This window comes from Burkholderia sp. Bp8998 (genome assembly GCF_003854235.1).
Lineage (GTDB): Bacteria > Pseudomonadota > Gammaproteobacteria > Burkholderiales > Burkholderiaceae > Burkholderia.
In genome coordinates, this window is the sequence record NZ_QTQF01000003.1 from 225512 (window position 1) to 283182 (window position 57671).

At 67.5% G+C, this 57671-nt stretch carries 47 protein-coding genes and 3 pseudogenes (2 of these 50 running past the window's edge); 34 read left to right on the plus strand and 16 right to left on the minus strand.

What is annotated here, in order from left to right:
* From DIE06_RS06050 to thrS, 12 genes are all read left to right on the plus strand, one after another.
* Positions 1–318, plus strand: partial view of a prephenate dehydrogenase dimerization domain-containing protein gene (locus DIE06_RS06050; protein ID WP_185733355.1) — the end only. 585 nt of this gene lie to the left of the window's left edge; 318 of the gene's 903 nt are visible here — the last part of the coding sequence; its start codon lies beyond the left edge, outside the window; its stop codon occupies positions 316–318.
* Positions 315–644, plus strand: a complete 330-nt coding sequence (locus DIE06_RS06055) for a chorismate mutase (RefSeq protein ID WP_221624043.1) — start codon at positions 315–317, stop codon at positions 642–644. Before DIE06_RS06050 ends, DIE06_RS06055 begins: the two co-directional genes overlap by 4 nt.
* 35 nt (positions 645–679) lie before the next feature.
* Positions 680–2002, plus strand: coding sequence for a hypothetical protein (locus DIE06_RS06060; protein ID WP_124660602.1), 1323 nt, complete (start codon positions 680–682; stop codon positions 2000–2002).
* Positions 1999–3762, plus strand: a complete 1764-nt coding sequence (locus tag DIE06_RS06065) for a thiamine pyrophosphate-dependent enzyme (protein ID WP_124660603.1) — start codon at positions 1999–2001, stop codon at positions 3760–3762. Before DIE06_RS06060 ends, DIE06_RS06065 begins: the two co-directional genes overlap by 4 nt.
* A gap of 7 nt (positions 3763–3769) precedes the next feature.
* The gene (locus DIE06_RS06070) at positions 3770–7942 is read left to right on the plus strand and encodes a non-ribosomal peptide synthetase (RefSeq protein WP_185733356.1); all 4173 of its coding nucleotides are present in this window, start codon (positions 3770–3772) and stop codon (positions 7940–7942) included.
* Positions 7939–9555, plus strand: a complete 1617-nt coding sequence (locus tag DIE06_RS06075) for a (2,3-dihydroxybenzoyl)adenylate synthase (protein WP_124660605.1) — start codon at positions 7939–7941, stop codon at positions 9553–9555. The genes DIE06_RS06070 and DIE06_RS06075 overlap by 4 nt, the downstream gene beginning before the upstream one ends.
* 103 nt (positions 9556–9658) lie before the next feature.
* The gene (locus DIE06_RS06080; RefSeq protein ID WP_124660606.1) at positions 9659–10324 is read left to right on the plus strand and encodes an isochorismatase family protein; all 666 of its coding nucleotides are present in this window, start codon (positions 9659–9661) and stop codon (positions 10322–10324) included.
* Positions 10321–10587 (plus strand): phosphopantetheine attachment domain protein, encoded by a 267-nt coding sequence (locus DIE06_RS06085; RefSeq protein WP_124660607.1) that lies wholly within the window; start codon positions 10321–10323, stop codon positions 10585–10587. Before DIE06_RS06080 ends, DIE06_RS06085 begins: the two co-directional genes overlap by 4 nt.
* A 41-nt stretch (positions 10588–10628) precedes the next feature.
* Complete coding sequence (locus tag DIE06_RS06090) at positions 10629–11375, plus strand: SDR family oxidoreductase (RefSeq protein WP_124660608.1); 747 nt, start codon at positions 10629–10631, stop codon at positions 11373–11375.
* A gap of 33 nt (positions 11376–11408) precedes the next feature.
* Entirely contained in the window at positions 11409–11987 is a 579-nt protein-coding gene (locus DIE06_RS06095; RefSeq protein ID WP_124660609.1) for a hypothetical protein, read from the plus strand.
* Entirely contained in the window at positions 11977–13425 is a 1449-nt protein-coding gene (locus DIE06_RS06100; protein WP_124660610.1) for a chorismate-binding protein, read from the plus strand. Before DIE06_RS06095 ends, DIE06_RS06100 begins: the two co-directional genes overlap by 11 nt.
* A 102-nt stretch (positions 13426–13527) precedes the next feature.
* Positions 13528–15435, plus strand: coding sequence for a threonine--tRNA ligase (gene thrS / locus DIE06_RS06105; RefSeq protein WP_124660611.1), 1908 nt, complete (start codon positions 13528–13530; stop codon positions 15433–15435).
* Positions 15436–15463: 28 nt separating this feature from the next.
* On the opposite strand, the gene DIE06_RS06110 is transcribed toward thrS, so the two are convergent.
* The 3 genes and pseudogenes from DIE06_RS06110 to DIE06_RS06120 all read right to left on the minus strand — a co-directional run bounded on the left by DIE06_RS06110 (position 15464) and on the right by DIE06_RS06120 (position 18271).
* Positions 15464–16093: an acyl-homoserine-lactone synthase gene (locus tag DIE06_RS06110; protein ID WP_124660612.1), complete on the minus strand. Its 630-nt coding sequence runs from the start codon at positions 16091–16093 to the stop codon at positions 15464–15466.
* An 83-nt stretch (positions 16094–16176) separates the two neighbouring features.
* Entirely contained in the window at positions 16177–16890 is a 714-nt protein-coding gene (locus DIE06_RS06115; RefSeq protein WP_124660613.1) for a LuxR family transcriptional regulator, read from the minus strand.
* A 449-nt stretch (positions 16891–17339) separates the two neighbouring features.
* A pseudogene (locus tag DIE06_RS06120) lies at positions 17340–18271 on the minus strand (LysR family transcriptional regulator).
* Positions 18272–18370: 99 nt separating this feature from the next.
* Here DIE06_RS06120 and DIE06_RS06125 point away from each other — a divergent pair.
* The gene (locus tag DIE06_RS06125) at positions 18371–18814 is read left to right on the plus strand and encodes a PACE efflux transporter (protein WP_124660614.1); all 444 of its coding nucleotides are present in this window, start codon (positions 18371–18373) and stop codon (positions 18812–18814) included.
* Positions 18815–18941: 127 nt separating this feature from the next.
* On the opposite strand, the gene DIE06_RS06130 is transcribed toward DIE06_RS06125, so the two are convergent.
* From DIE06_RS06130 to DIE06_RS06150, 5 genes are all read right to left on the minus strand, one after another.
* Positions 18942–19793: an alpha/beta fold hydrolase gene (locus tag DIE06_RS06130; protein ID WP_124660615.1), complete on the minus strand. Its 852-nt coding sequence runs from the start codon at positions 19791–19793 to the stop codon at positions 18942–18944.
* A 271-nt stretch (positions 19794–20064) separates the two neighbouring features.
* Positions 20065–20394 carry a DUF3579 domain-containing protein gene (locus tag DIE06_RS06135; RefSeq protein ID WP_124660616.1) on the minus strand — a complete coding sequence of 110 codons (330 nt, stop codon included), beginning with the start codon at positions 20392–20394 and terminating at the stop codon, positions 20065–20067.
* A 25-nt stretch (positions 20395–20419) separates the two neighbouring features.
* Positions 20420–21781 (minus strand): sigma-54 dependent transcriptional regulator, encoded by a 1362-nt coding sequence (locus DIE06_RS06140; RefSeq protein WP_124660617.1) that lies wholly within the window; start codon positions 21779–21781, stop codon positions 20420–20422.
* A complete protein-coding gene (locus DIE06_RS06145) occupies positions 21771–23654 on the minus strand; it encodes an ATP-binding protein (protein WP_124660618.1) in 1884 nt (627 codons plus the stop codon). Before DIE06_RS06145 ends, DIE06_RS06140 begins: the two co-directional genes overlap by 11 nt.
* Positions 23655–23745: 91 nt before the next feature.
* On the minus strand, positions 23746–25110 hold the full coding sequence (locus DIE06_RS06150) for a 2-hydroxycarboxylate transporter family protein (protein ID WP_124660619.1): 1365 nt from the start codon (positions 25108–25110) through the stop codon (positions 23746–23748).
* A gap of 435 nt (positions 25111–25545) precedes the next feature.
* Between DIE06_RS06150 and DIE06_RS06160 the strand changes: the two genes are divergently transcribed.
* Genes DIE06_RS06160 through DIE06_RS06185 form a run of 6 tightly spaced genes read left to right on the plus strand, consistent with a single transcriptional unit; the run spans position 25546 to position 31796 of the window.
* Positions 25546–26376: a MetQ/NlpA family ABC transporter substrate-binding protein gene (locus DIE06_RS06160; protein WP_124660620.1), complete on the plus strand. Its 831-nt coding sequence runs from the start codon at positions 25546–25548 to the stop codon at positions 26374–26376.
* 11 nt (positions 26377–26387) lie between these two features.
* Positions 26388–27806, plus strand: coding sequence for an LLM class flavin-dependent oxidoreductase (locus DIE06_RS06165; protein ID WP_124660621.1), 1419 nt, complete (start codon positions 26388–26390; stop codon positions 27804–27806).
* Positions 27807–27824: 18 nt separating this feature from the next.
* Positions 27825–29027, plus strand: coding sequence for a methionine ABC transporter ATP-binding protein (locus tag DIE06_RS06170; RefSeq protein ID WP_124660622.1), 1203 nt, complete (start codon positions 27825–27827; stop codon positions 29025–29027).
* Positions 29020–29676: a methionine ABC transporter permease gene (locus tag DIE06_RS06175; RefSeq protein ID WP_124660623.1), complete on the plus strand. Its 657-nt coding sequence runs from the start codon at positions 29020–29022 to the stop codon at positions 29674–29676. Before DIE06_RS06170 ends, DIE06_RS06175 begins: the two co-directional genes overlap by 8 nt.
* A gap of 54 nt (positions 29677–29730) precedes the next feature.
* Positions 29731–30588 (plus strand): hypothetical protein, encoded by an 858-nt coding sequence (locus tag DIE06_RS06180; RefSeq protein WP_124660624.1) that lies wholly within the window; start codon positions 29731–29733, stop codon positions 30586–30588.
* A complete protein-coding gene (locus DIE06_RS06185) occupies positions 30585–31796 on the plus strand; it encodes an acyl-CoA dehydrogenase family protein (protein WP_124660625.1) in 1212 nt (403 codons plus the stop codon). Before DIE06_RS06180 ends, DIE06_RS06185 begins: the two co-directional genes overlap by 4 nt.
* Before the next feature lie 105 nt (positions 31797–31901).
* Here DIE06_RS06185 and DIE06_RS06190 read toward each other — a convergent pair.
* Positions 31902–33630 (minus strand): annotated as a pseudogene (locus DIE06_RS06190) (YadA family autotransporter adhesin).
* A 536-nt stretch (positions 33631–34166) separates the two neighbouring features.
* Between DIE06_RS06190 and DIE06_RS38905 the strand changes: the two are divergent.
* From DIE06_RS38905 to DIE06_RS06200, 3 genes and pseudogenes are all read left to right on the plus strand, one after another.
* A complete protein-coding gene (locus DIE06_RS38905; RefSeq protein ID WP_260433544.1) occupies positions 34167–34337 on the plus strand; it encodes a hypothetical protein in 171 nt (56 codons plus the stop codon).
* Positions 34301–34537: pseudogene (locus tag DIE06_RS38910) on the plus strand (DUF2167 domain-containing protein); the annotation flags it as partial. The gene DIE06_RS38905 and the pseudogene DIE06_RS38910, both read left to right, overlap by 37 nt.
* Positions 34534–35259 carry a site-2 protease family protein gene (locus tag DIE06_RS06200; protein WP_124660626.1) on the plus strand — a complete coding sequence of 242 codons (726 nt, stop codon included), beginning with the start codon at positions 34534–34536 and terminating at the stop codon, positions 35257–35259. The pseudogene DIE06_RS38910 and the gene DIE06_RS06200, both read left to right, overlap by 4 nt.
* Before the next feature lie 66 nt (positions 35260–35325).
* Here the strand turns inward: DIE06_RS06200 and DIE06_RS06205 are convergent, their stop codons facing one another.
* Positions 35326–36717 (minus strand): MFS transporter, encoded by a 1392-nt coding sequence (locus tag DIE06_RS06205; protein WP_124660627.1) that lies wholly within the window; start codon positions 36715–36717, stop codon positions 35326–35328.
* 248 nt (positions 36718–36965) lie between these two features.
* On the opposite strand from DIE06_RS06205, the gene DIE06_RS06210 reads away from it, so the two are divergent.
* Positions 36966–38543: an aldehyde dehydrogenase (NADP(+)) gene (locus DIE06_RS06210; RefSeq protein WP_124660628.1), complete on the plus strand. Its 1578-nt coding sequence runs from the start codon at positions 36966–36968 to the stop codon at positions 38541–38543.
* 195 nt (positions 38544–38738) lie between these two features.
* Positions 38739–39290 (plus strand): hypothetical protein, encoded by a 552-nt coding sequence (locus tag DIE06_RS06215; protein ID WP_124660629.1) that lies wholly within the window; start codon positions 38739–38741, stop codon positions 39288–39290.
* 141 nt (positions 39291–39431) lie between these two features.
* On the opposite strand, the gene kdgD is transcribed toward DIE06_RS06215, so the two are convergent.
* Complete coding sequence (kdgD, locus tag DIE06_RS06220) at positions 39432–40346, minus strand: 5-dehydro-4-deoxyglucarate dehydratase (RefSeq protein WP_124660630.1); 915 nt, start codon at positions 40344–40346, stop codon at positions 39432–39434.
* A gap of 230 nt (positions 40347–40576) precedes the next feature.
* Here kdgD and garD point away from each other — a divergent pair, with 230 nt between their 5' ends.
* The 3 genes from garD (at position 40577) to DIE06_RS06235 (ending at position 43461) form a co-directional block, all read left to right on the plus strand.
* On the plus strand, positions 40577–42130 hold the full coding sequence (garD, locus tag DIE06_RS06225) for a galactarate dehydratase (RefSeq protein WP_124660631.1): 1554 nt from the start codon (positions 40577–40579) through the stop codon (positions 42128–42130).
* Positions 42131–42344: 214 nt separating this feature from the next.
* The gene (locus tag DIE06_RS06230) at positions 42345–42800 is read left to right on the plus strand and encodes an RbsD/FucU family protein (protein ID WP_124660632.1); all 456 of its coding nucleotides are present in this window, start codon (positions 42345–42347) and stop codon (positions 42798–42800) included.
* 223 nt (positions 42801–43023) lie between these two features.
* Complete coding sequence (locus tag DIE06_RS06235; RefSeq protein ID WP_124660633.1) at positions 43024–43461, plus strand: DoxX family protein; 438 nt, start codon at positions 43024–43026, stop codon at positions 43459–43461.
* Between the two features lie 122 nt (positions 43462–43583).
* Here DIE06_RS06235 and DIE06_RS06240 read toward each other — a convergent pair whose 3' ends face one another.
* Together DIE06_RS06240 and DIE06_RS06245 are read right to left on the minus strand one after the other, a co-directional pair.
* Positions 43584–44894 carry an MFS transporter gene (locus DIE06_RS06240; protein WP_124660634.1) on the minus strand — a complete coding sequence of 437 codons (1311 nt, stop codon included), beginning with the start codon at positions 44892–44894 and terminating at the stop codon, positions 43584–43586.
* A 320-nt stretch (positions 44895–45214) separates the two neighbouring features.
* Positions 45215–46351, minus strand: coding sequence for a branched-chain amino acid ABC transporter substrate-binding protein (locus tag DIE06_RS06245; protein ID WP_124660635.1), 1137 nt, complete (start codon positions 46349–46351; stop codon positions 45215–45217).
* A 652-nt stretch (positions 46352–47003) separates the two neighbouring features.
* Between DIE06_RS06245 and DIE06_RS06255 the strand changes: the two genes are divergently transcribed.
* Positions 47004–47798 carry an AraC family transcriptional regulator gene (locus DIE06_RS06255; protein ID WP_124660637.1) on the plus strand — a complete coding sequence of 265 codons (795 nt, stop codon included), beginning with the start codon at positions 47004–47006 and terminating at the stop codon, positions 47796–47798.
* Positions 47799–47860: 62 nt separating this feature from the next.
* Here the strand turns inward: DIE06_RS06255 and DIE06_RS06260 are convergent, their stop codons facing one another.
* The gene (locus DIE06_RS06260) at positions 47861–48124 is read right to left on the minus strand and encodes a hypothetical protein (RefSeq protein WP_059467159.1); all 264 of its coding nucleotides are present in this window, start codon (positions 48122–48124) and stop codon (positions 47861–47863) included.
* Positions 48125–48407: 283 nt separating this feature from the next.
* Positions 48408–50300 (minus strand): bifunctional sugar phosphate isomerase/epimerase/4-hydroxyphenylpyruvate dioxygenase family protein, encoded by a 1893-nt coding sequence (locus tag DIE06_RS06265; protein WP_124660638.1) that lies wholly within the window; start codon positions 50298–50300, stop codon positions 48408–48410.
* Positions 50301–50557: 257 nt separating this feature from the next.
* Between DIE06_RS06265 and aroQ the strand changes: the two genes are divergently transcribed.
* From aroQ to DIE06_RS06280, 3 genes are read left to right on the plus strand one after another with little or no spacing between them, the layout of a single operon-like run.
* On the plus strand, positions 50558–51013 hold the full coding sequence (gene aroQ, locus DIE06_RS06270; protein WP_124660639.1) for a type II 3-dehydroquinate dehydratase: 456 nt from the start codon (positions 50558–50560) through the stop codon (positions 51011–51013).
* Positions 51010–51864: a shikimate dehydrogenase gene (locus DIE06_RS06275; protein WP_124660640.1), complete on the plus strand. Its 855-nt coding sequence runs from the start codon at positions 51010–51012 to the stop codon at positions 51862–51864. Before aroQ ends, DIE06_RS06275 begins: the two co-directional genes overlap by 4 nt.
* 42 nt (positions 51865–51906) lie before the next feature.
* Positions 51907–53250, plus strand: a complete 1344-nt coding sequence (locus tag DIE06_RS06280) for an MFS transporter (RefSeq protein WP_124660641.1) — start codon at positions 51907–51909, stop codon at positions 53248–53250.
* Positions 53251–53356: 106 nt separating this feature from the next.
* On the opposite strand, the gene DIE06_RS06285 is transcribed toward DIE06_RS06280, so the two are convergent.
* Positions 53357–54466: a 2-aminoethylphosphonate--pyruvate transaminase gene (locus DIE06_RS06285; RefSeq protein ID WP_124660642.1), complete on the minus strand. Its 1110-nt coding sequence runs from the start codon at positions 54464–54466 to the stop codon at positions 53357–53359.
* A 259-nt stretch (positions 54467–54725) separates the two neighbouring features.
* Between DIE06_RS06285 and phnS the strand changes: the two genes are divergently transcribed.
* The 3 genes in view from phnS to DIE06_RS06300 are tightly spaced (at most 34 nt apart) and all read left to right on the plus strand, a layout consistent with a single transcriptional unit that may run on beyond the window.
* Positions 54726–55814 (plus strand): 2-aminoethylphosphonate ABC transporter substrate-binding protein, encoded by a 1089-nt coding sequence (gene phnS / locus DIE06_RS06290; protein ID WP_124660643.1) that lies wholly within the window; start codon positions 54726–54728, stop codon positions 55812–55814.
* 34 nt (positions 55815–55848) lie between these two features.
* Positions 55849–56952 carry a 2-aminoethylphosphonate ABC transport system ATP-binding subunit PhnT gene (gene phnT, locus DIE06_RS06295; RefSeq protein ID WP_124660644.1) on the plus strand — a complete coding sequence of 368 codons (1104 nt, stop codon included), beginning with the start codon at positions 55849–55851 and terminating at the stop codon, positions 56950–56952.
* On the plus strand, positions 56930–57671 hold the 5' portion of the coding sequence (locus tag DIE06_RS06300) for a 2-aminoethylphosphonate ABC transporter permease subunit (protein WP_124660645.1). The gene runs 179 nt beyond the window's last position; only the first 742 of its 921 coding nucleotides appear in the window; the start codon lies at positions 56930–56932; its stop codon lies beyond the right edge, outside the window. Before phnT ends, DIE06_RS06300 begins: the two co-directional genes overlap by 23 nt.

Below are 57671 nucleotides of genomic sequence, written 5' to 3' on the forward strand. Positions count from 1 at the left end.
TCCGACGATTCGCTCGATCTCGACGCGCTGCTCGCGCTCGCATCGCCGCCGTTTCGCGTGATGGTCGCATTGCTCGCGCGGATGACGCGCAACCACCCCGACGTCTACTGGGAGATCCAGACGGACAACCCGTATTCGCGCGACGCGCGGCAGGCGCTTGCCGCAGCGCTCGCCCGGCTCGAACACACCTGCTCGAGTCACGACGCCGCATCGTTCCGGCACACGCTCGCTTTGGTCGACACGCGGCTCGTGCAGCCGCGGCCGGACACGGTCGCCCTCAGCAAGCGGATCTTCGATCTCGTCGGCCAGCCAGGATGAACTTGCGCGGCGGCTCGCCGCCGTTGAACCACAGGAATGAATTGTCTATGTCGCTGAACAACCTGAGGCAGCGTATCGACGCACTCGACGACGAAATCGTCGAGCGGTTGGGCGCGCGCCTGAATCTGGTGCGGGAAGTGGCCGTGCTGAAGCAGCAAAGCGCGACGCCGGTGATGCAGCCGGGCCGCGTGGACGAGGTCAAGGCGCGCTGCCGGGCTCGCGGCGCGCCGCTGGAACTGCGCGGTGAATTCGTCGACGCGCTGTACGACCTGATCATCGGCGAGGCTTGCCGGATCGAATACGAGGCGATGAGCGCTACCGAGTGACGTTTGATCCATTCATTGACGGAGAGGAACACCCCATGAAACAGGAACCGACCGGCGCTTTCGAGGTCGCCACGGTGCTGAACGATATCTTTTCGGCCGACCATCGATACCGCGAGGCGACGCTGAGCCTCACGGCCAACGAGAACTATCCCAGCGAGCTCGTGCGCGTCACGTCGGGTTCGACGGCGGGCGCCTTCTATCACGTGTCGTTCCCGTTCGACGTGCCGGATGGCGAGTGGCACTTTCCGGAGCCGGGTCACATGCACGCCGTCGCGGACAAGGTGCGCTCGCTCGGCAAGTCGCTGCTGCACGCGCAGACGTTCGACTGGCGTCCGAACGGCGGGTCGGCGGCCGAACAGGCGCTCATGCTCGCGGCTTGCCAGCCGGGTGACGGCTTCGTGCATTTCGCGCACGGCGACGGCGGCCACTTCGCGCTCGAGGCGCTCGCGTCGAAGGCCGGCATCGAGATCTTCCACCTGCCCGTCGATCCCGAGACGCTGCTGATCGACGTCGATCGCCTCGCGGCGCTGGTCGATGCGCATCCGCGCATCCGGATCGTGATCCTCGACCAGTCGTTCAAGCTGCGCTGGCAGCCGCTGCGCGCGATCCGCGACGCGCTGCCCGCGCATTGCACGCTGACGTATGACGCGAGCCACGATGGCGGCCTCGTGATGGGCGGCTGGTTCGATTCGCCGCTGCGTTGCGGCGCGGACGTCGTGCACGGCAATACGCACAAGACCATCGCCGGCCCGCAGAAAGCCTACGTCGCGTTCGGCTCGGCGGAGCACCCGCTGCTGGCGGATACCTCGATCTGGGTGTGTCCGAACATCCAAAGCAATTGCCATGCGGAGCAACTGCCGTCGATGTGGGTCGCTCTGAAGGAGATCGAGGCGTACGGGCCGGCGTACGCGTCTCAGGTGGTCCGCAACGCGGCCGCGCTCGCCCGCGCGCTGCATGCGCGTGGCCTCGACGTGTCCGGAGAGTCGTTCGGCTTTACCGAGACGCATCAGGTGCATTTCAGCGTCGGCACGCCGGAAGACGCGCTGCTGACCTGTCGCGACGTACTGCATCGCGGCGGCATCCGGACCACCAACATCGAGTTGCCGGGCAAGCCAGGCGTGCACGGTATCCGGCTGGGCGTGCAGGCGATGACGCGCCGCGGGATGGTCGAACGCGATTTCGAAACGGTCGCCGATTTCATCGCCGCGCTGTGTACGCGCAAGCGGACACCGGAGGAGGTTGCTCCCGACGTCGCGACGTTCCTCGGCGACTTCCCGCTGTCGCCGCTGGCATTTTCGTTCGACGGCGGCATGACGGACGCGTTGCGCGCCGCGCTTCGGCAAGGAGTGATGCGATGAGCTTGCCGGCTACCGAACAGCCGGGCGACGACGTGGCGTCCGTCGTCGACGAGCGGGCGAGCGTCGGACGCATCGTCGGGCGCGAACTCGTCGACGCCGGCATTCGCGAAATGTTCTGCATTCCCGGCGACTTCACGATGCAACTGAGCCGCGAATGGCTCGCGGTATCGGGGTTGTCGCTGCGGACCCTGTCGCACGAATACGGCATCATGCTGGCGGCGATCGGCAACGCACTGGCTGCCGGGCGGCCCGCTGCGGCGTGCTTCACCTACGGCGTCGGCCTGATGAATGCGGCGAACGGGATTGCGCAGGCATACGTCGAACGCGTGCCGGTCGTCGTGATCAGCGGTGCGCCGGGCGCGCGCGAGCGTGGCGACCACGTGTTTCCGCATCACACGATCGTCGATCACGGCACGCAGTCGCGCGTCATGCGCGAACTGACGGTGCATCAGGAGATCGTGACGGATCCGCGCGACGCAGCCGTTCAGGTGGCGCGCGCGGTGGCGGTGGCGCGCGATGCCAGCCGTCCGGTGTACGTGGAGGTGCCGCGCGATCTGTACAGCGTGGAGGTTCCGTACCGCCCGGCGCATCGCGAAGCCGTGCGCACGGCGGGCGGCACGCCGGACGAGCGTGTCGCGGCCCGCGCCGCGGCGCGGGCGGCATTGGCGCTGTCACGCGCCGCGCGCGCGCCGGTGTTCGTGCCGGGGCTCGAGATCAAGCGCTTCGGGCTCGTCGGCGAGGCGCGAGCGCTCGTGGAGCGGCTCGCGCTCGATTGGGTCGCGAGCCCGATGTCGCGCCAGGTTCTCGACCCGACGGTACCGGGTTATCGCGGCGTCTATGCCGGCCCCGCGTCGCCGTCGTCCGGGACGCGGGAATGCGTCGAAACGTCGGATTGCCTGTGGGTGATCGGTGAACCGAACTCCGACGTCAACATGGGCGTGGCCGGTCGCGTGCCGGCCGACGCGCTGATCCATGCGCACGACGGACGCGTGAGCGTGGCCGGAGAACGGTTTGTGGTCGGTACGGCGGCATTCGTCGATGCGCTCGTCGAATCCATCGTCGTCGACGGGGCCGCGCCTGTCCCCGCGCCGCGGCTTGCCCCTGCGTCCGCGCGGCAAGCCGACCCGGCGCTGGCATACGACAGGGCCGCGCCGATGACGCCCGACGCGTTCGTTGCCGCGATGCGCGGGTATTTCGAGCGCGACCCGTCCCGGGTGCTGGTCGCCGATTGCGGCGACGCATTCTTCATGTCGCTGGGCATGGAGCCGCGCGACGTGCTGACCTCTTCGCTGTACATGAGCATGGGCATCGGCGTGCCGGGCGCGATCGGGTGGCAGCTCGGGGGCGCCGGTCGGCCGGTCGTGCTCGTCGGCGATGGCGCATTCCAGATGACGGGCCTCGAACTGATGCACGCACGCCGCTTCGGCGCGAGCCCGATCGTCATCGTGCTGAACAACCGGCGCTGGACCTCGTTGTCGTCGCATCCCGACGATGCGCCGCTCACCACACTGCCGGCGACCGACTTCATGCACATGGCCGCGTACCTCGGCGTGCAAGGCAGCCGCGCCGACACGGTCGCCGACCTCGAACGCCTGCTCGCATGGGCGGACACGCTCGACGAACCGGTCCTGATCGATGCGCGCTTCGCACCGGACGCCCGTTCGACGTTGTGCGAGCGGTTCTTCGGCGCCGTCGGTGCGCATTATCACTTGTCGCCACCGCGCGCGCATCGCGCCGGCGGACCCAACACGGAGGCGTGACGCAGCCATGCAACCACTGAATCCGGCAGACGTCCTGCCATTGACCGCGGCCCAGAACGCGATCTGGATCGGCCATCAGCTCGACCCGGCGAGTGCGGCATACAACGTCGCCGCGCATGTGGGTGTCGATGCCGCGCTCGACGCCGACTTGCTGCGCCGAGCATTCGACATCACCGCGAACGAGACCGACTGCCTGCGGATGCGGTTCGTCGAAACCGGGTCGGACGGCGAAGGCGCCGTCGGTCAGGCGTTCGTCGCGCGCGCGGAAACGGCATTCGAGATGCGCGATTTCCGTGCGGAACCCGATTCGGCCGGTGCGGCGCACGCGTGGATGGCGGCCGACGTGCGGCGCCGGATCGACCTGTCGTCGGGATGCCTCGTCCATGCCGCGCTGCTCAGGACCGGCACGCGCGACTACGTCTATCTCCGCAGCCATCACATCGCGCTCGACGGTTTCGGGCTGGCGATGGTCCTGCGCCGCGTCGCGCATGTCTACGGCGCGCTCGCTGCCGGGCGCGAACCCGCCGCGGCCGCGTTTGGCGCATTCGCCGAAGTCATCGACGCGGACCGCACGTATCGCGCATCCACCGACTGCGAAACGGACCGCGCCTACTGGCGCGCGTATTGCACGGGACTGGACGACGTGCCGACGCTCTGCACCGGCACGTCGTTACCGTCGGAGATCGCCGTGTGCCACACGGCGTCCGTGCCGGCGGCGCTCGTGGAGCGGCTGCACGGCTTCGCGAGTGAATGCGGCACGCACTGGATCAATGTGGTGGTCGCGGCGTTCGGCGCATTCGTCGGCCGGGCGACCAGCCGCCGCGATGTCACGATCGGCGTGCCGATGATGAACCGGCTGGGCGGCGCCGCCGCGTCGGTGCCGTGCACGACGGCGAACGTCCTGCCGCTGTCGCTCGACGTGCGGCCGGGTGCGCGTGCCGCTGCGCTGGTCGAGGCGGTGGATGCCGGGCTCGCCGGCATGCGGCGCCATCAGCGCTATCGGGCCGAGGACATCCGCCGCGACTGCCATCTGATCGGCGAGGGGCGACGATTGACCGGGCCGCAGATCAACGTCGACGTGTATACCGATCCGATCGCGTTCGGCGGCGTGTCCGGCATCGCCCGTGTGGTGAGCGCGGGGCCGGCCGACGACGTGTCGCTGATGATCCAGCGCGGCGATACGGCCGGCGCACTGACGATCGTCGGGATGGCCAACCCGGCGCTGTATCGGCCGCACGAGCTGGCGCGCTGGATCGAGCGCTTCGTCGCGTTTGCCGCCGCGTTCGTGGTCGACCCGAGTTGCCCGGTCGGCCGGCTCGACGCGTACCTGCCGAGTGAGGGCGTTGACGTGCATCTGCCCGAACCCGTCGAGCGGAGCCTCGGCGCGACGCTGGTCGACGTGTTCGAGCGGCGCGTTGCCGAGCGTCCTCACGCAAGCGCGGTGACACTCGACGATACGACGTGGGACTACGCGGAACTCGACGCGCGAGCGAACCGGCTCGCCCGGCATTTCGCGGCCGGCACGCCGGCGCGCGGCAATCCGCGCGTCGCGTTGCTGCTGCCGCGCACGCTGGATGCGATCGTCGCAATCCTGGCGACCCTGAAGTTCGGCGCCGCGTATGTGCCGATCGATCCTGACGCGCCCGCGGAGCGGATTCGCGCGATCATCGACGATTCCGACGCGGCGCTGGTCGTGACGACGCTCGAACTCGCGACGCGGATCGATGCGCCGGGGCGACGGCTCGTCGTGCTCGATGCGCCCGACACGCGCGCGGCCGTCGCCGCTGCGTCCGCCGCGCCGCCGTCACGTGACGGCGAGGGGCCGCGCGCGGACGATCTCGCGTACATCATCTTTACCTCGGGCTCGACCGGCAAGCCGAAAGGCGTGAAGATCACGCACCGCAACGTGGTGCGGCTCTTCGAGGCGACCGATGCGTGGTTCCACTACCGGGACGACGACGTGTGGACGATGTGCCACGCGTACGTGTTCGATGCATCGGTGTGGGAAATGTGGGGCGCGCTGCTGCATGGCGGCCGGCTGGTCGTCGTGCCGCCCGAAACGACCCGCGCACCGGATGCGCTGCTCGAACTCGTGGTGCGCGAGGGCGTCACCGTGTTCGGGCAGATTCCGTCCGCGTTCTATCGCTTCATGGAGGCGCAGGCCGACCATCCGGCATTGCGTCAGGCGCTCAGGCTCCGCTATCAGTGCTTCGGCGGCGAGGCGCTGGATCCCAGCCGGCTCAAGCCGTGGTTCGATTGGCATCGCGACAGCGGCACGCGGCTGCTCAACATGTACGGCATCACCGAGACGACGATCAATGCGACGTACCGCTTCATCGACGAGCGCGATGTCGATACGGGGCGCGGCAGCCTGATCGGCGAGGTCTACGCCGATCTCGGCATCGTCGTGCTCGACGACGCGCTGCGGCCGGTGCCGGCGGGCGCGTACGGGGAGATGTACGTGACGGGCGCTGGGCTGGCGCGGGGTTACCTGAACCGTCCCGATCTCGATGCGGTGCGCTTCGTCGCGAATCCGTACGGTCCGGCCGGGACGCGCATGTATCGCAGCGGAGACGTGGCCCGGCTGCATCCGGACGGCGTGCTCGAATACGTCGGTCGAGCCGACCAGCAGGTGAAGGTGCGCGGCTACCGGATCGAACTGGGCGAGGTCGAGGCGCGGCTGCGCGAGTACGCGCCGGTATCGGATGCGGTCGTGTCCGTCCGGCGCGACGCGGTGGGCGACGCGCAGCTGGTCGCGCACGTCGTCGCGCGCCGCGGCGAGCGCATCGACGTCGAGGCGCTGCGCGCACACCTGCGCGAACGGGTGCCCGCCTACATGGTGCCGGCCGCGTTCGGCACGCTCGACGCGTTGCCGATGACCCGCAACGGCAAGGTCGACCGCAAGGCGCTGCCCGATATCTCGACGGCGACGGAGCGTGTCGTCGAGCCGCCGCGCGATGCGCTCGACGAGCGCATCGTCGAACTCTGGCGCGAGCAGTGCGGCGGCGTCGCGATCGGCATCGATGACAACTTCTTCGACGTCGGCGGCGACTCGATCAAGGCGATCCGGGTGGCGCGCGCGCTCGACATGCCGGTGATGGCGCTGTTCGACGCGCCCACGGTGCGCGCGTGCGCCGATTATCTGCGGGACGCGCGCACCGACGGGGCAGGCGAGGCGGCCGATCGCACGCTGCATCATTTCAAGTGGCCGGCCCAGGCACGCGTACATATGGTGTGCGTGCCGTTCGCGGGCGGCAGCGCGCTGTCGTATCGCGAGCTTGCGCGTGCGCTGCCGGACGGCTTCGCCTGTTCCGCGCTGCAACTTCCGGGGCACGATCCGGCGGCGCCCGACGAGGCCTTCGTCGATCTCGACACGACGATCGACCGTGCGGTCGACAGGCTGCTGGCGGAAGCGACCGCACCGATCGTCGTCTACGGCCACTGCGCGGGCAATGCGCTGGCGGTCGCGCTCGTGCGGCGGCTTGCCGGCGCGGGGGCGAACGTGATCGGTCTCGCGATCGGCGGCATGTTGCTCGACGAGGACGCGGACGCCGTGCTGGACGAGGTGGGCGCGCGCAGCGGCGAAAACATCGTCGATTTCCTGCGGCAGATCGGCGGGTTCAAGGACGTGCTCGACGCGGGCACGCTCGCGGCGATCGCGCGGATGACCAAGCACGACGCGATGCAGGCCGCGACGTTCTTCGCCTCGGAGACGCGCGAGCCCGCGCGGCTGGACGTGCCGCTGCACGTCGTGATCGGCGGCCAGGATCCGCTGACGCCGGATTACGCACGTCGCTATCTCGACTGGCGGCGGTATTCGGACGCGGTCGAGCTGGACGTGATTCCGGACGGCGGCCATTACTTCGTCACCGAGCACGCCGACGCGCTCGCTGGCCTGCTCACGGCACGCTGGCTGCCGGCTTCCAGTTCGCCCGAGCGCGAGCGGCAGGCGCTGCGGGCGTTCCTGAATCCTTTCGACGACGAAGACGAAGCGCACTACCTGCTCGCGAACGACCTCGGCGCGCATTCGCTGTGGCCGGCGTTCGTCCCGCTGCCGGGCGGCTGGCGCATCGTCGCCGGCCCCGAGTCGCGGGACGCGTGCCTCGGCGCGCTTCCCGATCCATCCCCGGGCGTGCCGGCCGTCGCCGCCGCCCGCGAAACCGCGGAACACTGCGTATGACAATCTTTGACAGTTTTCCCCGCTATCCGGAGGCGGAGCGCTATCGTCGCGCCGGATTCTGGACCGACGAGACGCTCGGCGCGATGCTGCGGCGCGCGGCGGCCACGCAACCCGACGCGCTGGCGATCGTCGACGGCTGCCGGAAGGTGACCTACTGCGAGCTCGACACGATGGTCGACCGGGTCGCGAACGGCCTGACGGCGGCCGGCCTGCGTGCCGGCGACCGCGTCGTCGTCCAGTTGCCCAATTCGATCGAGTTCGTCGAGGCGCTGTTCGGGCTGGCGCGCATCGGCGCGGTGCCGGTGATGGCATTGCCGTCCGACCGCATCGCGGAGCTCAAGCACGTCGCGGCCGGCACCGGGGCGGTCGGGTACTGGGTGCAGGATCGCGTCTTTGCCACCGATTACCGCCTGATCGCCGCCGAGTTGCTCGATGCCGTCGACACGGTGCGCCACGTGTTCGTGGTCGGCGACGCGGCTGGCTATCGCTCGCACGCGTCGCTGTACGGCGTGCAGACGCGGCGCCCGGAACCGGCTGCGAGCGCCGCCGCGCTCGTGATGCTGTCGGGCGGCAGCACCGGCATGCCGAAGTTCATCGTCCGCACGCACGAGGACTATCTGTACAGCGTGCGGCGCAGCGCCCACGTGTGCGGGCTCTCTGCGCGCAGCGCCTATCTGTGCGTGCTGCCGGCCGCGCACAATTTCACGCTGAGTTCGCCGGGCGTGCTCGGCGTGATCCATGCGGGTGGATGCATCGTGATGCTGCGCGAGCCGAGCGGGCACACCGCGCTCAACGCGCTGGCGTTTCTCGACGCCGGCCGGTCCGCGTTCACGTCGCTCGTGCCGGGCCTCGCCCAGGCGTGGCTCGAAACCACGCCGCCGCACGCATTCGCGTCGCTCGATTTCGTGCAGATCGGCGGGGCCGCGCTGAGCTCGGACGTCGCGGCGCGCGTCGTCGGGCATTTCGGCTGCGAACTGCAGCAGGTGTTCGGCATGACGGAGGGCATGGTCGCGTATACGCGTCGCGGCGATCCGCCCGATCGTGTGCTGCATACGCAGGGCCTGCCGATGTCCCCGGCGGATGAAATCCTGATGGTCGACGACGACGACCGCCCCGTGCCGGACGGCGAAACCGGCCATCTGCTGGTGCGCGGGCCCTACACGATTCCCGGCTATTTCAATGCGTCGCCGCAGGCGGCGCAGGCGTTCACGCCGGACGGCTATTACCGTACGGGCGACCGGGTCCGCCGTCGCGCCGACGGCTACCTGGTCGTCGAAGGGCGGCTGAAGGATCAGGTCAACCGGGGAGGCGAGAAGATCGCGGCCGAGGAGATCGAGGCGCATCTGCTGGCGTTCCCGGGGGTCTTCGAGGCCGCGGTGGTCGGGTTGCCGGATCGCTATCTCGGCGAAGCGTCGTGCGCGTTCGTCGTCGTCGCGGACCACATGAAGGACGAAAGTGCGTTTGCCGGCCGGCTCCGGGCGTTCGTGCGCGCCCGCGGCGTCGCGCAGTTCAAGGTACCCGACGTCGTGCTGATCGTCCCGGCGCTACCCAGGACGACGCTCGGCAAGACCGACAAGAAAGTGCTGCGCGCGCGCTTCGCGCCCGGACGCTAGGACGCGCCCGGACGCGAGGACGCGCTCGGCGCGGCGTGAGCGGCGCGGCGCGCGCGACACGGGCCGCCGAGAGGCGGTCGTTACGAACGAAAGAGGATTCCTCATGGCATTACCGAACATCAAGCACTACGACCCACCGGTTCGGCCGGCAATGCAGCGGCCCGGTACGAACTGGCGCGCCGACGCGCGCCGCTCGGCGCTGCTGATTCACGACATGCAGCGCTATTTCTTGCGCGGCTACGAATCGACCGAGTTCGTCGGTCAGTTGATCGGCCGCATCGCGAGACTGCGCGCGCAGTGCGATGCGCTCGGCATTCCGGTGTATTACACGGCGCAGCCCGGCGACCAGCATCCAGACGATCGCGGGCTGCTCTGCGACGTCTGGGGGCCGGGCCTGTCGTCGCGCGCCGAGGATGCGGCGATCGTCGACGCACTCGCGCCGCGTCCGCACGACGTCGTCATGACCAAGCACCGCTACAGCGCCTACGCGAACAGCGACTTCCTGGACCGCCTGCGCGCGGCGGGCGCGCGTCAGCTCGTCGTGTGCGGGGTTTATGCGCACATCGGCTGCCTCGTGACCGCGACGGAGACGTTCATGGCCGACATTCAGCCATTCTTCGTGGCGGATGCGCTCGGCGATTTCTCCCGCGAACATCATCAACTCGCGATCGACTACGTGGCGAGCCTGGCCGGCCGCGTGCTGACGACGGATGCGCTGTGCGCCGAATTCGCCGAGACGCGCCCCGTGACGATGGAGGCGATGCAATGACGGCGACCCCGACCCCGACGACTGCCGGGCTGACCCGGGAACGCTTCCTCGCGGACGTGGCCAGCGCCGCTCGCGTCGACGTCTCGGCCATGTCCGACGGCCTCGCGCCGTTCGAGGCGGGGCTCGATTCGCTGCGGCTGCTGGTGCTGATCGACGGCTGGCGCAAGCTCGGCGTCGAACTCGGATTCGGCGAACTGGCCGAACGCCGCACGCTGGGTGACTGGTGGGCGCTGATCGAGGCCCGCGAGCGGGGGCGCGCGTGAGCGGGCCGGCGGGTCGACGTTTCGCCGGCCGGAACGTCATCGTGACGGGCGGCGCACGCGGCATCGGCGAAGCGGTCGCGCGGCTGCTCGCTGCCGAGGGCGCGCACGTGCAGGTGCTGGATGTCGCGGTGCAGGCATTGCACGCGTGGTGCGGCGACCTCGATCCGGACACGGCCGGCCGCATTCGTGCGCACGTGGCGGACATTCGCGATGCACCGGCGATCGGCGCGCTGGTCGCGGCGCTCGACGACGAACGGCCGGTCGACGGGCTCGTCAACGCGGCCGGCGTGCTGACGACGGGCGTGTTCCTGTCGACGGACGCGCAGTCGTGGCGGCACATGCTCGACGTCAACGCATACGGCACGCTCGTCGTCACCCAGGCGGTCGCCGCGCGCATGGCCGCGCGGCGGCGCGGTGCGATCGTGACCGTCGCGTCGAACGCCGGAGCGACGCCCCGTTCCGGCCTGACGGCCTACTGTGCGTCGAAGGCCGCCGCAACCATGCTGACCCGCTGCGCCGGCCTCGAGCTGGCCCAATACGGCATTCGGTGCAACGTCGTGTCGCCGGGCTCCACCGATACGCCGATGCTGGCCGAAGTGGCCGGGACGGGGCCGGAGCGCGACGCGCGCTCGATCGCGGGCGATCCGTCCGTGTTTCGCGCGGGCATCCCGCTCGGCAAGATCGCGGTGCCGCGCGACATCGCGCAGAGCGTGGCATTCCTGCTGTCCGACGACGCCGGCCACATCACGATGCGCGAGCTGGTGGTGGATGGCGGAGCGACGTTCTGAAACGGGCTGGTGACAAGAGTGACGAGGACAATCATGACGAATGAAGCGGGTGAGGTGGTGTCATTGCGATGGACGACGGGCGCGAGCGCCGCGGACGGCACGTGGCCGCCCGCCGCACGGGCGCTGGAGACGGGGCGCGCCGTCGCATTGGCGCTCGACGGCGGCGATGCGCGGCTGCAACGACGCGACGCCGATACGCTGCAGCGCTATCTGACGTTCATGGCGGGCATGCCCGTGCTGCGCGGCGAGGCAGGGGGCGGGGCGGGCGATGTGCCGGCGTTGCGCATCCCGCGGGGCGCACGACCCCGTGCGATCGTCGAGCACGCCAGGCGTCTGGCGGCCGCAGGGCATGACGTGCTGGTCTGTATCGCGGCACGCGGCGACGGCGAGAACGATCTATGCGACACGTTCGACGCACTGCGCGCCGTACCGCTGCGCACCGTCTGGCTCTACGACGCATGCGACGGCGCGGGCGACGTCGAGTGGACACAGGCGTTGCACCGCCGCTGCGGCCACTCGCTGAGCGGTGTCGTAGCGGCGGGCGGCTTCGAGGTGGCGCTGCGCTCGTGCAGTCACTTCATTCACGGCACGAGAGGACGATATGAATGTTGAATGTGAATTCGCGACCGACTTCGACCATGCGGCATTCGACCGCTTCCCGCTTCCGGCCGCCGTCGACGGTCGCGCACTGAAGCCCTTCGCCATTCGGCTCGCGCGCCGTCTCGCGGCGTTGCGCGCGAACGATGCCCGCGAGTTCCTGTGCGTGTTCAGCCGCGAAACCGCGCGCGGTCCCGAGACGATCGTCGCGATCGGTAGCGCGCTCGAGATCGACGCGCGGCGCGACGGCGACGTGATGCATCTTGCGCTGCGGGAAGGCGGGCGCGTGCTGTCGTCGTTGCGCTACACCGTCGACCGGCGTCGCGAATTTCATCAGCAGGTGTTCGACAACCTGTCAATGCTGGTTCGCCGGACCGGCCGCCATCTGACCGAGGCGACACTTCTCGGCGGCTGGCAGTGCGCGACGCATCCCGACGCGTTGGCGCAGCCCGCGCGGTTCACGGTGCCGCGCATCGCGATCGAATTGAGCGACGCGGGCGGCTGCGTCGTCGCGACGGCCGCCGATACCGGCGCGAAGGCCGCTGCGACCGCGGCGCTTGCCGGTGCGCTGTCGATGGACGACGCCGATGCGCCGGCGCCGGCGTGGCGCGTGCTCGAGCGGACGAACGTGCCCGATGCGCCGGCTTATGTCGACAGTCTGGTTGCGATGCTCGGCGAGCTGTCCGGCGACGCGCGCGACAAGGTGGTGATCGGTCGGGAGGTGCGGCTGGCGATCGACGGCGACGTCTGTCCGCTGGCACTGCTCGAATCCGTCGCGCGGCAGCAGTCCAACCGCTACGAATATCTGTTTCGCTGGGACGACGGCGACGCGTGGATCGGCATCTCGCCGGAAACGCTCGTGCGCGTGTCCGGCGGCGAAGTCTGCGTGGAGCCGCTGGCCGGCACACGCAAGGGCAGCGGCGCCACCGACCGGCATAGCCGTTACCGCGACGAGCTGCTGAGCGATGCGAAGGAGATCGAGGAGCACGAGACGGCCGCACGCATGTTCGAGGACGCGCTCGGTCGCGTGTGCGTGCCCGGCACGCTGACGGTGGACCATGCGCGCGACGTGCTGGACCTCGGCTATGTCCAGCACCTGCGCAGCAGGATGACCGCACGCCTGCGCGCGGATACCGACGTGTTCGGCGTGCTGGCGGTCATCTATCCGCCGGCCACGATCTGGGGAAAGCCGGTCGAGCTGTGCGGCGAGCGGCTGCGTCGCTTCGAACACATCGAACGCGGCTTCTTCGCGGGCGGGCTCGGCCTGTTCCGGCCCGCCGCCGGCGACGCCGATTTTGCGCTCGCGATCCGAAGCGCCCGCGTGACGGGCCGCGAAGTGCGCGTGTATGCGGGCAGCGGAATCGTCAAGGGCAGTGATCCGTATCGGGAATGGCTGGAAACGGGAAACAAGATGCGTCCGTTCCTCGCGAATGCCGCGTTCGATTCGATATAAAGTTCGGAAATGGCACGGATATGTGATAGTTTCATCCGCTCGCCCGAGAACATCGCATCGATGTGGCGCGTGTAATCTCAATATTCACGATTATTCAATTCCATGATTTCAATTGCTCTTCCGGACGGTAGTCGGCGCGCTTACGACCATCCCGTGACGGTCGCCGCGCTGGCGGCGGATATCGGCCCCGGCCTCGCCAAGGCGGCGCTCGCGGGTAAAATCGACGGCAAGCTCGTTGACCTGGATTACCTGATCGATATCGATGCGACAGCGGAGATCGTGACGGAAAAGCATCCGGATGCGTTGTCGATCATCCGGCATTCGTGCGCGCACCTGCTGGCACAGGCCGTGCAGCGCCTGTATCCGGCCGCGCAGTTCTCGATCGGCCCGGTGAGCGAGAACGGCTTCTACTACGACATTTCGATTTCGCCGCCGTTGTCGGAAGACGATCTGCCGCGCATCGAAGCGGAAATGCGCGCGATCGTTGCCGAGGCGGTGCCGGTTTCGCGGGCGGTTCTGTCGCGCGACGACGCGATCCGGTTCTTCTCCGATCGCGGGCAGACGTACAAGGCCGAGATCGTCGCGAGTATTCCCGAACACGAGCAACTGAGGATCTACACGCAGGGGGAATTCTCGGATCTGTGCCGCGGGCCGCACGTGCCGAACACGCGCGCGCTGCGCGCGTTCAAGTTGATGAAGACGGCGGGCGCCTACTGGCGCGGCGACTCGAACAACGAGATGCTCTGCCGCGTCTACGGCACCGCATGGCTGAACGACGCCGACCTCCAGGCATACCTGCATCAGCTCGCGGAAGCCGAGCGGCGCGATCACCGCAAGATCGGCAAGCAACTCGATCTGTTCCACATTCAGGAAGAAGCACCCGGCATGGTGTTCTGGCATCCGAAGGGATGGAGCGTGTGGCAGGTTGTCGAGCAGTACATGCGGCGCGTCTACGTCGAATGCGGCTACCAGGAAGTCAAGGCGCCGCAGGTCGTCGACGTGTCGCTGTGGAAGCGTTCAGGGCACTGGGACAATTACAAGGAGAACATGTTCTTCACCGAATCGGAGAAGCGCGAGTACGCGCTCAAGCCGATGAATTGCCCCGGCCACATCCAGATCTTCAAGCACGGGCTGCGCAGCTATCGCGATCTGCCGCTGCGCTATGGCGAGTTCGGCGGCTGCCATCGCAACGAGGCGTCGGGCGCGCTGCACGGCATCATGCGCGTGCGCGCGTTCACGCAAGACGACGGCCACATCTTCTGCACGGAAGCGCAGATCGAGGACGAGGTTGCCGCGTTCCATCGGCAGGCGATGAAGGTCTATCGGGATTTCGGTTTCGGCGACGACAGCATCGCGGTGAAGATCGCGCTGCGGCCGGAGCTGCGTCTCGGTTCGGACGAGGTCTGGGACCGCGCGGAAAACACGTTGCGCGACGCGCTGCGCAAGTGTGGCGTCGAGTGGGAGGAACTGCCGGGCGAGGGCGCGTTCTACAGCCCGAAGGTTGAGTACCACCTGAAGGACGCAATTGGCCGCGAGTGGCAGGTCGGCACGATCCAGGCCGACTACCTGATGCCCGAAAAGCTCGGCGCGGAATACATTGACGACCGCTCCGAGCGCAGGACGCCGGTGATGTTGCACCGGGCGATCGTCGGCTCGATGGAGCGTTTCATCGGCATCCTGATCGAGCACCATGCGGGGCACCTGCCGGTGTGGCTCGCGCCGATCCAGGCGATGGTGCTGAACGTGACCGATGCGCAGCGCGAGTACGTGCACGACGTGCGGCGTGCGCTGATCGCGCACGGCGTGCGAGTGGATGTCGACGTGCGTAACGAAAAGATCGGCTACAAGGTGCGGGAACACGTGCTGCAGAAGGTGCCGTACCTACTGGTGGCCGGCGAGCGCGAGCGCGAAGCGGGCGTGGTATCGGTTCGCGCCCATTCCGGCGAGGATCTCGGCACGATGACGCTCGAGGCGTTCGCGGCGCGCGTGCGGAGCGAACGCCCTGCCTGAACCCCGTCGGGCCCGGCAAAGCGCCGGGTCAGGCGGCTTCGGCCACCGGCTGCTCGTGCTCCGGCAGTGCGGCCGCGAGTCCCGGGATCCGGTGCAGGTGCGACAGGGAATCCGCGACGTCGATCCACAGCGCGATCGGCGTCGCGGTGTCCACTTTGTTGCGCGGGCTGAAGCGACGCGACGCGACGCCGAGATGACGGAGCATCCGCTCGATCGCGGGAGTGGTCACCGTCACGTAGCGCGTGATGCCCGACCGGTGCGCGTATGACAGCACGCTCGCGATCGACATGACGGTCGGATTCGAAAAACCGAATTGGCGCGTGACCGTGTCGCTGGCAAGCGCGAAGCGGCTCAACTCCCAGATGTCAGGCGCATTGGGCGCGGGCTGGCCTTCCAGTAGATGCGTGAATGAATTCTTCAGCATGTACGGACCTTGCGTGCCGAGGATGCGCCAGCAGCCGCACAGCTGACCATCGCTGGCGCGCACAGTCAGATACCGCGGGTCCAGCGCATCGTAGCTGTCCACCTCCATGCCGTCGAACACGTTGACGTCCCAGTTCAGGCGCTCCCTGAACACGCGGGCGCGCAGCCGGAACATTTCCTGAATCTCGTCCTGGTGAAATACGTTGCGACGCCCGATTTTGATCAGCGGTTTCATGCCATCTCCCGTTCAACGAAGGTGGCTTATTCTTAGGGAGGGCCGTCGTGGCGAATACTAGAACATTTGATAGGGTCCGGGTGTCATACGACGACCCATCCCTCGATCAGGCTTTTGGCGATCGCTTGCTGACGATTGAGTACGCCGAGTTTCTTGAGGATGTTGGACACGTGAAAGTTGACGGTCGCCTCGGAGCAGATCAGGATTTTCGAAATCTCCCACGACGTCTTGCCATTTGTAAGCCACTTGAGACATTCCGATTCCCTCGGCGTTAACGGAGATTTGCACGATTTGCGCGTATCGGACGGGAGGAGTTCCAGCCCGCATTCGAATGCCAGATCGCGCGTCAGCGTCAACGCGGAAACACTGGCCAGCATGTCGGCGCGGGTAAGCCTGCAGTCGGACGCAAAACTCAGCAAACCGAACTCCCCTTTCGAGCCGTGAATCGGTAACGTAATGCCGGCCTTCAGGCCATAGCCCGCCGCTTGCTCGTACAGCACGCACTCGCAGTGCGTGCGGAAATCCTCCTGATTCCAAAGCAGAGGCTTCAGATGGTGCAACGCATGGTTGACCGTGGGGTCGACGAGATGAAGCTTGTCCTGCAGATAAAGCTTGCGCCACGCCGCAGGGTAGGTGGTCCAGATTGCGGCATTTTCATAGTTGGCGGCCTTGGTCGATTTCAACCCTAATAAAGTCGACGTAAAACCATACTGTCTCGCGATCGTATTGAGCGCTTTTGTCAGGGATTCGCTACTGTCGCACGCGAAAATTATCTCGAACTCATGCAATGACTTCATGTTGGTTAAATATTAATGGCAGCTGCGTCTTTTTTATGTCATTCAGGCTGCACTGGGCCTCGGATCGATAATTGTGTCGGAACCTTGCTTTCGATTCAAGCATTGCCAGATGACATGTTGGTTGCATGGCTGCGGCGCGTCCGGGCTTGGTCGATGCACGCGATGGAGCGCGGCGCGGTTCAGCACGAGAATCGTTCACGTTAGTGAGCCGGGATATCAGTTGTCGTTCGAGATTTCAGGTAATACGGCGTGATGGCATTGAAAGTACTTTGAAATAAGGCGAATCGACAGCATCTTTCAATACGCGTACGGAAGACAGGGTGCTGGAAAAAACGACAAATATATGCCTGTTAGCATATTTATTATCGAATGAGCATTCTTGTCGCATGCCGTTTGTCAATCGACCGGCGGCCGCTTGGGATCGCAGCCGGCTAGATTGTTGATAATCGTCAGGACGGGTTAATCCGGCAACGCCTCGTGCGTGCGTGTGCGATCCGGCGATCCGGCGTTGCGTTCGGCGCGCAGCGCGTGCGCCCGCTCGCCGCCTTGCCGAGCCCCGTATGCTTCGGCCGTCGCAAGTACACGGGTAGCGGCAATCCATTGCGGATGTTTGCGAACACGAGCGGTGCGAGTTCGTCGTCGGCCACATACCGGCCGATGACCGATTCCGGCAAATTGGCCCAGCCATGACCGGCCTTCACGAGCGCGATCGCGGTCGCCATGTCGGTCACTTTCCACGTGCGGTTGCCGATCAGCGGCCGCACGTCGGTCAACGGCCGCTCCGGCTCGGCGATCACGATCTGCCGAAACCCCGACAATCGCTCGATCGCCTCCGGATGCGCGGCTTCCGCAATCGCCGGATGGCCGGGCGCGGCGACCGCGATCAACGCCTCGGTCCACAGCGCGTGAATCTGTTCCTGCGGATGAAGATCGAGCCCGCCGTACGCGACGCAAAGATCGACGGCGCCGCGATGCAGCGCGTCGACGATCGCATCCTGAGGCGCCGGACGAGGCTGACCGCGAGCGCCGGATATTTCGCCGCGACGGCCGTCAGCGCACGCGCAATCGGCGCGCCGTCGATTTCGGCCGCGAGCCCGAGCCGCAGCGTGTCCTCGACTCCCTCCGACAAATGCTGCGCATGCGCACGCAGCGCTTGCAGCCGTTCGGCGATCGAGCGCGCGTCAGGCAGCAGCGCGGCCATCGCGGCGGTGGGCGTCGGTTCGCGCGTGCCGCGGTCGAACAGCACGAGGCCCAGTTCGGCCTCGAGGTTCGCGATCGCCATGCTGACCGCCGACGGCGTGCGGCCGAGCGCGCGCGCCGCGGAAAACGAGCCTTTGTCGATGACGGTCAGCAGCATGTCGATGTGATCGCTGGTCAGCATGCGTGGCCTCCTGTCAGAAAAATTGAAAGGACCTGACTTTTGCGGACAGGGTACCCGCTGCTAGTCTCGCCACCTTGTTCGATTCGACGGGAGCGGTTCATGCACGGGTGGAAAAGACGCATAGTCCACGTCGTGATGTTCGAGGTGCTCGGCATCCTGATGGCGTCGACGGGGCTCGGCATGCTGAGCGGCGCGAGCGCGGAGGCTAGCGGCCTGCTGGGCGTGATGATCTCGACGACGGGCGTCACCGTCAATTTCCTGTACAACCTCGCGTTCGAGGCGTGGGAGCGGCGGCGTGCTGCGACGACACGCACGGTCGGGCGCCGCGTGCTGCATGCGATCGGGTTCCAGGTCGCGCTCGTGACGTTCCTGATTCCGCTGATCGCGTGGTGGCTCGACGTGTCGCTGCTGCAGGCATTCCTGTACGACGCGGTGCTGATCGTGTTCTTCCCGATCTTCACGTACGTGTACAACTGGGCGTTCGACAGCGTGTTCGGGTTGCCGGATGCTGTGACGCGCAAGGCGGAGCCGGCTGCATGGTGAGCCGCGCTGGCTGAATTGCGCAGGCAGATTGACGGGACAGCGGTTGAAGAAGCGGCGATGCGGCGCGAGTTCGCATCGTCGTTGAACAGCGAGGAGAACGGGCGGCGCAGAAGCCGCCCGAGAGCACTTACGCGGCGACGAACTCGTGCACGAAGCGGTTGAACACGGCGGGGCTTGCCGCATTCATCCCGTGCGACGCGCCGGCGACGGTCTGCCGTTGCGCATTGCCGATCCACTGCGACAGCGTTTCGACGTTGTTGCGGAACATCTTCGGGCTGCGCTGGCCATCGATCAGCAGCGTGCGGCATGCGATGTCGCCGGCCGTGTGCTGCGAATATGCGGGCAACGGATCTTGCAACTGCTTCGGCAGCGTGCTCGCGTTGTCGATCGCCATCGTGCGGAAGCGCGACGTGCTCTTCTTCCACGCGCCGGGCAGGCTCACGGAATCGACAAACATCTCGAGGCCCGATTCGACGTCGCCTTGCCCGATCAGGTTCACGGCCTTCGTGCGCAGCGCGATCGCGGCGGCGGGCAGCGCGGCTTCGCGCACGCCCGGCTGTTGCAGCGGGCCGCCCGGATCGGCGAGCGTCAGCGACTCGACGAGGTGCGGATGCTGGCGCGCGACGTTGAACGCGACGCTGCCGCCGCGCGAGTGGCCGACCAGGTGCACGGGGCCGAGATCGAGCGCGTCGATGAATTCGGCGAGCTCGTCGACATGGTTCTGCCAGCTGAACTCGTCCTGGATGCCCGCTTCGACGGCCGGCCAGTAGTGGCTCAGGCTCGGCGCGATGCAGCGGTAGTGGGCCGACAGCGAGGCGAGCTGCGGATCCCAGTAGCGGTAGTCGCACAGCGAGCCGTGCACGAACACCATCGGCGCGCCGCTGCCCCGCTCGACATACGGCAGGCTGATGCCTGACGAAAGCGTCGCAAATTGCAGGTCGGGGTTCGCGAGCACGGACGGCTCGATTCGCATGTTCATGACTGAAAGACTCAAAGGTGCGTCAACACGACGCAACTATGCATCACGGCGACCTGCAAGGAAAACGCATAATTTTCATCGTGACGATCAATTTTATTGATGGATCGGTCGCAAACCCTTGTCGGAGGGGGAGGGGTGTCGATGCTTTCAATCGTCTAACGATTAGTCGCGAAGCCGGACAGGCCTGAAACGGGCGTGCGGCGGCCTGCGCACCCGCGCATCGCAACCGTTGAAAAAGGGGAGGACGCGAGCCGCGAAAGCAGCCCGCGTTTCACCGCACCGCCAGCGCCGGCGCGGTCTGAAGCTCGACGGGGAGGTCGTTGTCGGCGGCGAACTGCATCGCGAAGTCGAATGCGTCCGCGCATACCGTGCGCAATTCGTCCGACACGAACAGGCATTTGACGCCGCCGTCGACGACGGGCATCGCGAGCCGCGACAGCGCGCACGGATAGCCGGGCCGCCGTTCGCCGACGAACAGCGTGATGACGCCCGCGAGGCGCTCGGGCCAGTCGCTCGGGCGGAAGGTTTTCCGCGCGCGGGTGACGCCGCGGATCAGGTGGCCGTCGATACGGCCGCGTTCGGTGATGTCGATGCGATCCATGCTGGGGTGCGTATCCTCGTTCGCGTCATTCGCCGCCGTCGGCCGCCGCGTCGCCGCGCGCGGGAATCCGCAGGTTGCGCAGCTTGTGATAGAGCGTCTTCTTCGGCATCCCGAGCGCTTCGCTCGCCTCCGCGACGTTGCCGTTGTGACGCTGCAGCATGTCCTCGATCAGCATCCGCTCGAAATATGCGAGCTGTTCCGCGAGCGTGCCGCCCGCAGCCGGCGTTTCGTCGGAGGACAGCAGGCTGTCGCCGGTCAGGCCGAGCACGAAGCGGTCGGCCACGTTCTGCAGCTCGCGCACGTTGCCGGGCCAGGCGTGCGTCATCAGTTCGGACACCTGCGCAGCCGTGACGACCGGCGCCGGCTGCCCGAAGCGCCGCGCGGCCGCGAGCACGAAATGCTCGAACAGCAGCGGCACGTCCTCGCGCCGCTCGCGCAGCGGCGGCAGTTCGATTTGCGCAACGTTGAGGCGATACAGCAAGTCCGCGCGAAAACGGTCGTCGGCCGCGAGCTCGGCGAGATCGGCTTTCGACGCGGCAACCACGCGGCAGTCGACCGGAATCAGCTCGTTCGCACCGAGCCGCTCGACCACGCGCTCCTGCAGCACGCGCAGCATCTTGACCTGCAGCGGGATCGGCATCGTCTCGATCTCGTCGAGGAACAGCGTGCCGCCGTCCGCCCATTCGATCTTGCCGATGCGTTTCTTGATCGCGCCGGTGAATGCGCCGGCTTCATGACCGAACAGCTCGCTCTCGAAGATCTGCTCCGGCAGGCCGCCGCAGTTCAGCGCAACGAAATGCGCGTCGCGCCGTCCGCCGAAGTCGTGCAGGCTGCGCGCGATCAGTTCCTTGCCGGTGCCCGTCTCGCCGGTGATCAGCACCGACACCGACGTATCGGCGAGGCGCAGGATCTTCTTGCGCACGTCGGCCATCGCGGGCGACTTGCCGAGCACGAACGCCTCGATGCCCTGCCAGTTGTTCAGTGCGGCGCGCAGCCCTTGCACCTCGAGCGTCAGGCGGCGTTTCTCGACCGCGCGCGCGACGCGCCCCGCGATCACGTCCGAAGAAAACGGCTTCTCGATGAAGTCGTACGCGCCGACCTGCATCGCGCCGACGGCCGTCGAGATATCGGCGTGGCCGCTGATCAGCACGACCGGGATCTGCGCGTCGATGGCCATCACGCGATCGAGCAGCTGCAGCCCGTCGATGCCCGGCATCCGCACGTCCGACACGATCACGACCGGCGCGCCGGGCGCGACGTGATGCAGCGCGTCGGCGGCTGATGCGAATGCGTCGACCGCGAAGCCGGCCAGCGCAACCGCCTGCTCGACGCCGATCCGGACGTTCTCATCGTCCTCGACGACCAGCACCCGAATCTCATCTTCCATGCTCTGTCCTTTGCAGCGTTGCCGCCGCGAATTCGATACTGAACTGCGCGCCGCCTTCGTCGCGGTTCGTCGCGGCGATCTTCGCGCCGAACGCCTCGACGATGCGCGACGTGATCGCGAGGCCAAGCCCGAGGCCCTGGCCGCGCGGCTTGGTCGTGACGAACGGCTCGAACAGGTGCGGCAGCACCTCGGGCGCGATGCCCGCGCCGCTGTCGGCGACCGTGAAGCGCACGCGGCCGGTTTCGTCCGGCCCGGCGGCCTCGATGACGATGCGCCGCACGGGCGCGCCGTGCACCGCGTCGAGCGCATTGCCGAGCAGGTTCACGATCACCTGCTGCAACTGGCTCGATTCCGCGGACACCGTGGTGCCGGGTGCGATGTTCACGTCGAGCTGCACGCCTTCGTCGCGGATCCGCGCATCGTAGATGAGCCGCGCATGCGCGACGGCCTCGTTCAGCGAGACCGCGACGCGCTCGACGTCGGGCTTGCGCGCGAAGGTCTTCAGCTCGCCGGTGAGCACGGCCATGCTGTCGACGAGCTTGCCGATCCGTTCGAGATTGGCGAGCGCCGGCGCCGGCTGGCCGCGCTCGAAGAACGTGCGCGCGTTGTCGCACAGCGTGCGGATCGCGACGAGCGGCTGGTTCAGCTCGTGCGTGAGGCCGGCGGCCATCTGCCCGAGCACCGCGAGCTTGCCGGCGTGCACGACTTCCTGCTGCGACGCGCGCAGCCGCTGCTCGGTGCGCTCGCGTTCGGCGATCTCGCGCTGCATGCGTTCGTTCGCGGCCGTCAGCGCGGCCGTGCGCTGCGCGACGGTCAGCTCGAGCTGGTCGTTCGCGCGCCGCAGCGCGTCCTGCGCGTTCAGCCGCGCGACGATCGCCCGGCGGCGCTGGATCGCGTAGCCGGCCAGCAGCGCGGCGATCAGGAACGCGCCGGTGACGAACACGAAGGCCGTCTGCTGCTGGCGCCGCGCGCCCGCGATGTCGAGCAGCACCATCAGCGAATCGCCGGCCTGCGGCGCGGGGCGCGACATCACGAGATAGCGCGTGGTGCGGCCGGCGTGGCGCGGATCGGGGAAGGTGCCGAACCACGCGGCCGCGCTGCGGTCGCCGATATGGCGGTACGGCAGCGCGTCGACCGTGCGGCCCGCGTATTGCCGCGACGCCTGGATGTCGCGCTGCTGCTGCGCGGTGATCGGGCGCAGCGCGGTGAATTTCCATGCGGGTTCGGTCGAGATCACGACGACGCCATTGCTGTCGACGACCATCGCGGCGACGCCCGGCGCGCGCCACGCCGATTCGAGCGGATCGACGCTGATCTTCACGGCGGCCACGCCGATCGCCGCGCCGTCGGCGCGCACCGCGCTGGCGAAGTAGACGCCCGGCACGCCGGTGTTGGTGCCGATGCCGAAGAAGCGGCCGCTGCCGCGCGCGAGCGCGTCCTTGAAGTACGGCCGGTACGACACGTTGGTGCCGACGAAGCTGATCGTCTCGTTCCAGTTGCTGGCGGCGATCACTTCGCCGCGCAGGTCGATCACGTCGACGGCGCCGCTGCCCGCGTCGCGGTTCACGGCTTCGAGATAGGTGTTGACCGAATGGACGAGGTCGGGCGCGTCGTGTGGTGCGGCCTTCAGCATCGCGCGGACGCTGTCCTGCCGCGCGACCAGGCCGGGCAGGATCTCGAAGCGGCCGAGCTCGCTCTTCAGGCTCGACGCATACAGGTCGAGCCGGTGCGCGCCGGTTTCCTCGAGTGCATCGATCGCGCGTTCCCACGCGAAATCGACGGCCGCGCCCGCCACGCCGACATACAGCACGGCGGCCGACGCCCAGCCCCACCACGGGATGCCCTTGAAACTCTTCTGCACGTTCGCCCTCATCGAAGCCCGCAACCGGTCGTCCGGAGCGACGCCCCGAACGACGCGCGCCGCGCGCCGGCCTGGCCGGCGCGACGGTGCGCGCAGCGGCGCGTCATCCGAAGTGCGCGACCAGGATCAGCGTCACCGTGACGACGATCGCGCCGCCGATGCGCGTCGCGATCTGCGCGAACGGCATCAACTGCATCCGGTTCGCGGCGGTCAGGATCGCGACGTCGCCGGTGCCGCCTTGCCCGCTGTGGCAGGCGTTCACGATTGCGGTGTCGATAGGGTACATCTTCAGCAGGCGGCCGACCACGAAACCGGTGCCCATCAGCGTCGCGACGGTCGACACGATCGTGACGACGTTGACGATCGTGAACGCGGCGGTCAGCTTGTCCCACGGCGTCATCGCGACGCCGATCGCGAACAGCAGCGGATACGTGACGGCGGTCGAGAAGAACTTGTAGACGACGAACGCGCCTTCCTGCAGCGGCGGCGACACCGCGCGCGCGAGCTTCACCAGCACCGCGAGGAACAGCATCGCGACCGGCGCGGGCAGGCCGAACAGCTTGTGCGCCATCAGGCCGACGAGGTACAGCGTGATCGCGGTGATGCCGGCGCCCGCGATGTGCGTGACGTCGACGTGGCCGCGGATCTCTTCGTTTTCCGGCGTCATGTCACCGGTTTCGCCGACCTGCAGGCGGCCGTTGCCGGTCAGGTGCGGCAGGCGCTTGCCGAGCATGTCGAGCGCGCCCGACAGGATGATCGCGGTCAGGCTGCCGAGCATCACCGGCGGCAGCACCATCGCGAACATCTCGCCCTGCGGCAGGTGCATCAGTTCCGAATAGCCGATCGACAGCGGAATCGCGCCTTCGCCGACGCCGCCCGCCATGATCGGCACGACGATGTACAGCAGCGTGTGGCGCGCGCCGAGGCCGAGCGCGGTGCCGACCGCCGTGCCGACGATCGCCGCGGCGACCGAACCGGCGGCGAGCGGAATGAAGATCTTCACGAAGCCCTGGATCAGCACGCGCCGGTCCATGCTCAGGATGCTGCCGACGATGATCGACGCGATGAACAGGTACAGGAAGTTCGTCGACTTCGTGAACTCGACGGTCAGGTTCAGCACCGGCTTCGGCAGCACGTGGTAGTAGGTGAGCGCCGACGGCACGAAGGTCGCGAAGATCGCGGCCGCGCCGATGTTGCGCAGCAGCGGCAGGCGCTTGCCGAGTTCGGCGCAGGTGAAGCCGAAGAACGCGAGCACGGCGATCGCCATCGAGATCTCGCCGGGCACCTTGCCCGTGACCGCGAAACCGACGATCAGCCCGAACAGGATCACGTAGACCGGCAGCGGGATGATGCCGATGCGGATTTCCATCAGCTTCCACCAGCCTTCCGGCCAGAAGCGTTCGCGCGTGGCGGGACCGGCTTCGGCAATGGCCTCAGGACGGGATTGGGTATGGATAGAGGTCTGCAAGACGTGTCTCCTGGTGTTGGAATGCCTGCGTTGCGTCGCGGCATCGTGTGCCGTCTATTACGCAACCCCCGTGCCAGGAATCCGGCCTGGTGGAATATTTTTAATGCATTGATTTATATGGGATTTGTTTCGTCTGCGGAAAGGGTTGCCGCGACAGGCTGGCCGAGATTTCGGAATCCGCCCGTCGGGCAGGCCGAGATTTCGGCCGGATGGCCGGCCGGGCACCCGCCCGCACGTCGGATTGCGCATCGAATCGCGCGCCATATCGCCGCACGCGATTTTCTTCGCACAATCGCTTCGTAGACCGCCTTCCCGCCGCTCTCTATCATCGGCTGACCTTTTCCGATGCGACGACGACTGTCCGGAGAACGCCCGCGCGTTCGCCGCGGCGTCGCTCATCCGTCGATACCGTCTTTGGACAGGAGAGTGGTTCCCATGCTGCGTGCCGTTTTTTTCGCCCCCTTTTCTGCCGGCCGTGTGGCCCGCCTGCTGGCAGCCGCGCTGCTCGGCGTCGTGATGCTGAATGGCGCCCGCGCCGACACCGCGCCGTTGAAGGTCGGCCTCTCGACGAGCCCGCAGATCGACGCGCTGAAGGTCGCCGCGAAGGAGGCGAAGGCGCAGGGCCTCGACGTGCGGATCGTCGAGTTCACCGACTGGAATACGCCGAACGCGGCGCTCGCGAACAAGGACATCGACGTCAACTATTTCCAGCACATCCCGTTTCTCGAGAACGCGAAGAAGCAGGGCGGCTACGACTTCGTCTCGATCGCGCCGGGCACGATCATGAAGATCGGCCTCTATTCGAAGAAGGTGAAAAGCTTTGCCGAGCTGAAGGACGGCGCGCGCGTCGCGATCGCGAACGATCCTGTGAACGGCGGGCGCGGGCTGTTGCTGCTGCAGCGCGCGGGCCTCATCACGCTGAAACCGGGCACCGATTACCGCGCGACGACGCATGACATCGTGTCCAACCCGAAGCATCTGAAGATCATCCCGCTCGAGGCGTCGCAGCTCGCGCGCTCGCTGGACGACGTCGACCTCGCGCAGGGCTACCCGAGCTTCATCAAGCTCGCCGGCACGACCGACCCGAACAGCGCGCTGCTGTTCGACGGCACCGAGAACAAGAACTTCGCGATCCAGTGGGTCGTGCGGCCCGAGAGCGTGAACGATCCGCGCATCCGGAAGTTCATCGCGATCTACCAGCACTCGCCCGCGGTGCGCCGTGCGCTCGACAACGCGTTCGGCTCGCTGTACGCGATCGCGTGGTGACGGGGGGCGACATGACGACGGCGAACCGCAAGAAGATCCTGCTCAACGCGTTCAACATGAACTGCGTCGGGCACATCAACCACGGGCTGTGGACGCATCCGCGCGACCGCTCCGCGCACTACACCGATCTCGACTACTGGGCCGATCTCGCGAAGACGCTCGAGCGCGGCAAGTTCGACGGGATCTTTCTCGCGGACATCGTTGGCGTATACGACGTGTTCGGCGGCGGCCCGGACACCGCGCTGCGCGAATCGGTGCAAGTGCCCGTCAACGATCCACTGCTGCTCGTGCCCGCGATGGCGCAGGTCACGCAACATCTCGGCTTCGGCGTGACCGCGAACCTGACCTACGAGCCGCCTTACCTGTTCGCGCGCCGCATGTCGACGCTCGACCACCTGACGAAGGGGCGCGTCGGCTGGAACATCGTGACCGGCTATCTCGACAGCGCCGCGCGCGGCATGGGCCTCGCGCAGCAGATCGGCCACGACGACCGCTACGAACGCGCGGACGACTATATGGAGGTCGTCTACAAGCTGTGGGAACAGAGCTGGGACGACGACGCGGTGATCCGCGACGCTCAGGCGCGCGTGTTCGCGCAGCCGGGCAAGGTGCGGCGCGTGAAGCACGACGGGCCGTTCTATTCGGTCGACGCGATCCACCTGAGCGAACCGTCGCTGCAGCGCACGCCGGTGCTGTACCAGGCCGGTTCGTCCGCGCGCGGCGTCGAGTTCGCCGGGCGGCATGCGGAGTGCGTATTCGTGAACGGGCAGAGCAAGGCCGCCGCGCGCGCGGCGGCGCTCGATATTCGCGCGGCCGCCGCGCGGCAGGGGCGTGATCCGGCATCGATCAGGATTTTTGCGGGCGTGAGCGTCGTGACCGCCGAGACCGAACGGCTCGCTCGCGAGAAGTTCGACGAATACCGGCGCTACGCGAGCCCGGAAGCCGGCCTCGCGCATTTCGCGAGCTCGACCGGGATCGACTTCTCGAAGTACGGCCTCGACGAGCCGATCTCGTACGTGAAGACCGATTCGATCCAGTCGGCCGTCGACGCGATCTCGCGCAAGAGCACGACCGGCACGTGGACCGTGCGCCGGATGCTCGAACAGATGTCGCTCGGCGGCCGCTATGCGCCGATCGTCGGTTCGCCGTCGCAGGTCGCGGACGAACTGCAGTCGTGGATCGACGAGACGGGCATCGACGGTTTCAACCTGACGCGCACCGTGATGCCCGAGTCGTTCGAGGATTTCGTCGACTGGGTCGTGCCCGAGCTGCAGAACCGCGGCATCTACAAGGAAGACTACGATCCCGCACCGACGCTGCGCGAGAAGCTGTTCGGCGCCGGCGCGCGCCTGCCGGCCTGGCACACGGGCGCGCGGCACCGGCCGGCCGCCGTGCCGGCGCCGGAACCCGCGCATCCCGCGCATGCATGAACGTGACGGAGCTAAGCGATGACGCAATTGTTCGATACGCTGGGTTTCATCGAGACGTCCGCCGTGCGGGCTGGGGCGGGCGTTGGCACGGAGGCGCATGCGTCGCATGCGTCGCATGACGGAGCAGCCGCACGCGCCGACGGCACCGCCGTGTCGCTCGCGCACGTCGGCAAGGTGTTCGCGTCGCCGCGCGGCCAGGCCGCCGCGCTGCGCGACGTGACGCTCGACGTGCGGCGCGGCGAGGTGTTCGGCATCATCGGCCGCAGCGGTGCCGGCAAGTCGACGCTGCTGCGGCTCGTCAACGGCCTCGAACGCCCGAGTTCGGGCAGCGTGCGCGTGCAGGGCGTCGACGTCGGCGCGCTCGACGAGGACGGGCTTGTCGCACTGCGGCGTCGCACCGGGATGGTGTTCCAGCATTTCAACCTGCTGTCGGCGAAGACGGTGTTCGAGAACGTCGCGCTGCCGCTGAAGATCGCCGGCGTGCCGAAGGCCGAGCGCACGCGCAGGGCCGAGGCGCTGCTCGACCTCGTCGGGCTCGCCGCGAAGCGGGACGCGTATCCGGCGAGCCTGTCGGGCGGCCAGAAGCAGCGCGTCGGCATCGCGCGGGCGCTGGTGCACGACCCGGAGGTGCTGCTGTGCGACGAGGCGACGTCGGCGCTCGATCCCGAGACGACGCAAGCGATCCTCGCGCTGCTTGCCGATATCAACCGCCGCCTTGGGCTGACGATCGTACTGATCACGCACGAGATGGAAGTGATCCGCGCGGTATGCGATACGGTCGCGGTGATCGAACAGGGCGAGGTCGTCGAAACGGGGCCGGTGTGGCGCGTGTTCGGCGATCCGCGCCACGGCGCGACGCGCGCGCTGCTCAGCACGCTCGTGCACGACCTGCCGGCTGAACTGGCCGCGCGTGTGCAGCCGTTGCCCGAGCAGGCCGCGCTGCCCGACGGCGCGCAGGTCGTGCTGGACGTCCGCTATACGGGCGAAAGCGGCGGCGAACCGGACGTCGGCGCGCTCGCGGCCGCGCTCGGCGGCTCGGTGCGCTTCCTGCACGGCGGGATCGAGCGGATCCAGGGGCGTGCGCAGGGGCGTCTCGTGATCGCGGCTTCGCCGCGCGCGGACGAAGCAGGGCAGTCGCCGGCACGCGGCGGCGCGGTCGCCGCGTTGCTCGAACGTGCGCGCCGCCACGCGAATCATGCGGAGGTGCTCGGCTATGTTTGAACTCTGGTGGCCCGAACTGCTCGACGCGATCCGCGACACGCTGTCGATGGTCGCCGCATCGGCCGCGATCGCCGCGCTGATCGGCATCCCGCTCGCGGTGGTCCTCGTGACGACCGCGCCCGGCGGCATCTACGCGCGGCGTGGCGTGAACGCGGTGCTCGGCGCGCTCGTCAACGTGTTCCGCTCGACACCGTTCATCATCCTGCTCGTCGCGCTGCTGCCGTTCACGCGCGTGCTGATCGGCACGACGATCGGCGTATGGGCGGCCGTCGTGCCGCTGTCGATCGCCGCGATTCCGTTCTTCGCGCGGATTGCCGAAGTGAGCCTGCGCGAAGTCGATCGCGGGCTGATCGAGGCCGCGCTCGCGATGGGCGCGAAACGCCGCCACATCGTGTGGCACGTGCTGTTGCCGGAGGCGTTGCCCGGCATGCTCGGCGGTTTCACGATCACCGTCGTCGCGCTGATCGGATCGACCGCGATGGCGGGCGCCGTCGGCGCGGGCGGGCTCGGCGATCTCGCGATCCGCTATGGCTATCAGCGTTTCGACACCACCGTCATGGTGACCGTGATCGTGATCCTGATCGCACTCGTATCGACCGTGCAAATCACGGGCGACCGCCTGGTCCGACGCGTGACCCGGCGTACCTGAGCGGTGCCACGAGCGCCGGCTCTTTTCATTGAAGACCCTGAGAGAACGAAACCCATGACCTTGCCTATCGGCGCGCCGCGCGAATGGAACGGACAATTCGAGGAAGCCCTGTTTCTGGACGTCGCACGACGCCATCGTCCCGGTTTCCCGGACAAACTGGCGACGCCGCCGCGCGAGCCGCACAGCGAAGACGAGCTTGCCGCTGTCGCCGACTACTACACGAAGATGGCGTCGCATGACCTGTTCATCGTGCAGGTCGTCGCGAAGGCGATCGACACGCTGTTCCGCGACGATCCGCATTTCCAGCTGATCCTGTCGCGCCAGCTCGGCGACGACGGCGCGCACGCGGTGATCGGGCGCGAGCGCGTGACCGAACTGACGGGCCGCGATCCGTTGCCGGAAGTCGAGCGGCTCGTCGCCGCGCACTGGGACCGCATCGGCGATATCGCGGTGCGCGACGTCGCTGGCTTCCTCGCGTTCGAGTGGCATTACGAACTGCACATCCTCGCGAAGCTGTGGATCCAGCGCAAGACCGGCCGCATCGCCGACGGCGCGATGCGCGAGCACGGCGAGAACCGGATCCGCCCGGACGAGGAGTGGCACCGCGTGCAGATCGTCCAGTGGTGGTTCGACACGTTGAACGCGTTGCCGGCCGCCGAGCGTGACGCGCTGATCGACCGCGTGAGCGCGGCCGACGAGGAAACGCAGGCGCGGCTCGACGGTTATCTGCATGACGAATACGCGCATACCGCGCACGTGTTCGGTGCGGATATCGCCGAATACCGCGCGATCTACGACGACTGGCGGCGCGAGATCCTGTCGCGGCTGACCGGCCGCCGGCTCGGCGCGCTGGTGCCGCTGTCGGGTGAAGTTGTTGCGCACGCAACCCTCGCACAGGAAGTCGTCGCATGAACGATCTCCGCGGCCCGGCGACGCTGGCGCCGGATCCCGATGCGTGCACGAGCGACGCCGATGCGCTGGCACGTGCGATCGATGCGCTGCGTGTGACCGCTGCCGCGCGCGATCGCGCGGGCGGTCATGCCGCCGACGAGAAGCAGTGGCTCGCCGACGCGGGCCTGCTGACGCTCGCGGTACCGCGCGCATTCGGCGGGCAGGAAGCCGCATGGCCTGCGATCTACGACACGATCCGGCGGATCGCGCGCGTCGACAGCGCGCTCGCGCATCTGGTCGGGTTCCAGATCCTGCAGGTGGTGAGCGTCGACGTGTGGGGCAGCGCGGCACAGCGCGAACGCTACCTGCGCGGCACGGTCGAGCATCGCTGGTGGTGGGGCAATGCGGTCAACCCGCTCGACACGCGGCTGGTGGCGACCGCGACGCCGGACGGCGGCTACCGGCTCGACGGCGTGAAGGGGTTCTGCTCGGGAACGCGCGGCTCGCAGCGGATGACCGTGTCCGCGCACGATCCGGAAACGGGTCGCGCCGTGTTCGGCGTGGTGCCGACCGATCGTGACGGGATCACGGTCAACGAGGACTGGGATCCGATCGGGCAGCGCCAGACCGACAGCGGCAGCGTGCGTTTCGAAGGCGTGACGCTCGCGCCGGACGACGTGCTGCACCGGTCCGAGACGCCGCCGACGCCGCGCGCGACGCTGCGCACGCTGGTGTCGCAGCTCGTGCTGACGAACCTGTTCGTCGGGCTCGCGGAGGGTGCGCTGGCCGAGGCGCGTGACTACGTGCTGAACCACGGCCGGCCGTGGATCAACGCGGGCGTCGCGCAGGCGAGCGACGATCCGTATACGCTGCAGCGCTTCGGCGACATGCGCGTGCAGGCGGTTGCGGCGGCGTCGCTGGCCGATCGCGCGGCCGTCGAGCTGCAACATGCGTGGACGCGGCGCGACGCGCTGACGGCCGGCGAACGGGCCGAAGCGGCGCTCGCGGTGTCGGACGCGAAGATCGTCGCGCAGCGCGCGGCGCTCGACAACGGCGAGGCGCTGTTCGATGCGTGCGGCGCCCGAGCGACGGCCGCGTCGCTCGGCCTCGACCGGTTCTGGCGCAACGCGCGCACGCATACGCTGCACGATCCGCTCGACTATCGGTTGCGCGACGTCGGCCGGTTCGCGCTGACGGGGGAGTTGCCGCAGGCGTCGCTGTATACGTGACGGCGACCCTGAACGATCAAGTCGTCGTGCCATCGGCGCCGCAGCGCCGATGGCCGACTTTCCGCGTCGGGAAACCGCTTCCTGACGCGTTGCGCGACAGGCGGCTTACCAGCGGTAGCCGACGCCGGCGCCGGCGCCGAACGAGCCGTGGCCCGAGACGGCGGTCGTCACCGAGCCCTTGACGAGCCATTTCCCGGTCGCGACGGAAAGCCCCAGCGCCATCGCGCTTTGGCCGCCGTACGTACCGCCGCCGAGCGCGACCACCTTTTCACCCGGCAGCACGGCCTGCGGCATGTTCGCCATTGCGATCGCGCTTGCGGTGCCCGCGTTGGCGTCCTTGCGGTACTTCGACATTTCCTCGCGGACCGAGTTGACCGCACCAGTTCAACTGGCGCACGTTCACGCCATCCGTCGGCGCGGTACCGTCCGCCACGTTGGTCAGCTGACGCTCGGCGCCGGGCGACCCGATCGATACCGTGTTGTCGCGGTCGGCAACCGAATTCGCGCCCAGCGCCACGGCGTTGTTCGCGGTTGCGCGGCTGTTCGTGCCGATCGCGGTCGAGTCCGTGCCGGACACGTTCGAGCCCGTGCCGATCGCCGTTCCGTTTGCCGCGGTGACTTTCGAATTCGTGCCGATGGCCGTGCCGTTGGTCGCCGTGACGGTCGAATTCACGCCGACACCCGTACCGTTGTCGCCCGACACGTTCGAGCCGTTGCCGACTGCGGTACCGTTGGTCGCGGTAACCGACGTGTTCGTGCCGATCGCGGTGTCCGTCGGGTCCGTGACGGTCCCGCTCGGCACGCTCGACGAAATCTTGCCGACGGTCGTCGTGAGGTTGGCCAGGTCTGCCGTCAGCGTCGACACCTGATTGGCGATCGAAAAGAGCTGGGAGCCGTTCACCGCATCCGTGCTGGTCGCGCTGATCGCGCCGGCCGCGACGTTGACGATCTGTCGCTCGGCACCGGCGCTGCCTACGCTCACCACGCCGACCGGTGTGCCCGCGAAGCCGCTGTAGGTCACGCCGTTGAGCGCCACGCTGCTGACGGTCGTATAGGCGCGCGTGGTGGCGTTCGAACCCAGTGCGACGGAATTCGCGTTAGCGGCGTTCGCGCCTTCGCCGATGGCGACCGCGTTCGTGGCGGAGGCCGTCGCACGCGCAATGGCGATGCTGCCGGTCGCGGATGCCGAACTGTCGACGCCGAGCGCGACCGCATCGGCCGCGCCCGCGTTGGCCTGGAAGCCGAGTGCCGTACCGCCCGCTGCGATGGTACCCTTGCCCACGGCGGTCGAGAATGTCGCGGTGGCGCTTGCACCTTGCCCGACCGCCGTCGACTGGTCGACCGCTGACGCGCCCTGGCCGAAGGCGGACGCGGTGGCGCCGTTCGCGATGGCGCCGTTGCCGACCGCCGTTGCCTGGGTTCCGGCTGCGCTCGAGACCGCCCCGATTGCCGTGGCCTGATCGCCGGTTGCCACCGCATTTCCGCCGACGGCCGTCGCAAGCGTACCGGTCGCGGCCGCCATGCGGCCGATCGCGACGGTCTCGCTATAGGCGCCGGTCGACGAGCCCGAATTCGCGGCTGCCGCCGTGCCGATCGCGACGTTGTCGCAGCCGGTTGCCGTGGCCGGATACGTGCTGCTTCCCGAAATGGCGATATTGCCGACGCAACCCCCCGACGTTTCGGTCGACGTGCCGTTTTGCACATAGTCGGCCCGAGCGGGCGCGGAAGCGGCGAATGCGACCATGGCTGCGCTGACCGTGACGGCAAGCGCGGCCTTCGACTTCCTCGGTGCGCGTTGTGCCGAATGTCCCAACCCTCGTTGATTCTCGTTCATTTGTTTTCCTAGGCTCGATGTAAAAATCGTGTTGTGGCTTGTGTGGTCTTGCGCGCAATGTCCCGGCCGAGTCGATTTACCCGTGTTTCTTTCGTGACAGGCGTCGATTTTTCGATCTGTAAAATTAAAGGTGTGCTAATCAAATTCAACATTCGCCGGGCTTGAGTTGACGGGAACCGGCGCGGCTACTTGCTTGCTTCTGTTACCGCCACGTCAAGACTTCGCGGATCCGAAGTTCGAGTCGCGACGACGCATTTTGATGGGTCTTGGTCGCGCACATGTTTGCCGCGGCGGCTGAAGGCTATGTTTCGGCAGACATTCGTTGGGCGAGGCGCGTGATGAAACTGCGGGCGATCGCACGCGCTGTGCAGCCGTGTTGCCGATGGCCGCGCCCCGCATTCCATGCCCCGACACGCTCCGACGCTGCGTTACCATAGCCCTCGTGCCGCCTGAGAGACGGCACCGGACCCGCGACCACAACGCCCGGGTCGGATGCCGCGCACGTTCACAACAAGGCATTCCAGGGGAATCCAATAATGAAAAGACTCGCCGTCCGCGTCGCCTGCGTGGCGATGCTCGCACTCGCCGCGACCAGCGGCCACGCGCAAACCGAAGCCGCGCAGGTCGAAATGAGGGCCGCCGCCGCGGCCGCCAACCAGGCCGTCGTGAACGGGACCACGTCGCCGAATACGGCCTCGCGGCGCTGATCGTCGGCGTCGGCGCGAAGAAGCTCGGCCTGCTCGCGCTGATCGGCGCATTCGCCGTGAAGTTCTTCAAGATCGGCGCGGTCGCGCTGCTCGCTGCCGGCGCGGGGCTGAAGCGCTTCTTCGGGCGCAAGCCAAAGGCAGCCGCGGTACCGGTCGTCGCCGATGCGTCCGGCACGCCGGAGGCGGAGCGCAAGGAATGACGAAACTGCTGCTGCTGATCTTCGGGGGCCTGAAGCTCGGCAAGGTGCTCATGTCGGCTGGCACCATGCTGGTGTCGATCGCGGTCTACGCGCTGTTCTACGGCTGGCGCTTCGCGGCCGGTTTCGTCGTGCTGCTGCTGGTGCACGAAGCCGGTCACTACGTGGCCGCGCAGCGACGCGGGCTCGACGTCGGGCTGCCGACGTTCATCCCGTTCGTCGGCGCGTGGATCCAGCTGAAGGAGATGCCGCACGACGCCGAAACCGAGGCATACGTCGGGCTGGCCGGGCCGTTCGTCGGCACGCTCGGCGCGCTGGCCTGCTACGCGGCCGCGCGGCACTACGACAGCAACCTGCTGCTCGCGCTCGCGTATACGGGTTTTTTCCTGAACCTGTTCAACATGATTCCGCTGTCGCCGTTCGACGGCGGGCGCATCACGGCGGTGCTGTCGCCGCGGATCTGGTTCGCGGGCGTGCCCGTGCTGATCGCGCTGTTCGCGTACCGGCCGAGCCCGCTCCTGATCGTGATGGCGATCCTCGCGCTGCCGCAGCTCAAGCGCGCATGGCGCTACGATCCCGATGCGCCGGAAAACCGCGCGTACTACGCGACGTCGGTCGAGACGAAGACGACCTACGCGCTCTGCTACGTCGGCCTGCTCGCGTTTCTCGCGCTGATGACCTCCGGCGTGCACGACATGCTGCGCGTCGCGCATTCCGCGGCCTGATGCAAGGACGGCGGCGCGCTTGCGCGCGGCCGCCGTCGTCCGTATTCCTTCCCTTCCCGCCGAAGCTCACGCGTCGCGGTGACGCAGCTCGACGCGCTTGATGTCCTTCACGATCACGAGATAGCTGAACACGGTGACGAGCGCGTTCAGCCCGACGAACACGAGCGCGCCGTTGAACGAGCCGCTCGCACCGACCAGGTAGCCGATCGCGATCGGCGCGACGATGCCGGCCGTGTTGCCGAACATGTTGAACAGGCTGCCCGACAGGCCGATCGCTTCCTTCGGCGCGGTGTCCGCGACGACGGCCCAGCCGAGCGAGCCGATGCCCTTGCCGAAGAACGACACGGCCATCAGCGCGATCACCAGCACCTCGCTGTCGACGTAATTGCAGCCGATGATCACCATCGACAGCAGCATCCCCCCGACGATCGGGATCTTGCGCGCGAGCGTCAGCGACACGCCGCGGCGGATCAGCATGTCCGACAGCATCCCGCCGAGCACGCCGCCGAGGAACCCGCAGATCGCCGGCAGCGACGTCATGAAGCCGGCCTTCAGCAGCGACATCCCGCGCGCCTGCACGAGGTAGATCGGGAACCACGTGAGGAAGAAGTACGTGAGCACGTTCACGCAGTACTGGCCGAGATAGACGCCGAGCAGCATCCGGTTCGACAGCAGCTGGCGCACGTAGTACCAGCCCGCGACGCGGCTGCTTTCGGACACGGTGCCGTTGCCGCGCGTCCCGGTCGGCCGGCCCGTCGTGCGCACGAGGCCGCCGCCTTGCTCGATATGCTCGAGTTCCGCGCGGTTCACCGCCGGATGGTCGGCCGGATCCTTCATCACGCGCAGCCACAGGAACGCGAGCGCAATCCCGGCGAGGCCGAGCCACAGGTACACGTGGTGCCAGCCGTACGCATGCGTGAGCCACGCCATCAGCGGCGAGAACACCACCGCCGCGAAATACTGCGCGGCGTTGAAGATCGCCGACGCCGTGCCGCGTTCGGCGGTCGGGAACCAGCTCGCGACGACCTTCGCGTTCGCGGGAAACGCGGGTGCCTCGGCGATGCCGACCGCGAAGCGCATCACGAACAGCGCGGTCACCGCGAACGCGGCGCTGCCGCCCAGGCCGATCGTGCTCTGCAGCAGCGTGAACGCCGACCACAGGAAGATGCTGGTCGCATAGACGCGACGCGCGCCGAAGCGGTCGAGCAGCCAGCCGCTCGGTAGCTGCGCGAGCACGTACGCCCAGCTGAACGCCGAGAAGATGTAGCCCATCGTCACCGGATCGATGCCGAAGGCCTTGCGGATGGGCGTGCCGGTGATCGACAGCGTCGCGCGGTCCGCGTAGTTGAGCGTCGTGACGACGAACAGCATCGCCAGGATCCAGTAGCGCACGGCGGTGCGGCGCACGCTGCCGGCGAGTTCGATCGGAAGATCGCGAGATTGAGACTGATTAGGCACTTTAATGTACGTCGTCGTATGACATGACCGGAAGTTTATGGGCAATATCGGGGCGCAGGAACCTCGGGTTTTCCCTTTGATTGGCGGCCCGGCGAGATAAATATTGCGAGCTATCGCCGACTGAATAAAGGATTACGGGCTATCATCGCGGCTCAGGCGCGTCGACGGAATCGTGAAGCAACGTCGGCAGACATCGTATCTGTTGAGCTACAATGGACAAACCATTCCCGAACCACGGAGCACACCCCATGCAACTGACTGGAGAGATGCTGATCGGCGCCGAAGCGGTGGCCGGCTCGGCCGGTACCTTGCGCGCGTTCGACCCGACGAAGGGCGCGCCGATCGATGCGCCGGCCTTCGGCGTCGCGACCCAGGCCGATGTCGAGCGCGCGTGCGAACTCGCGCGCGACGCCTTCGACGCGTACCGCGCGCAGCCGCTCGCGGCCCGCGCGGCGTTTCTCGAGGCGATCGCCGACGAAATCGTCGCGCTCGGCGACGCGCTGATCGAACGCGCGCACGCCGAAACGGGCCTGCCCGTGGCGCGGCTGCAAGGCGAGCGCGGCCGCACCGTCGGCCAGATCCGCTTGTTCGCGCGCGTCGTGCGCGACGGGCGCTTCCTCGCCGCGTCGATCGATCCCGCGCAGCCCGCGCGCACGCCGCTGCCGCGCTCGGACCTGCGGCTGCAGAAGGTCGGGCTCGGGCCCGTCGTCGTGTTCGGCGCGAGCAACTTCCCGCTCGCGTTCTCGGTGGCCGGCGGCGATACCGCGTCGGCGCTGGCGGCCGGCTGTCCGGTGATCGTGAAGGCCCACGAGGCGCACCTCGGCACGTCCGAGCTGGTCGGCCGCGCGATTCGCGCGGCGGTGGCGAAATGCGGGATGCCGGCCGGCGTGTTCTCGCTGCTGATCGGCCCCGGCCGCGTGATCGGCGCGGCGCTCGTCAGCCATCCGGCGATCCAGGCCGTCGGCTTCACCGGGTCGCGGCAGGGTGGCATGGCGCTCGTGCAGCTCGCGAACGCGCGTCCGCAGCCGATTCCCGTCTATGCGGAAATGAGCAGCATCAACCCGGTCGTGCTGTTCCCGGCCGCGCTGGCCGCGCGCGGCGACGCGATCGCGACCGGCTTCGTCGATTCGCTGACGCTCGGCACCGGCCAGTTCTGCACGAACCCTGGCCTCTTGCTGGCGGTCGACGGCCCCGATCTCGACCGCTTCGAGTCCGTCGCCGCGCAGGCGCTCGCGAAGAAGCCGGCCGGCGTGATGCTGACGCGCGGCATCGCCGACGCGTATCGCAACGGTCGCGGCAAGCTGGCCGAACTGCCTGGCGTGCGCGAAATCGGCGCGGGCGAAGCGGCGCAGACCGACTGCCAGGCAGGCGGCGCGCTGTACGAAGTCGCCGCGCAGGCGTTCCTCGCCGAGCCGGCGTTCAGCCACGAGGTGTTCGGGCCGGCATCGCTGATCGTGCGCTGCCGCGATCTCGACGAAGTCGCGCGCGTGCTCGACGCGCTGGAGGGCCAGCTGACGGCCACGTTGCAGATGGACGCCGACGACAAGCCGCTCGCGCGCCGCCTGCTGCCGATCCTCGAACGCAAGGCCGGGCGCCTGCTCGTCAACGGCTACCCGACCGGCGTCGAGGTGTGCGACGCGATGGTGCACGGCGGGCCGTTCCCGGCGACGTCGAACCCGGCCGTCACGTCGGTCGGCGCGACGGCGATCGAACGCTTCCTGCGGCCCGTGTGCTACCAGGACTTCCCGGACGACCTGCTGCCCGAAGGGCTGCAGGAGGGTAACCCGCTCGAGATTCCGCGGCTGCGGGACGGGAAGGCGGAGTGATGATGCGGCGGCTCGGCGCACAAGCCCGGGCCGCTTGCTGAATGCATGAAAGCGGAGGTGGCCGGCTGGCTGCCTCCGCTTTTTTCATCGTGGCTTCCGCGTCGCCGGAATTTCTCCTACAGTAGCGAGGCCTCGGGCCGCACGGCCTGCAGGTGAGCCTGAGAGACCGACAAAAGACCAAGAGGGAACCATCCGATGAACATCAGCAAGCGCGGCGACCACCTGTTCGCCGCCGGATTATGGAAGGCGATCGGCGATGTCGCGCATTCGGTGCGCAGCCGGATCGGCCAGTACAGCGAAGGACGCGTGCTCGCGAATGCGCTGCTGGAATTCCAGCGCGACCTGGGCGGCAGCGAATTCGACGTGACGATCAACCAGGGGCGGCCCGTCACGGGCTCCGACGCGCATTCGCTCGTGTTCGGCCTCGCCGTGCGCCGTTTCAGGCAGGACATGGAAGCGCTGGTGTTCGCGCTCGAGCATCGCCGCGCCATCGACGAACGCGACCAGAGCCTGCGCACCGAAGCGCTGATGCAGGCCAACAGCGCGCTCTTGACCGCGAAGCAATCGGCAACGATCACGGTCGGCCGGTTCTTCGATGCGGTCGTCGACCGCGACGTGCTGGGGCAGATTCTCGGCGGCGAGTCGAACGCCCGCGTGCGCCCGGGCGCGCAGGGGCAGATCGAGGCGACCCGCATCAAGCTCGGCAACGTGCGTCACCGGATCATCGGCGTCATCGCGCAGATGTAGATGTGACCGCGCGCATCCCGGTGGGATGCGCGGCATGGCTGCCGCGGCAAATGACTGCGGCCGGCAAGCGCCGGCCGCGATGCAACAGAAAACACGAGCCGGCCGCGTTGCCGCTAAACGCGCCGCGCCGGCCGTACCCGCTTACTGCGGGCCCATCTTCTTGATCAGCACGTCCAGTTCGGCCATTTCCGCGTCGGTGAGGTCGACGAGCGGCGCACGCACCGGGCCCGCGTCGTGGCCGACGAGCTTCGCGCCCGCCTTCACGATGCTGACCGCGTAGCCCGCGCGGCGGTTGCGGATCTTCAGGTACGGCAGGAAGAACTCGTCGATCAGGCGGCCGACCGTCGCGTGGTCGTCCTTCGCGATCGCTTCATAGAATTCCATCGCCGTCTTCGGGATGAAGTTGAACACGGCCGACGAGTACACCGGCACGCCGAGCGCCTTGTACGCGGCTGCGTAGACTTCGGCCGTCGGCAGGCCGCCGAGGTACGCGAAGCGGTCGCCGAGGCGGCGGCGGATCGTGACCATGCTTTCGATTTCACCGACACCGTCCTTGAAGCCGATCAGGTTCGGGCAACGATCGGCGAGGCGCTCGAGCATGTCGGCGTTCAGCTTCGAGTTCGCGCGGTTGTACACCACGACGCCGATCTTCAGCGCGCGGCACACCTGCTCGACGTGCTCGGCGATGCCTTCCTGGCTGGCTTCGGTCAGGTAGTGCGGCATCAGCAGCACGCCGCTCGCACCGAGGCGCTCGGCTTCCTGCGCGTATTCGATCGCGACGCGCGTCGCTCCGCCGGCGCCGGCCAGAATCGGCACCTTGCCCTTGCAGGTTTCCGTCGCGACGCGGATCACGTCCGAATACTCGCGCTGCGTGAGCGAGAAGAATTCACCGGTGCCGCCCGCCGCGAACAGCGCGGTCGCGCCATACGGCGCCAGCCATTCCAGACGCTCGGCATAGGTGGTCGGGCGAAAGCTGCCGTCCGCGGCGAAATCCGTCAGCGGAAACGACAGCAGGCCGTGGGAAATGATCTGTTTGAGTTCTTGCGGTGAAGTCATGATTGGGTCGTCCGTCTAGCGCGAGTGCTGGGTTCGTCGGGTACGGCATCCGGGCCATATTGGCGATGTCGTTGTATGTCATCGTACAACGCAAGAAAGAGCGACGCAAGCGGTTTGCTGGCTGGCGAAGGATAGGGTCTTTCCGGATAAGGGTTTACGCAGCATCGCAGGGCGGTGTTGAATGTCGTATGATGACTAACGATTTGACCGGTAGCTTCCCAGGAATTCCGATGACTGCTTCCCCTCTTTATATCCGCGTGCATCCGGACGACAACGTCGCGATCGTCGTCAACGACGGTGGCCTGCCCGAAGGCGCGACGTTCGCCGACGGCCTGACGCTGCGCGAAGGCGTGCCGCAAGGTCACAAGATCGCGCTGGTCGACCTCGCGGCGGGCGACCCGATCGTCCGCTACAACGTCGTGATCGGCTACGCGCTCGCGGAGCTGCGCCGCGGCAGCTGGGTCAACGAGCGCACGATGCGCATGCCCGAGCCGCCGGGCCTCGACGACCTGCCGCTCGCCACGCGTGCCGCGCCGCCGCTGGCACCGCTCGAAGGTTATACGTTCGAGGGCTTTCGCAATCCCGACGGTTCGGTCGGCACGCGCAACATTCTCGCGATCACGACGACCGTGCAGTGCGTGTCGGGCGTCGTCGAGCATGCGGTGAAGCGGATCAAGGACGAACTGCTGCCGCGTTACCCGAACGTCGACGACGTGGTCGGGCTCGAGCACACGTACGGCTGCGGCGTCGCGATCGACGCGCCCGATGCCGACATCCCGATCCGCACGCTGCGCAACATCAGCCTGAACCCGAACTTCGGCGGCGAGGTGATGACGGTGAGCCTCGGCTGCGAGAAGCTGCAGCCCGAGCGCCTGCTGCCGCCCGGCGCGATTCCGGTGGCGGCCGACGGCGCGACGGACAACGGCGGCGTCGTGTGCTTGCAGGACGCCGCGCACGTCGGCTTCAACTCGATGATCGACTCGATCATGAAGATGGCCGAATCGCATCTCGAGCGGCTCAATCGGCGCCGTCGCGAAACCTGCCCGGCGTCGGATCTCGTCGTCGGCGTGCAGTGCGGCGGCAGCGACGCGTTCTCGGGGCTCACCGCGAACCCGGCGGTCGGCTTCGCGGCCGACCTGCTCGTGCGCGCGGGCGCGACGATCATGTTCTCGGAAGTGACCGAAGTGCGCGACGGCGTCGCGCAGCTCACGTCGCGTGCGGTGAACGAGGATGTCGCTCGCGAGATCATCCGCGAGATGGACTGGTACGACCGCTACCTGCAGCGCGGCCGCGTCGATCGCAGCGCGAACACGACGCCCGGCAACAAGAAGGGTGGCCTGTCGAATATCGTCGAGAAGGCGATGGGCTCGATCGTGAAGTCGGGCAGCGCGCCGATCGCCGGCGTCGTGCGTCCCGGCGATCGGGCGCGGCAGAAGGGGCTGCTGTACGCGGCGACGCCCGCGAGCGACTTCATCTGCGGCACGCTGCAGCTCGCGGCGGGGATGAACCTGCACGTTTTCACGACCGGCCGCGGCACGCCGTACGGCCTCGCGCAGGTGCCGGTGATCAAGGTCGCGACGCGCAGCGATCTCGCGCGCCGCTGGCACGACCTGATGGATCTCGACGCCGGGCAGATCGCGACCGGCGCGGCCTCGATCGAGGACGTGGGCTGGGAACTGTTCCGGCTGATGCTCGACGTCGCGAGCGGCAAGCGCCGCACGTGGGCCGAGCAATGGAAGCTCGCGAATGCGCTGACGCTGTTCAACCCGGCGCCGGTGACCTGAAGCGCGGTTGCGCCGGCGGACGCCGTGGGCGCCTTCGGGCGCCCGTTTTCGTTGGGGCGGCGCGATTTCCTCACCTCGAACGCAATCGACCACCCGTGCGAGGCCGGCGACGATCGCGGCACGCGAACCCGAAACGTCCGCCGCGCTGTCACCCGGCAGCATCCGGGATCGGGTAACGTATGCGATTCGTTCCCAATCCCGGAGACTTGCCGACATGCTGAAGAACCTCGATCCGCTGCTGCACGCCGACATCCTGCACGCGCTGCGCGCGATGGGCCACGGAGATGAAGTGGCGATCTGCGATGCGAACTTTCCGGCGGAATCCGTCGCCGAGCACACGGTGGTCGGCCGCGCGCTGCGCATCGACGGCGCCGACTCGGCGCGCGTCGCGCGCGCGGTGCTGTCCGTGCTGCCGCTCGACACGTTCGTCGAGACGCCTGCGTGGCGGATGGAAGTCGTCGGCGATCCGGCCGCGGTGCCGCCCGTGCAGCGTGAAGTGCAGGCCGAGATCGATCGTGCGGAAGGGCGCGCGGTGCCGCTCACGGGCATCGACCGTTTCGCGTTCTACGAGCGCGCGCAGCAGGCGTATGCGGTGATCGTCACCGGCGAGTTGCGCGGCTACGGCTGTTTCCTGTTCAAGAAAGGCGTGCTGTTGAGCGACGCGGGTTAGCATCCGTTCCCTTTATTCGCGGCAAAGGACGAACGCGTTTTTCGCGATGCCGTCGCGCCGGCGCCGCCGCCGCAGTGTAAAGATTTGCTACAACCTTTTTCTTGGACACCGCGGAAAGACCCTCTATGCTGGCCCATTTGCCGCGGGCCCAGCAGGGCCGCGCGGCCCCGAGCCGCACGGGCGCGCCCGTGCGGACGGCCGAATTGCATACGAGGAGAGAGGCATGACGCGTTCCGTCGATTCCGGCGTCATTTTTTTCGCACGCCTGGCGCTGGCGGCGCTGTTCTTGTGGGGCGGCGTGATGAAGCTGCTCGGCTACAGCGATTTCATCGGCTATCTGCATGGGCTGAACGTGCCCTATCCGCAGGTGATGGGGCCGGTCGTCGTGACGATCGAAGCGCTCGGCGGCCTGCTGCTGATCGTCGGCTACAAGGTGAAGCCGCTCGCGTTGCTGATGGCGTTCTATACGATCGCGACCGCGATGGTCGGGCACAATTTCTGGGACGCGACGGACGCCGCGGTCCAGCACGACATGGTGATCCACTTCTGGAAGAACGTCGCGATCGCCGGCGGTTTCCTGCTGCTGTTCGTGACCGGCGCCGGCGGCGCGAGCATCGATGCGCTGCGCCGGCCGAGTTCGTCGTACGGCACGCTGCGCTGAACTGAGCCGAGCGACGCACGCTGAACACCGTCGCACTCAAGCACGCAAGACAAAAGGGCCGAATCCCGCACGCCGCGGTATTCGGCCCTTCGTTCATGCAGCCGGCGCCTGCGCGCCGACGTTCAGCGTGCGTCCTTCAGGTCCTTCGCATCCTTCGAGAACTGCACGGCGATCGCGCCGAGCACGCAGATCGCCGCGACGTACACGACCGGTGCGAGCGGATTCGACTTCATCATCAGCGACACGATCACCGGCGTAAGACCGCCGAAGATCGCATACGCGACGTTGTACGAGAACGAGATGCCCGAGAAGCGCACGACGGCCGGGAAGCTCCTGACCATCACGAACGGCACCGCGCCGATCGTGCCGACCATGAAGCCGGCGATCCCGTAGTACAGCGGCAGCGTTGACGCATCGGCCGCGACCTGCACGAACAGCAGGTAGTAGCACGCGGCCAGCACGAGGCCGCCGATGCCGAGCACGCGTTTCGCGCCGATCCAGCCCGCGAGCGAGCCGGCCGTGATGCAGCCGGCCGTCAGGCACAGCGTCGCGATGCTGTTCGCGAACAGCGTGGTCGCGGGCGTCAGGTGGAACTGCTTCTGCAGCAGCGCGGGCGTCATCAGGATCACGACGACGATCGCCGCCGACAGCATCCACGTGAGCAGCATCGACACGATCACCGCGCGCCCGTGGTCTCGCAGCACGGCCTTCAGCGGAATCTCGGCCGCGAGCGCCTTCTTTGCCTTCATCTCGGCGAACACCGGCGTTTCATGCAGCCAGCGGCGCAGGTACACGGAGAACAGCCCGAACACGCCGCCGAGCAGGAACGGAATGCGCCACGCGAACGCGGTGACTTCGGCGCCCGAGTAACGGCTGTTGATCCCGGCCGCGACCAGCGAGCCGAGCAGGATGCCGGCCGTGAGGCCCGCGGTCAGCGTGCCGCACGCGTAGCCGATGTGGCGCGACGGCACGTGCTCCGACACGAACACCCATGCGCCCGGCACTTCGCCGCCGACCGCCGCGCCCTGCAGCACGCGGAACAGCAGCAGCAACACCGGCGCGAGGAGGCCGATCGAGTCGTAGGTCGGCAGCAGGCCCATCAGCAGCGTCGGCACCGACATCATCAGCACGCTCAGCGTGAACATCCGCTTGCGGCCGAACAGGTCGCCGAAGTGCGCCATGATCACGCCGCCGAGCGGGCGCGCGAGATAGCCGGCCGCGAAGATGCCGAACGTCTGCAACTGGCGCAGCCAGTCGGGAATGTCGTGCGGGAAGAACAGCTGCCCGATCGCGGGTGCGAAGAACACGAAGATGATGAAGTCGTAGAACTCGAGGGCGCCGCCGAGTGCGGCAAGGCCAAGGGTCTTGTAGTCGCTGCGCGTGAGCGCGCGTTCGGCGGCGCGAGGCACGCCGCTCAATTCGGAAGCTTGCATGGTCAGGACGGTCGGTTTTCGAATGTTGTTGTCGGTGCTGCGTCTCCAGAGCCCGCTATCGGCATGGACTGGCAAGGCGCGGCCTGCGTCGTCGAGCGTGTGCCGGGCGCCGGATAGGGCACGTGACACGCACCGTCGCACCAGGATGGGGCGCGACGCGGACGAAGCTTCAAAGCGGGTGGGGGGATTCTACAGGAGCGCGAAATACGCGCGCGCGGGGCTGCGCCGACGGATGCTTCGGACTTCGCGGAGCCGAAACGCACGCGGCGCGGCAGGCGGGTGAACCGCTTGCCGCGCCGCGCGGAACAGGGTCGATGCGATCAGTTGCCGGCGATCGTGTCGACCGGCTTGAACGCGCCGTGCTCGACCTTGTAGATCGTCACCGGCGCATCCTTCAGGTCGCCCTTCGCGTCGTACGCGATGCTCGGGGCCGACACGCCCCTGATCGACACCTTGCCGAGATACGGCGTATAGACCTTCGGGTCGGTCGAGTTCGCGTCCTTCATCGCGGTGAGCAGCGCGATCGTGCCGTCGTACGAGTAGGGCGAATAGGTGATCACGTCTTCGTTGAAGCGTGCCTTGTAGCGCGATGCATAGCCGGCGAAGCCCGGCATCTTTTCCTTCGGCAGCCCGCCCATGTAGACGATCGCGCCTTCGGCCGCGTCGCCGCCGACCTTCAGGAACGTCGGCGAGCGCGACATCTCGCCGGTCACGAATGCCGACTTCATCCCGAGCTGGCGCATCTTGCGGATCATCGGCGAAGACTGCGCGTCGCCGCCGCCGTAGAAGATCGCATCCGGGTTGATGCCCTTCAGGTTGGTCAGGATCGCGGAGAAGTCGAGCGCCTTGTCGTTCGTGAAGTCGCGCTTGACGATCGTGCCGCCCGCGGCCTGCACGGCCTTCGCGAATTCGTCGGCGATGCCCTGGCCGTAGGCCGTGCGGTCGTCGATGATCGCGATGCGCTTGAAGTGCAGCGACTTCACCGCATACGTGCCGACGATGCGGCCGGCCTGTGCGTCGCTCGTCAGCAGCCGGTAGGTCGTCTTGTAGCCGCGCGCCGTGTATTGCGGCGATGTCGCCATCGAGATCTGCGGCAGCCCCGCGCGATCGTACAGGTCGGACGCCGGAATGCTCGTGCCCGAGTTGAAGTGGCCGATGACCCCGCGGACGTTGTCGTCGATCAGCCGCTGCGCGACCGTCGTGCCGGTGCGCGGGTCGGCCTGGTCGTCCTGCGAGTCGAGCTGGAACGTGACCGGCTTGCCGCCGATCGTCGGATGCGTCGCGTTGAAATCGGCGATCGCGAGCTGCACGCCCTTCTGCATGTCCGAGCCGTAGTTCGACTGCGGCCCCGTCAGCGGTGCGGCGAAACCGATCTTGACGACGTCGGCGGCGATGGCGTGTGTGCCCGACAGTGCGCAGGCAGCAGCCAGCGCGACGTGCGATACCTTCAGCTTCACTTTCACTTCCCCTTGATGGCGTGGTTGGGCCGCCGCCAGCCAGCGGGCCGGTGCGGTAAACCGGGCGAGACGTATCGGGTTGCAGGCCTCTCCGAAAGCCGTGCGGGGTTGCCATGTGCTGCGCGGGCTATGCCGGAATCGGCGGGCGCGGCGGCGGCGGGATGTCGTCTCGTAACCGTTGATCGAAGTCTAGATAGCGAAAATGCGCGCGTCTTGCGCGTTCGGTGCGTGGCCGGCGACGATTTCGGCATATCGTCGATAACCCTGATATATGCTGAAATCGTCATGGCGCGTGCGCAAACGCACCAAGACGCGACACGCCGGCATTTCTAGGATGGCGGGTTCGGGCGCGCGTAGTCTGGGCGCCGGCGGGTTGAGCCGATATCGCCGACCGTGTGCGACGCCAGGCAACGGGCCGATGCGAAATCGTGTCCGCCGGACACGCGTGCGGTGTAGTGGTTGCGCACACAACTGCATGGTGCATGACGTGCTTGCCACTGTGTGCGATCGCCCGATCGTCGCGGATCGGCGGCGCGTTGCGCGCACCACCGTTCGCCGGGCCGTGCGATCGCTGGCCTGCGATCGCCGCGACGCGTTCGAGACGGCGCTCCTATAATCGACGCCATCAGCCACCCCCTTCGCAGATGCCGGGATGACGACCTTCCTTGCCGCACCGCCCATGAGCCTGTCCGATACGTTGCGCTACCAGCCCGACAACGCCGATCTCGGCGCGATGCTCGCGCACTTCCGCCTGCTCGAGCCGGTGTTCGACGCGCTGCCCGACGTCGCGTTTTTCGTGAAGGATGCGAGCGGCCGCTACGCGCTTGTCAATCGCACGCTGGCGATGCGCTGCGGCTACAAGGACAAGCGGGACCTGCTTGGCAAGACGACCGACGAAGTGTTTCCGCGCCGCTTTGGCCGGACCTATTTCGAGCAGGACATGGCGACGATCACCGCCGGCCAGCAGCTGATGGACCAGCTCGAGCTGCATCTGTATCCGGGCCGCCAGCCGGGCTGGTGCCTGACCTGCAAGGAGCCGTTGCGCGACGCGGCCGGCAAGGTGGTCGGCCTCGCGGGCATCTCGCGCGACCTGAAGGCGCACGAGGGTTCGCATCCTGCCTACAGCAAGCTCGCCGACGTGGTGCAGCACATCCAGGATCACTACGTGCAGCCGCTGAACCTGAAGCAGCTCGCGCTGATGGCCGGGATGTCGGTCGCGCAGCTCGAACGCTACTTCCACAAGGTGTTTCACCTGACGCCGCGCCAGGTGCTGCTGAAAACGCGGCTCGATGCGGCCACGGCGCTGCTCGTCACGCACGACAAGGTGACGGACGTCGCGGCGCTATGCGGTTATACGGATCACAGCGCGTTCACGCGCCAGTTCAAGGCGACGGTCGGCATGACGCCGACGGAATACCGGCTGATGCTGCAGGACCGGGCAGGGTGACATGACACGCCGGCCGGGCCGGCGGATCCGGGGGATCGGGACGGGAGTCGGAAAGCGTCGGCTCAGCGGTAGCCGAGCCCTTTCAGGACGGCTGTGCCGTCTTCGGTCAGCCGGAAGCTCGGTGCCGTGTCGGCGTCGAGCTTGACCATCTCGACGAGGCCGGCTTCCTGCAGTGCGGGCAATTCGGGTTTGGCATTCGCGCCGATCGGTGCGTGCAGCAGCACGAGCAGCGTCGCGATTTCATGATGGCTGAGCAAACGGCGCAGCATCGTTTTTTTCACTGGGGGGGCGGCCGGGCGGCCCGCGGGTGCATCTACGGCGCTCATCGCTGTCCTCCTTTTCGGGATATCCATCGGTTACTGGTTGCGGATGGTGCCGTCGAAGACTTAAGCGATTCTTAAAACTACGGGGGCTGCGCGGATGGTGCGGTGCGGCAAGCATTACCGAATGTAACCCCCGCCGGGCGGCCGTTTCGGGTCGCGAGCGGTCAGCCTTGCCGGACGGGGCGCCCCGCGACATTCGCCATGATGGTGCGTCCGCGCGGCGGGCGCCGTGGGGTCGGTGCGGTTTCCCCATTCAATCCGACCCCGAAATGGAATGCCGTTGCCCTTATTTCCTGCGCTGGGCCTGCGCCGCGAGCCGCACGGCCGCGTTGGTCGCGCCGTAGCCGTCGTAGCCGCCGCGCCGCTCGACGATCTCGAGCGAGAAGCGGTTGTCGACCAGTTCTGTATACGCGTGCAGGAATTCGCCGCCGTTTTCGTCGCGGTCGTACAGCAGGTGGTGCGCGCTGAGCGTGTCGATCAGCGCGTCCGGCAGCGCGTAGCGCGCGGCGAGATCATCGTAGTAGTTCGGCGGGATCCGCAGGAACGGCACGCCGTCGGCCGCGAACGCGGCGACCGTCTTCACGATGTCGTCGGTCCGGAACGCGACGTGGTTCAGCCCCGTGCCGTGATAGCGGTCGAGCGATTCGGCGACGGCCGTATGGCGGTCGACCGACGCATTCAGCGCGATCCGCACCGAACCGTCCGCGCTGCGCACCGCACGGCTGCGCATCAGGCCGTACGGATCGGGCACGAGCCAGCTGCGTTCGGCCTCGAAGCCGAAGGCGGTCTTGAAGAACAGGATCCACGTATCGAGCGCGTCGGCCGGCAGCGCGAGGCAGACGTGGTCGATGCCCGTCAGCGGGCCGACCTCGCTCGGGCCGTCGATGTCGGTCAGCACGAAATCCGATTCGTACAGCGTCGGCGCGTTCGGCGCCTCGTCGACGAAGTATTCGAGGCTGCCGTCCGGCGCCTGCACGCTCGGCAGCACGCGCTCTTTCGGGCCGACGCGCCCGGAAAACGGCGCGTAGCCGAAGCCGGCCGCGCGTTCGAATGCCACTTTCGCATCGTCGACGCGGAACGCCGACGCACACAGCGACAACCCGTGCTGCTGGAAGAACGCGTCGGCGAACGAGTCGCGCTCGGCGTTCAGCACGATCGACGCGGCGCCGTGCTGGAACAGCGTCACGTCCTTCGACCGGTGGCGGCCCGCGAGCCGGAACTGCATGCGGCCGAGCCATTCGCCGACGGTGGCCGCCGCCTGCGCGTCGACTGCGAATTCGATGAACTGGAACCCGACGTGTGCGGGCGGCGCCGGCGGCGCGAACAGCGGCTGGCCGGCGGCCGGCATATGGCCGTCCTGCGCGAGCCGCGCGCGCGTCAGTTCTTCGAGATAGAGCAGCGAGCGGTGGCCGTCGGCGGCCGTGATCGCGGTCGGCGCGGCGCGGAAGCCGTCGTTGAAGATCTCGAGCGACAGCGGCCCCGTATAACCGGACTCGATCACGCGCGCCGTGAAGCGCGCGAGGTCGAAGTCGCCCTGGCCGGGGAACGAACGGTAGTGGCGGCTCCATTCGAGCACGTCCATCACGAGCTTCGGCGCATCGGCGATCTGCACGAATGCGATCCGGTCGCCCGGGATGTCCGCGATGGCGTCCGGCGAATCGTCGAGCGACAGCGTATGGAAGCTGTCGAGCGCGAGGCCGAGATGCGGGCTGTTCACCGCGTTCACGAGCTGCCACGCGTGGCTGTACCGGTTCACGACACGGCCCCACGCGAGCGCCTCGTACGCGGCGACCACGCCGGCCTGCCGCGCGGCTTCGGCGAGCGCGCCGAGCTGGTCGACCAGCAGCGCGTCGTCCGCGATCGTGTCGGGCGACACGTTGCTGCACACCAGGATGTGGTCGGTGCCGAGCGCGTGCATCACGTCGAACTTGCGGCGGATGCGGTCGAGATTGCGGGCGAGCTGGGCCGGGCTCACGCCCTCGAAGTCGCGAAACGGCTGGAACAGCACGATGTCGAGGCCGAGATCGGCGGCCATGCGCCGCACGTCGGCGGGCGATCCGTCGAAGTAGACGAGGTCGTTCTCGAAGATTTCGACACCGTCGAAGCCGGCGGCCTGGATGGCGGTGAGCTTCTCGGCGAGGGTGCCGGACAGTGACACGGTGGCGATCGAGCGCTGCATGGGCGAATCCTGCGGATGAGCGGGGTGTGGCGTCGACCGAATCGGGTTCGAATGAACCAGTCGTTGAATTCACGACGAACGCCATATCCCGAATTTACTAGGGAAGTGAGACGAATTATACAAACTAACTAGATGGTACAAATTAGCGAAAACCCGAAAAGACATTGCGCTTGCGCAAGCGCACACTAGCGCCAATTCTTGACGTCAGGGGGCGAAGTCGGCTAGCGATTCGCCCCCGTTTCTGGAGCAAAACCGACATGAGCAAGCACAAGGTACTGGTGCTGAACGGCCCGAACCTGAATCTGCTGGGGACCCGCGAGCCCCACATCTACGGCGCGGAGACCCTCGCCGACCTCGAGCAGCGTTGCCGCACGGCGGCCGACGGGCTCGGGCTGGAGATCGACTTCCGCCAGTCGAACGCCGAACACCAGCTGATCGACTGGCTTCATGCCGCACGTCACGACACGCACGGCATCGTGATCAACCCGGCTGCCTATACGCACACGTCGGTCGCGCTGGCCGATGCGTTGTCCGCGATCGCAAAACCCGTGATCGAGGTGCATATCTCCAACGTACATCGCCGCGAGGCATTCCGTCATCACTCGTACGTGTCGGCGGTGGCCGAAGCCGTGATCTGCGGCTGCGGCACCGAAGGCTACGTATTCGCGCTGCAGCGCCTGTCGACCCTTTTTGCCCAGGCAGCCGCACGATGAGCCGCCCGTCTTTTCTGATCGGCCTGATCGGCCAGGGCATCGGCGGTTCGCTGTCGCCCGCGATGCATGAGGAAGAAGGGTTCCGCCAGGGATTCGGCTACGTGTACCGGCGCATCGATCTCGACGCGCTCGGCCTGACCGTCGATGCACTGCCGCAACTGCTCGATGCCGCGCAGCGGATGGGCTACAACGGGCTCAACATCACGCATCCGTGCAAGCAGCGCGTGATCGAGTACCTGGATGCGCTGTCGGACGACGCGCGCGCACTCGGCGCGGTGAATACCGTGCTGTTCAAGGACGGCAAGCGGATCGGCCACAACACCGACTGGTCGGGTTTCGCGAAATCGTTCCGCCGCGGGCTGCCCGACGCGTCGCTCGAGCGTGTCGTCCAGCTCGGCGCGGGCGGCGCGGGTGCGGCCGTCGCGCATGCCGCGCTGCAGATGGGCGCCGCCGAACTGACGATCTTCGACGTCGACGGCACGCGTGCCGCCGCGCTCGCAGACGATCTGCAGCAGCGCTTCCCGGCCGCGCGGGTCACGCCGGGCAGCGATCTTGCGTCCGCGATGCACGCCGCGACGGGCCTGATCCATGCCACGCCGACCGGCATGGCCAAGCATCCGGGCCTGCCGCTGCCGGCCGAACTGCTCCATGCAGGGATGTGGGTGGCCGACATCGTGTATTTCCCGCTCGAAACCGAACTGCTCCGCGCGGCGCGCGTGGCCGGCTGCGCGACGCTGCCGGGCGGCGGGATGGCCGTGTACCAGGCCGTCGATGCGTTCGAGATCTTCACCGGCCGCACGCCGGACGACGAGCGAATGTTCGAGCACTTTCAGTCGCTCGTCGCGCGCTGACCTTTCTACCTACTAGCCGGAAAAAGAGACCAGGAGACAACCATGCAGCACACCACCCACACCAACGCCGCGCCCGCGCAGGCGGCCGGCACGGTCCGGCGGACATCGGCGCGCTACAAGATTCTCGCGCTGCTCGCGATCGGCACGATGATCAACTATCTCGACCGTACCGTGCTGGGGGTGGCTGCGCCGCAGCTCACCAAGGAGCTTGGCATCAACGCGGCCGTGATGGGCATCATGTTCTCCGCGTTTTCGTGGACGTACGTTGCCTCGCAGGTGCCCGGCGGCCTCTTTCTCGATCGCTTCGGCAGCAAGGTCACCTATTACTGGTCGATGACGCTGTGGTCGCTGTGTACGTTGCTGCAGGGCTTCGTGCCCGGCGTCGGGACGCTGCTCGCGTGCCGGCTCGGTCTCGGCGTCGCGGAGGCGCCGTGCTTCCCGACCAACAGTCGCGTCGTCGCGACGTGGTTCCCGCAAAACGAGCGCGCGATGGCGACCGGCACCTATACCGTCGGCGAGTACATCGGTCTGGCATTCTTCAGCCCCGTGCTGTTCGCGCTGATGGGGGCATTCGGCTGGCGCTCGCTGTTCTGGGTGGTCGGCGCGGTCGGCATCGTATTCGGCTTCGTCTGGTGGAAGTTCTATTACGAGCCGCGCAACCATCCGGCAGCGAACTCCGCAGAACTCGCGTACATCGAGGCGGGCGGCGGTCTCGTGCACGGTGCGCGCAAGGATGGTGACAAGGGCGGCAAGCCCGCGCAGGCGAAGTTCAGCTGGTCGATGGCCGGCCGGCTGCTGAAGAAGCGCCAGCTCGCGGGTATCTGCCTCGGCCAGTTCGCCGGCAACTCGACGCTCGTGTTCTTCCTGACCTGGTTCCCGACCTATCTCGCGACCGAGCGCCACATGGGCTGGCTGAAGATCGGCTTCTTCGCGGTGATGCCGTTCATCGCCGCGTCGGTCGGCGTGATGTTCGGCGGGATCTTCTCCGACTGGCTGCTGCGTCGCGGCAAGTCCGCGAACCTCGCGCGCAAGCTGCCGATCATCGCGGGCCTGCTGCTCGCATCGACGATCATTCTCGCGAACTACGTGCAGAGCAACGAGGCCGTGATCGCGATCATGTCGGTCGCATTCTTCGCGCAGGGGATGGCCGCGCTCGGCTGGACGCTCGTGTCCGACATCGCGCCGGACGGCCTGCTCGGCGTGACGGGCGGCATCTTCAACTTCGCGGCGAACCTCGCGGGGATCGTCACGCCGCTGGTCGTCGGCTTCATCGTCGCATCGACCGGGTCGTTCGTCGGCGCGCTCGTGTTCATCGGCGTGATCGCGCTGGTCGGCGCGGCGTCGTACATCTTCGTCGTCGGCGACATCAAGCGGATCGAGCTGTAAGCACCGGCTCCACGCAGATCCTGTGCATTAGCCCGGCAGCCGCAAGGCCGCCGGGCTTTTTTGCGTGCGCGCGCCTGTGGATCTGCCGGCTGGCGCGGTACGGCGCTTACGCGCGCTGCACTGCGATGCCGAGCGATTCGACCGCCTGCGCAATGGCCGCGACCGCGCGACGGATATCGTTCGAGTCGATCGCGCCGATGCAGCCGACGCGGAACGTCTCGAGTCGCGTCAGCTTGCCCGGATACAGGATGAAGCCCGCGTCGCGCACCGCGTCGTAGAAGCGGCGGAAATCGTAGGCCGGATGGTCGGGCGCATGGAACGTGACGATCACGGGCGCCTGCACGCCGGCGTCGAGGAACGGCGTGAAGCCGAGCGCGTGCATCGATTCGACCAGCGTCCGGCAGTTATCCACATAGCGCGCGCCGCGCGCCGGCTGGCCGCCTTCGGCGAGATACTGGTCGAGCGCGGCGCGCAGCGCGGCGATCACGTGTGTCGGCGGCGTGAAGCGCCACTGGCCCGTCTTGCGCAGGTACGCGTCCTGATCGTGCAGGTCGAGCGCGAGCGACGGCGAGTTGCCTTCGCTCGCGTCGAGCGCGTCGCGCCGCACGATCGCGAATCCCATCCCCGGCACGCCTTCCAGGCATTTGCCGCTCGCCGAGATCAGCGCATCGATGCCGCTGCCGGCCAGTGTGATCGGCAGCGCGCCGAACGAGCTCATCGCGTCGACGATCAGCCGCTTGCCGTGGCGTCGGCACACGGCGGTGATGTCGTCGAGCGGGTTCAGGATGCCGGCGCTCGTCTCCAGGTGCACCTGCGCGACATGTGTAATGCGCGGCTCGCGCACGAACGCGGCTTCGATCGCGGTCGGATCGACGGCCGCGTCTTCGCCGAACGGCAACGCGATTGCTTCGACACCGAGCCGGCCGAGGATCTTCAGGATGCGCGCGCAGTACGCGCCGTTGTCGGGCACCAGCACGACACCGTCACGCGGCACCAGCGTGCCGAGCGCCGCTTCGACCGAGAACGTGCCGCTGCCCTGCATCGGCACGCATGCGTACTCGTCGCCGCCGTGCGCGATCGCGACGAGGTCCGCGCAGACGCTGGCCGTCAGTTGATTGAAAGCGGCATCCCACGAGCCCCAGTCATGTTGCATTGCATGGCGTGTTGTGGCGGACGTGGTGAGCGGGCCAGGCGTAAGAAGAATCGGATCGGACATGGTTTTCCTCTGCGAAGGTCGGAAGAAACGCCGGAAAGCATTTCTGAATGACTTGCATGATATTGGCAAAATGTGTCATTTTTTGGAAATTGCCGCATTCGTCACGGGTTTGTCACCGAACGCTGTGATCCTTCGCTTGCCGCGCGAAACCTAACCTCGGCGCGGTAGCGAGGCGGGCCGTCGATCGGCCTTGCCCGGAGATAACAGGAGAGCCGGATCGTGCCCCGGCCATTTGGTGTTCCGCCTACGGAGAAGTCAGATGACACTGCAGAAACCCTCGCGCACCGCTGCCGGTGCGTTCCGCAAGCTTGCGCTGGCCGCCAGCGTCGCCGGTCTGATGGGCGCCGCGCTGCCCGCCCATGCGGCGAGCGCGGTCGTGCTGTATACGGCAGACGGTCTCGAGAACCTCTATCGCGATGTGCTGCCGGCTTTCGAGAAGAAGGAAGGCGTCAAGGTCAACATCGTGACGGCGGGCAGCGGTGAAGTCGTCAACCGCGCGAACATCGAGAAGAATTCCCCGAAGGCCGACGTGATCGTCACGCTGCCGCCGTTCATTCAGCAAGCCGGCCAGATGGGCCTGCTGCAGCCGTACCAGAGCGTGAACTACAAGAACGTACCGGCTATCGCGAAGGCTGAAGACGGCACGTGGGCGACGTTCGTGAACAACTACTTCTCGTTCGCGATCAACCCGGACGTCGTGAAGAACCAGCCGAAGACGTTCGCCGATCTGCTCGCGCCGACCTACGCCGGCAAGGTCGCGTACTCGAACCCGGCCACCGCCGGCGACGGGATGGCCGTGCTGATCCTGACGACGTCGCTGATGGGCGAGGACAAGGCGTTCGACTACCTCGCGAAGCTGTCGCAGAGCGTGAAGTTCCACACGAAGGGCACGGGCTACCTGAACGTGCTGCTGTCGCGTAACGAAATCAGCGTCGCGAACGGCGACCTGCAGATGGACCTCGACGATGCCGAACACGGCGCGCTGTCCGTCAAGCCGATCTTCCTGGCCGCGAAGGAAGGCGACCAGCCGACCACGTTCCAGCTCCCGTACGGCATCGGCCTGATCAAGAGCGGCCCGAACCAGGACGCCGGCAAGAAGCTGATCGACTACCTGATGTCGACGGACGTGCAGTCGAAGGTGCCGGACATGTACGGCATCCCGGGCCGCACGGACGTGCCGCTGGCCGGCAAGAACGGCGAAGCGGTGAAGAAGGCGATCGCCGGCGTGAAGCTGATCCCGGTCGACTGGACCCAGGTCATGGCGAAGAAGCCGGTGTGGATCGAGCGCTGGAAGAAGGACGTGATCGGCAGCTCCGGCAAGCAGGTCGACGTCGTCAAGCCGAAGTGATCGGCGCACGCCGCCTGTATTAGTGAGCAAGAGGATGAACCCGGTGGAAACCACCCTGACCCATCCCGGCGCATTCGGCGCCGCCGAACCGCAAGCGACGCTGCGGTCCGGCGCGCCGGGCGGCGTGCAGATCGAACACCTGAGCGTGCGCTACGGCGCACGCACGGTGCTGGAAGATCTGTCGCTGTCGATCGGCGCCGGTGAATTTCTGACCGTGCTCGGCAAGAGCGGTTGCGGCAAGACCACGCTGCTGCGCTTCATCGCCGGGTTCGTGAAGGCCGATGGCCTGACCGGCACGCTGACCGTTGCCGGACGCGACCTGACCTACGCGCCGCCGCACAAGCGCAATCTCGGTCTGCTGTTCCAGAATTACGCGCTGTTCCCGCACCTGTCGGTGTTCGAGAACGTCGCATTCGGGCTGCGCGCGCGCGGCATGGCGTCGTCGGAAGTGACGCGCCGCGTTGCCGACGCGCTGAAGCTCGTGCAGCTCGGCGACGCAGGCCACCACCTGCCCGCGCAGCTGTCGGGCGGGATGCAGCAGCGCGTCGCGCTGGCGCGCGCGCTCGTGATCGAGCCGGACGTGCTGCTGCTCGACGAGCCGCTGTCGGCGCTCGATGCCAACCTGCGTGCCTCGGTGCGCAGCGAATTGAAGGCGCTGCACGAGCGCCTGCCGAACCTGACCGTCGTCTGCGTGACGCACGACCGCGACGACGCACTCGTGCTGTCCGATCGCGCGCTGCTGATGCGCGACGGCCACATTGCGCAGCTCGGTACGCCGCAGCAGCTGTACGACGCGCCGCGGGACGGCTACGTCGCACGCTATCTCGGCCCGGCGAACCTGCTGCCGCCGCACGTGATCTTCCCGCTCGGCGATCCGCGCCACGAAGTGCGCGGCAAGGTGGCCTGTGTGCGCCCCGAGCGCCTGACCCTGATGCCGCTGGCCGCGGGCGGGCTGCACGGCACGGTGTCGTCCGTCGAATGGCAGGGCGCGGACCTGTCGATCGCGGTCACGATCGATGCAGCCCCCGACGAGCCCGTGCGCGTCACGATGCAACGCGGCCGCGGCGCGGCTCCCGAGCGCGGTGCGCGCGTTTCCCTGCATTGCGAGGCAGACGATGTCGTCCTTATCGAGCCCTGAAGCCGGCCTGCCGCCGCACGTGCTCGCATCGGCGGCCGCGCACGCCGCCGCCGCGCGGCGCCGCAAGCGCATGGGCGACCTGCATCTGGCCGCGCTCGCGATCATCCTGCTGGGCCCGCTCGTCGTCTATCCGCTGGTGCGGCTCGTGCTGCTGAGCGTGTCGGGCGACCACGGGCTGAGTTTCGCCGCGTACCGCACGTTCTTCGGCAACCCCGATACGCGCAGCGTGCTGCTGACCACACTCGGCGTGCTGTTCGCGAGCGCCGGCACCGCGTCGGTGCTCGGCGTGCTGCTGGCCGCGCTGCTGTTCTTCAAGCCGTTTCCGGGCGCATCGTTCGTCACGCGTTTCCTGGAACTGTACGTCGCGTTTCCGTCGTTCCTCGTCGCGTTCACGCTGATCTTCCTGTACGGCTCGCAAGGCTCGATCAGCATCGCGCTGCAGCACCTGTTTCATCTCGAGGAGCCGCCGCTGAACTTCCTGTTCGGCATAGGCGGCGTGATCCTTGCGCAGACCGTGTTCTATACGCCGTTCGTCGTGCGGCCGACGCTCGCGTCGTTCGCGACGCTCGACCTGCGGCTGATCGAAGCCGCGCGCAGCCTCGGTGCGTCCGGCTGGATGCTGGCGCGCCGAGTCGTGCTGCCGATCGCGTGGCCGGGCATCGCCGCCGGCACCGTGCTGTGCTTCCTGCTGACATTGAACGAATTCGGGATTCTGCTCG

Excerpts from the sequence above, each read along its gene's own strand:
- DIE06_RS06085 (WP_124660607.1), top strand. The coding sequence starts at position 10,321 with ATGACGGCGACCCCGACCCCGACGACTGCCGGGCTGACCCGGGAACGC.
- DIE06_RS06200 (WP_124660626.1), top strand. The coding sequence starts at position 34,534 with ATGACGAAACTGCTGCTGCTGATCTTCGGGGGCCTGAAGCTCGGCAAG.
- DIE06_RS06215 (WP_124660629.1), top strand. The coding sequence starts at position 38,739 with ATGAACATCAGCAAGCGCGGCGACCACCTGTTCGCCGCCGGATTATGG.
- DIE06_RS06055 (WP_221624043.1), top strand. The coding sequence starts at position 315 with ATGAACTTGCGCGGCGGCTCGCCGCCGTTGAACCACAGGAATGAATTG.
- DIE06_RS06285 (WP_124660642.1), bottom strand. The coding sequence starts at position 54,466 with ATGTCCGATCCGATTCTTCTTACGCCTGGCCCGCTCACCACGTCCGCC.
- DIE06_RS06185 (WP_124660625.1), top strand. The coding sequence starts at position 30,585 with ATGAACGATCTCCGCGGCCCGGCGACGCTGGCGCCGGATCCCGATGCG.
- DIE06_RS06140 (WP_124660617.1), bottom strand. The coding sequence starts at position 21,781 with ATGGAAGATGAGATTCGGGTGCTGGTCGTCGAGGACGATGAGAACGTC.
- DIE06_RS06080 (WP_124660606.1), top strand. The coding sequence starts at position 9,659 with ATGGCATTACCGAACATCAAGCACTACGACCCACCGGTTCGGCCGGCA.
- DIE06_RS06075 (WP_124660605.1), top strand. The coding sequence starts at position 7,939 with ATGACAATCTTTGACAGTTTTCCCCGCTATCCGGAGGCGGAGCGCTAT.
- DIE06_RS06130 (WP_124660615.1), bottom strand. The coding sequence starts at position 19,793 with ATGAACATGCGAATCGAGCCGTCCGTGCTCGCGAACCCCGACCTGCAA.
- DIE06_RS06230 (WP_124660632.1), top strand. The coding sequence starts at position 42,345 with ATGCTGAAGAACCTCGATCCGCTGCTGCACGCCGACATCCTGCACGCG.
- DIE06_RS06095 (WP_124660609.1), top strand. The coding sequence starts at position 11,409 with ATGACGAATGAAGCGGGTGAGGTGGTGTCATTGCGATGGACGACGGGC.
- DIE06_RS06145 (WP_124660618.1), bottom strand. The coding sequence starts at position 23,654 with ATGAGGGCGAACGTGCAGAAGAGTTTCAAGGGCATCCCGTGGTGGGGC.
- DIE06_RS06260 (WP_059467159.1), bottom strand. The coding sequence starts at position 48,124 with ATGAGCGCCGTAGATGCACCCGCGGGCCGCCCGGCCGCCCCCCCAGTG.
- aroQ (WP_124660639.1), top strand. The coding sequence starts at position 50,558 with ATGAGCAAGCACAAGGTACTGGTGCTGAACGGCCCGAACCTGAATCTG.
- DIE06_RS06125 (WP_124660614.1), top strand. The coding sequence starts at position 18,371 with ATGCACGGGTGGAAAAGACGCATAGTCCACGTCGTGATGTTCGAGGTG.
- thrS (WP_124660611.1), top strand. The coding sequence starts at position 13,528 with ATGATTTCAATTGCTCTTCCGGACGGTAGTCGGCGCGCTTACGACCAT.
- phnT (WP_124660644.1), top strand. The coding sequence starts at position 55,849 with ATGAACCCGGTGGAAACCACCCTGACCCATCCCGGCGCATTCGGCGCC.
- DIE06_RS06180 (WP_124660624.1), top strand. The coding sequence starts at position 29,731 with ATGACCTTGCCTATCGGCGCGCCGCGCGAATGGAACGGACAATTCGAG.
- DIE06_RS06115 (WP_124660613.1), bottom strand. The coding sequence starts at position 16,890 with ATGAAGTCATTGCATGAGTTCGAGATAATTTTCGCGTGCGACAGTAGC.
- DIE06_RS06255 (WP_124660637.1), top strand. The coding sequence starts at position 47,004 with ATGACGACCTTCCTTGCCGCACCGCCCATGAGCCTGTCCGATACGTTG.
- DIE06_RS06210 (WP_124660628.1), top strand. The coding sequence starts at position 36,966 with ATGCAACTGACTGGAGAGATGCTGATCGGCGCCGAAGCGGTGGCCGGC.
- DIE06_RS06240 (WP_124660634.1), bottom strand. The coding sequence starts at position 44,894 with ATGCAAGCTTCCGAATTGAGCGGCGTGCCTCGCGCCGCCGAACGCGCG.
- DIE06_RS06175 (WP_124660623.1), top strand. The coding sequence starts at position 29,020 with ATGTTTGAACTCTGGTGGCCCGAACTGCTCGACGCGATCCGCGACACG.
- phnS (WP_124660643.1), top strand. The coding sequence starts at position 54,726 with ATGACACTGCAGAAACCCTCGCGCACCGCTGCCGGTGCGTTCCGCAAG.
- garD (WP_124660631.1), top strand. The coding sequence starts at position 40,577 with ATGACTGCTTCCCCTCTTTATATCCGCGTGCATCCGGACGACAACGTC.
- DIE06_RS06110 (WP_124660612.1), bottom strand. The coding sequence starts at position 16,093 with ATGAAACCGCTGATCAAAATCGGGCGTCGCAACGTATTTCACCAGGAC.
- DIE06_RS06165 (WP_124660621.1), top strand. The coding sequence starts at position 26,388 with ATGACGACGGCGAACCGCAAGAAGATCCTGCTCAACGCGTTCAACATG.
- DIE06_RS06065 (WP_124660603.1), top strand. The coding sequence starts at position 1,999 with ATGAGCTTGCCGGCTACCGAACAGCCGGGCGACGACGTGGCGTCCGTC.
- DIE06_RS06060 (WP_124660602.1), top strand. The coding sequence starts at position 680 with ATGAAACAGGAACCGACCGGCGCTTTCGAGGTCGCCACGGTGCTGAAC.
- DIE06_RS06280 (WP_124660641.1), top strand. The coding sequence starts at position 51,907 with ATGCAGCACACCACCCACACCAACGCCGCGCCCGCGCAGGCGGCCGGC.
- DIE06_RS06265 (WP_124660638.1), bottom strand. The coding sequence starts at position 50,300 with ATGCAGCGCTCGATCGCCACCGTGTCACTGTCCGGCACCCTCGCCGAG.
- DIE06_RS38905 (WP_260433544.1), top strand. The coding sequence starts at position 34,167 with ATGAAAAGACTCGCCGTCCGCGTCGCCTGCGTGGCGATGCTCGCACTC.
- DIE06_RS06070 (WP_185733356.1), top strand. The coding sequence starts at position 3,770 with ATGCAACCACTGAATCCGGCAGACGTCCTGCCATTGACCGCGGCCCAG.
- kdgD (WP_124660630.1), bottom strand. The coding sequence starts at position 40,346 with ATGACTTCACCGCAAGAACTCAAACAGATCATTTCCCACGGCCTGCTG.
- DIE06_RS06275 (WP_124660640.1), top strand. The coding sequence starts at position 51,010 with ATGAGCCGCCCGTCTTTTCTGATCGGCCTGATCGGCCAGGGCATCGGC.
- DIE06_RS06135 (WP_124660616.1), bottom strand. The coding sequence starts at position 20,394 with ATGGATCGCATCGACATCACCGAACGCGGCCGTATCGACGGCCACCTG.
- DIE06_RS06160 (WP_124660620.1), top strand. The coding sequence starts at position 25,546 with ATGCTGCGTGCCGTTTTTTTCGCCCCCTTTTCTGCCGGCCGTGTGGCC.
- DIE06_RS06235 (WP_124660633.1), top strand. The coding sequence starts at position 43,024 with ATGACGCGTTCCGTCGATTCCGGCGTCATTTTTTTCGCACGCCTGGCG.
- DIE06_RS06170 (WP_124660622.1), top strand. The coding sequence starts at position 27,825 with ATGACGCAATTGTTCGATACGCTGGGTTTCATCGAGACGTCCGCCGTG.
- DIE06_RS06100 (WP_124660610.1), top strand. The coding sequence starts at position 11,977 with ATGAATGTTGAATGTGAATTCGCGACCGACTTCGACCATGCGGCATTC.